Source organism: Kribbella sp. NPDC050820 (assembly GCF_040653975.1).
In the GTDB taxonomy this organism is placed as follows: domain Bacteria; phylum Actinomycetota; class Actinomycetes; order Propionibacteriales; family Kribbellaceae; genus Kribbella.
This window is the reverse complement of sequence record NZ_JBFAHB010000074.1, coordinates 1-46,341: the sequence shown is the minus strand read 5'-3', so window position 1 is coordinate 46,341 and position 46,341 is coordinate 1. Positions and strand designations below refer to the sequence as shown.

Here is a 46,341-nt window from a genome sequence, read left to right as displayed (position 1 = left end):
GGTGACCGTGGTCATGGGGCCTCCCGGCCTGGACTGAGGAGCGGAGGGAGCGAAGCGACTGGAGTGACGAGGGAAGGCCGGGAGTCGAAGCCCCATGACCCGCCGAGCGGCAGCGAGGAATTCAGTAGAGTCATGCTTCTGCTCCCCGTCGGTTCAGGCGGGCCAGGACCAGCATCGGTACGACGGTGACGAAGAACAGCACGATCGACAGCGCCGACGCGTACCCGAGGTTGCCCTCGAAGCCCTGGCTGTACTGCTGGATCAGCATCACGACCGAGTTGTCCCGGCCGCCCGGTCCGCCCTTGCCGCCGCTGAGGATGAACAGCTCGGAGAACACCCGCAGCGCCGACACCGAGATCAGGATGGAGATCAGGATCATCGTCCCGCGCACGCCCGGGACGGTGATGTGCACGAACCGGCGGAACGCGTCGGCCCCGTCCACCGCAGCCGCCTCGTGCAGGTCGCGCCCGACGTTCCCGAGCGCGGCCAGGTAGATGATCATGTAGTACCCGAGCCCCTTCCAGATCGTCAGGCTGATTGCGCTGAGCAACAACAACCACTGGTCGCTGAGGAACGGCAGCGGCCCGGAGATGACGCCGAGCTTCTCGGCCAGGCCGTTGACCAGGCCGCGGTCGTCCAGGATCCACTGCCAGATCAGCGCGACGACCACGGCCGAGGCCACCACCGGGGTGTAGAACGCGGTCCGGAAGAAGGTGATCCCGGGCAGCTTCTTCTCCACCAGGACGGCGAGCAGCAGCGGCAGGACCGTGAGGAACGGCAGGCAGACCACCATGTAGATGACGCTGTTCAGCAGCGCCCACCGCAACTGCTCGTCGTGCAGCAGGGTCTCGAAGTTCTTCAGCCCGACGAACGTGCCGCCGCCCAGCGGCCTGGCGTTGGTGAACGACAGGATGACCGTGTTGATCGACGGCCACAGGCTGAACACCAACAGCCAGGCCAGCGCCGGGACGACCAGCACCCAGGGCGTGAACCAGCGCTGGTAGCGCATTACTGCGTCAGCAGCTGGTTGGCCTTCGCCACCGCCGCGTCCAGAGCCGCCTGGGAGGAGATCTTGCCGGCGATCGCGAGCGAGATCTGCTGCCCGATGAAGTCGTTGGTGGCGCCGCTGATGATCGGCGGGGTCAGCACCTTCGCCTTGGCCAGCGACTCGAACGCGAGCACCTTGGCGTCACTTTCCGGGGTGCCGTCGGACTTCGAGAAGTACGGGTCGGAGGCGGACGCCTTGGTGGACGGGAAGATGTTCACGATCTTGGCGAACGCGGCCTGGTTCTCCGCGTTGGTGACGAACCGGGCCAGCGCGATCGCGGCCGCCTGGTTCTTCGTCTTGGCCGACACCGATAGGCCCTGCACGTACAGCGGCGGGGTGTCCAGCGCGGGCGACGGGACGACCTTGCCCTTCAGCGACGGGTTGTCCTTGACGAAGTCCTGGATCGCGTTGCCGCCGCCGGTGGTCCAGGCGACCTTGCTCTGGGTGAAGAGCTTGGAGTTGCCCAGGTACTCCTGGGTCAGGATGTCGCGCGGCAGGTAGCCGGCCTTGTAGGCGTCGCGGTACTTGTCCAGCAGCGCGGCCGCCTCGGGGGTGTTGAACTCGAACTTCTTGCCGTCGTCGCTGATGATCTTGACGCCGGCGTTGGTGAAGTCACCGATGCCGGGCAGCCGGCTCATCAGGTACTCCCGGCCGCCGGTCTTGTCGTGCATCACCTTGGCGGCCGCGAACAGCTCGTCGAAGGTCTTCGGCGGGTTCTTCACGTCCAGGCCGGCCGCGCCGAACTTGTCCGCGTTCCAGTAGTCGATGTCGGTGTTGAGGTACCACGGGTAGCCGAAGGTGCCGTTCAGGCCCTGGTACTGGTACGCCTGCACACCGCCCTCGACGTACTCCTCGGTGATCTTGGCGTCGGCGGCGCCGACGTCGAGCAGCATGCTCTGCTTGGCCAGCGAGAGCGCGAAGTCCGGCGGCAGGTTCACGACGTCGGGCAGCTGGCCGGCCGAGGCCTGGCTCAGCACCTTCTTGTCGTAGCCGTCACCGGGCTGGTCCAGCCAGGTCACCTTCGTGCCCGGGTACTTCGCCTCGAAGGCCTTGATGACGCCTTCGACGTACGACGTGAACTTCGGCTTCAGCGCCCAGGTCTGGAAGCTGACCTCACCGGTCACCGCTGCGTTCGCGTCGACGGTCGGCGTGGCGGCGCTGCCGGAATCCTCGGCCGAACCGAGACCGCAACCAGCGAGGGAGAGGGCCGTGGCGGCCAGGACGGCCACCACTGCTGGACGACGTCTACGCATGGATTCTCCTGGAATTGATAAACCGGTATAGCTCCTGCACTATCCGGGATCGTAGAATCCGCTGTCAAGGGTGAGAGGGGTTCACGTGGCCAGACCGACGATCGCTGACATCGCCAACCGCGCGGGTGTGTCCAAGGGCGCGGTGTCGTTCGCGCTGAACGGGCGGCCGGGCGTGAGCGACGCGACCCGGGAGCGGATCCTGCGGATCGCCGAGCAGATGAGCTGGCGGCCGCACAGCGCCGCCCGCGCGCTCGGCGCGTCCCGGGTCGACTCGGTCGGCATGGTGATCGCCCGGCCGGCCCGCACGCTCGGCGTCGAGCCGTTCTTCGCCCACCTGCTGTCCGGCGTGCAGTCCGGGCTGTCCGCGGAGTCGATCTCGCTGCAGCTGCTGATCGTCGAGGACACCGCGGCCGAGATCGAGGTGTACCGCCGCTGGGCCTCGGAGCACCGGGTCGACGGCGTGATCCTGGTCGACCTGACCGTGAAGGACCCGCGGGTGGACGAGCTGAAGGCGCTCGAGCTGCCCGCGGTGGTGATCGGCGGCCGCGGCGGGAAGGGCGCGCTGCCCTCGGTCTGGGCCGACGACCGCGAGGCGATGCTCTCGATCGTGGAGTACCTGGCCGCGCTCGGCCACCGCCGGATCGCGCACGTCGCCGGGACACCGAACTTCCAGCACACCCAGCGCCGGATCCGGGCCGTGAAGGACGCCGCGCCCCGGCTCGGCCTGGTCGACGCGCCGTCGCTGACCACCGACTTCAGCGACGCCGAGGGGGCCGCGATCACCCGCAAGCTGCTCTCCCAGGCGCAGCGGCCGACCGCGATCGTCTACGACAGCGACGTGATGGCGGTGGCCGGGCTCGGGGTCGCGATGGAGATGGGCGTCGCGGTGCCGGGCGACCTGTCGATCGTGGCGTTCGACGACTCGATCCTGACCCAGCTGATGCACCCGGCGCTGACCGCGCTGTCCCGGGACACCTTCGACTTCGGCCGGCAGGCCGCCGAGGTGCTGCTCGAGACCATCGCCGACCCCACCCAGGTGATCAACCGCCGCAGCCCCGACCCGGTCCTCACCGTCCGCGAGTCCACCGCTCCCCCGACCTGAGTTGCCGTGGGTTCTAAACCGTTTTAGCATCGTCGGCATGCTTTCGGATCCCGGCACGCCCCGGTTCGGCGCGAACTACGTCCCGTCGGCCGGCTGGTTCTACAGCTGGCTCGACTACGACGGCGCGGCGGTACGGCGGGACTTCGCAGACCTGGCCGGACTGGGCCTGGACCACGTCCGGGTGTTCCCGATCTGGCCCTGGATCCAGCCGAACCGGGCGATCATCCGCGAGCGCGCGATCGAAGACCTGCTGGACACCGTCGACGCCGCCGCCGAGCACGGCCTGACCGTCGCCGTCGACCTGGTCCAGGGCCACCTGTCCAGCTTCGACTTCCTGCCGTCGTGGGTCCTGACCTGGCACAAGGCCAGCCTGTTCGAGGACACCACGATCCGCGACGGACTGACGGCGTACGTCGATGCCGTCGCGCGAGCCGTGGCGACGAAGCCGAACGTCTTCGCGATCACGCTCGGGAACGAGGTCAACAACCTCTGGCCGGACAGCGCGACCACCTTCGAGAGCTCGACCGGCTGGGCGCAGGAGTTGCTGACCACGGTCAAGGAGGCGGCGCCCGGCGTACTGGCTCTGCACTCGCTGTTCGACGACGCCTGGTACAAGGCCGACCACCCGTTCCATCCGGCAGACGTGGTGGATCTGGGGTATCTGAGCACTGTCCACTCGTGGGTTTTCAACGGGGTCTCCCGGGTGGACGGTCCGCTCGGTCCGGCGACGATCAGCCATGCGGACTACTTGGTCGAGCTGGCCGCGGCGACGTCGCTGGACCCGGCGCGGCCGGTGTGGTTGCAGGAGATCGGCGTACCCGGGCCTGACATTCCGGTGGAGTTGCAGGCCGAGTTCACCCGGCGGACGGTCGAGCTGGTGCTGGAGAACCCGGCGCTGTGGGGTGTGACCTGGTGGTCGTCGCACGACATCGATCGGCGGCTGCTGGACTTTCCGGACCGGGAGTACGACCTGGGCCTGTTCACCGTGGACCACCGGCGCAAGCCGGCCGCGCATGCCTTGGCGGAGGTGATCGCCGAGGCGCGTTCGAACGGCGTGCAACACCCGCAGGCGACAACCCTGACCGCACCGGTCAACCTGCGTGTGGAGCCGCAGCGTAGGCCGGAGGTTGCCCCCGGCAGCGAGTTCCACCTGCAGTGGGTGGCCGCTCGCGCCGACGGCCCGGTCCGGATCGTGCTGCCCTAGGCTTTCGCGTCGATCAGGACCTGGATGCCGTCCAGGATCCGGGTCAGGCCGAACTCGAAGTCGTCGTCGACACCGTCCTCGTACTCCTGGTTGGTGTACAGCGCGAGCAGCATCGGGTAGTTGCCCTCGGCAAGCCGCGGGACCAGGAAGCGGCCGACCTCCTCCGCCTGGACGGGCGTGTTGTCGCCGGCCGAGAGCTGGCGGACCATGCTCGCGTAGTTGTGCGCGAACCCGTTCAGGAGGAGCAGACATCCCAGGTTGTCGTGCTGGCTCAGCCCGGTGCCGGCCAGCGCCTGCAGCATCACCTCGACCCAGCGCAGCATGTTGGGCGTGACCGGCGCACCGCGGATCGGCACGTCGAGCAGCCACGGACGCTCGGCGAACCGATCGACCTGGGCCTGCACCCACGTGGTCGCGGCCGCTCGCCAGTCCGTTGGCAGCTCGGGCGGCGTACCGATCGCCTTCTCGTGGACCAGCACGATCAGCTCGTCCTTCGAGCGAACGTAGCGGTACATCGCGTTCGTGGTGACGCCGAGGTGGGCCGCGATCCGCTGCAGTGAGATCGCCTCGAACCCGTCCCGGTCCCCGAACTCGATCCCGGTGTCGACGATCCGGTCCACCGACAGCCCTGGCTTGGGACCGCGACGCTGCACCGGCAGCACACCCCAGGACAGGGCGAGCCCCGGCGGCAGCTCCCCGGTGCTCACTGCTCGGCCGGTTCGATCCAGGCGTAGGTGCCGTCTTCCAGGCGGATGACCTGGTGGCCGGCGGCGAGGCGGCGTACGTCGTCGGTCTCGATCACGGCGGCGGCCGGGCCGGCCACGTCGATGACGATCGCGGCGGCGCCTTCCTGGATCGCCGCGGTCGCGACCAGCTGGGACAGCGCGGGCATCGGGCGGGCGTCCGGGCTCCAGCGGGCGAGTGACTCGCTGCCCGTGAAGGCGAGCAGAGCGTTGCGGCCGTCCTGGCCCTGGAGCAGCGCGACCGCCATGTCGGAGGTCTTGTCGTGCGCCAGGCCGTTCTCGTCGTACTCGACCTCGCCGAGGATCGCCACCACCGGCACCAGCAGCCGGGCCTTGGCCAGCGCGGCCAGGACCGCGCCGTGGTCACCCTCCGCGAGCGCCTTCGCCAGCGCGGGGTCGGCCGACCCGTCGTCGTTGTCGAAACCGGTGAAAGCCAGGCGGCGCTCGGGTTGCATGCGCATGATTCTGCCTCCGAACCCCCAGGCCATCACAATCGCACCCGCGAAGCACCAGCCACGCTCACTCCGCATCCCGGCCACCAATTGTGATGGCGTGGCGGTCCGGGCTCCTTTCAGGGGTGCGTCAGGGCTCTTCCCCCCTTGGATCGGGCACGGACTGTGCGAGCCTGGATACGTGCCTGACTTCAACGATCTGACGCTGCTGCCGTTCTGTGTGGGCCTCACGCTGCTCGGCCTGATCGGCTCGTGGGCCGCCTGGCGGCGCCGCGGGGCGGCGGCCGGCACCCGTGGCGTGGCCTGGTCCCTGTTGCCGGTCTCGCTGTACCTGACCGGCCTGCTCGAGCTGGTCTGGGACGTGGTGCGCTCGAGCGTGAGCTGGGTCACCCACCTGATCTTCTCGCCCACCGTGTGGGCCGGGGTCGCGCTGTTCGGCGTCTCGGTCGTGCTCTACGTCGTCTCGGGTGTGGCCCGGGGCCGCGGGGGGAACCAGAAGGCACCGAAGTCAAAGCCCGCCTCGCCCGCGGGTGAGCTGACCGCCACGGGTCCGGAACCCGCGTCGGCCGCTCCCGCCAAAGCTGCCAAGCCGGCCAAGGGGTCGAAGGCGAAGCAGCAGGAATCGTCGGAGTTCGACGAGATCGAGGACATCTTGAAGCGCCATGGAATCAACTGACACGAACGCCCCCCACCCGCTGACCATCGACTCCCTGCTGGACCACGTCCAGTCCGCCCCGCCCCGCCTCGGCAACACCAGGCTGATCAGCGTCGACGGACCGGCCGGCTCCGGCAAGTCCACCCTGGCCGCGACCTTCGCGACCCGCGCGGAGGCCCGCGACCTCAACACCCGGGTCATCCACATGGACGACCTGTACGACGGCTGGACCGGAGCCGTCCGTGGTTTCGGCCTGCTCCGCGACCACGTCCTGCAACGGATCGCGGATTGCCGCGAAGGACGGTACCGGCGCTACGACTGGCACACCGGCATGTACGCCGAACTGCACGTCGTACCCGTGACCGTCGAGCTGCTGATCGTCGAGGGTGTCACCTCCTGCGACCGCGACGCCGACCACTGGCAGTCGTTGCGGGTCTGGATCGAGACGTCGAACGAGGTACGCCTCGAGCGCGGGATCGCCCGCGACGGCGAGGCGCTGCGCGACCACTGGCTGGAGTGGATGCGCTGGGAGCGCGACCACTTCGCCGAGCAGGGCACCCGGGACCGGGCGCACGTCATCGTCGACGGCAACCCGTCGGTCCCGCACGACCCGGCCCTCGAGCTGGTCACGAAGTCGGTGGCGCTGCCGCCGCACGACTCGGCGGCTTCCTGACCACGATCAGCCGCGCCCGCGGGTGATGGGTCCACTCCCCCGCCGGCGCCTGCTCCAGGTACCTCTGCCGGAGCTGCGCGATGTAGTCGTCGCCGCGAGCCAGGGCCAGCGCCCGCATCGATCCGCCGTGGTTGGAGGTGTCGAAGTACGTCGCCGCGTCGGGATGGGTCATCGGGTACGCCACGAACTCGTCGCGCTCGACCACTGCGTCCAGGCCGTCGAGCAGGCGGTCCTCCCACGAGTAGTCGCTGCGCTCGCCGATCGCCTTCGCCACCGCCGCGAACGGCCCGTCGTCCTCGGTGTTCTCGGGCCAGTAGACGACCGACAGCCGGCCGCCCGGCCTCAGCGCATCCGTCCACGAGCGAATCGCGGCCTCAGGCTCGGGCAACTGCTGGAGGCCGAAGGCCGAGACGACGGCGGCACATGCCCTGGACCACCGCGCGTCGAGGATGTTCGCATCTCCCTGAACCACGGTCACGCGCTGACCGAGGCGTTCGCGGGCCCGCTCGACCATGCCGGCCGAGAGGTCGATCCCGGCGAGCTCCCGGCCGGGGAATCGCTCGAGCAGCAACTCCGCCTCGGGGAAGGTCCCGCAGCACGGCACTAGGATCGGCCCGTCCGGCAGGGTCTCCAAAGCCTCCACGGCAGCGGCCACCCAGGGCGCGAACCGGGGTACGAAGTACGCCACGTAGCCGTCGGCCGCCTGGTCCCAGCCGCGCGCGATTCGACTCAACCGGTCCGTCACGGGGTCTCCTCGGTGATCGCGGCGAGGCGGCGCCGCAGGTGTGCGCGCTCGGGCTCGGTGCCCGCCAGCGCGAGAGCTTCCTCGTACGCCGCTGTTGCCTCAGGCAAACGCCCGAGGCGGTGCAGAAGGTCCGCCCGGGCCGTCGGGTAAGGGTGGTACTCGCGCAGCCGCGGCTCGTCGGAAAGCTCGTCGAGCAGCGCCAGCCCCTTCTCGGGCCCGTCGCGCATGGCGATGGCGGCTGCCCGGTTGAGGGCGACGACCGGAGACGGGTCCATGGCGATCAGGACGTCGTACAGGGCGACGATCTGCGGCCAGTCGGTGCTCGCGACGTCGGTTGCTTCGTCGTGGAGGGCAGCGATTGCGGCCTGGACGCCGTACGGTCCGGCGGGGCCGCCGGTGAGCGAGGCGACGACGAGCTCGCTGCCCTCGGCGATCATCTCGCGGTCCCAGAGCGTGCGGTCCTGGTCGTCGAGCAGGACCACCTGGCCGTCCGGGCCGGTGCGGGCGTCGCGGCGGGCGTGGATCAGCAGCATCAGCGCGAGGAGGCCGGCGACCTCGCGTTCCGCCGGGAGCAGTCGGCGCAGGATCCGGGCGAGCCGGATCGCCTCCTCGGCCAGGTCCAGGCGCTGCAGGAAGGGTCCCGAACTGGCGGCATACCCCTCGGTGAAGACCGAATAGATCACCTGCAGCACACCCGGCAGCCTCTCCGGCAACTCGTCCGGGCCGGGGACGCGGAAGGGGATCCGCGCGTCCTTGATCTTCTTCTTCGCCCGGACGATCCGCTTCGCCATCGTCGCGGTCGGGACCAGGAACGCGCGCGCCACCTCCGGCGTGGTCAGCCCGGCGAGGCACCGCAGCGTCAAGGCGCCACGGTCCTCGGCTGCCAGGGCCGGGTGCGCGCAGGTGAAGAACAGTTGCAGCCGCTCGTCCGGCAGCTCGCCTCCGACGGGCGCCGGAGCCGGCCGGTCGGCGTCGACCTGCAGGATGGCGAGCTTGGCGGCGTACACCTGGTCGCGACGCAGCCGGTCGACCGCCTTCCGCCGCGCCGTGGTCATCAACCAGGCACCCGGATTGGGCGGTACGCCGTCGACCGGCCAGCGCGTCAGCGCCGTCTCGATCGCGTCCGACGTGACCTCCTCGGCGAGGTCGAGGTCGCCGAACCGCCGGGCGAGCGCGGCCAGCAACCGCCCGCGCTCCTCCCGGAACACCGCCTCGACCTCGGCGTGCATAGTCCGTCAGGCCCCCGGGAACTCGGCCACGGGCCGGACGTCGATCGAGCCGCCGCCGCGGGACCCGGGGCACTTCGCGGCCCACTCGAGCGCGACGTCGAGATCCGGTACGTCGATCACGTAGAAGCCACCCAGGACCTCACGCGTCTCGGCGTACGGGCCGTCGGTCACCGTCCGCTGCCCGTCGTTCGCGACCTGGACCCGGGTCGAGGTGACCAGGTCGGCCAGCGACTCGGACGCGACCACGACGCCGGCCTCCTGGATCTCCTTGTCGAACCGCATCCAGTCCTCCGGCTCACACCCGACAGCCCCGCCATCGCTCAGGTCGACCTCACCGGCGTTGATCAGCAGCAGATACTTCATCTCGGAACCTCCTGTTGGCGTGTTGACAGCATCACCACGAACGGGTCAGGCCCCGATGGACAGCCGCCTCGAAGAAAGTTTGTCAGGATGGTGGGCATGATTCTGCCTTCCGGGGAGCAGTGGGGACTGCAGGCGAGCGGGTACGCGGCGACGGTGGTGAGCGTCGGCGGCGGACTGCGCGGGCTCACGTACGACGGACGCGAGGTGCTGCTCGGGTACGGCGAGGACGAGCCGGCGCGGGCCGGGATCGGGCAGCACATGTTCCCGTGGCCGAACCGGATCACGGACGGGAAGTACACGTTCGAGGGTGTCGACGAGCAGCTGTACCTGACCGAGCCGGGCCGGCAGAACGCGATCCACGGCCTGACCCGCTGGGCGAACTGGGAGCGCGTGGACGAAGGCGCCGACCCGGCCGTGGTCGAGGTCGGTCACCGGCTGCACGGCCAGCCTGGGTACCCGCACCAGCTCGAGCTGCGGCTCCGCTACGAGCTGAGCTCCGACGGGCTCACGGTGACTGCCGGCGCGACCAACGCCGGCGTGAGCGATGCGCCGTACGGGTATGGGACCCACCCCTACCTGAGTGTCGGGCGGTCGATCGACGAGTGCGTGCTGGAGTTCCGGGCGGCCGAGTGGCTGGAGGTGTCGCCGGAGCGGATGACCCCGATCGGGTTGTCGCCGATCCACGACTCGCCGTACGACTTCAGCACCGGCCGGGTGCTCGGTGACCTCGAGATCGACAACGCGTTCACCGGGCTCGGTGGCAGCACGTGGTCGGTCACGCTGACCGATCCGGACACCGGCGCCAGGTCGGTCCTGACCAGCGACACCGCCTGGCTGCAGCTCTACACCGGCGGCGCGATCGGGCGTACGGCGCTCGCCGTCGAGCCGATGACGTGTCCGCCGAACGCGTTCATCACCGGGCAGAACCTGGTGGTCCTGAAGCCCGGCGACTCACACACGACTATGTTCCGGGTGTCGGTCTAGGAGCGGCGCCCAAGCCTCTTCCTTCTTCTTACTTCTTTTCTCCAGTTCGGGGCGCCGGGCCCGCGCCGCGGGCGCGGGCAACGGCAGCCAACTCCTTGGCTGCGCGGCTCGCGCGGATGCCTTCGGCGGCCTGGATCGCGAGGATGCCCAGGCGGTTGCCGTCGGCATCGAAGAGCTGGAGCCACGCGTCACCCGGCTTGAACCGCAGCGCGGTCACGTCGTCCCACCGCAGCGTGTAGGACTTGAAGACGTTCCGCACCCGCAGCCGGTCCGGGTACGCCGACACCCGCAGCGTCGTCATCCGGTAGAGGATCCACAGCACCGCGCCGAAGAACGCCAGCAAAGTCAGCCGCTGGAACCAGCTGAACGTGTCCCGGGAGTCCTCCGACAGCCGGAACCAGATCACCCCGAACACCGCGATCAGCGACAGCCCCATCCCACCGGCCATCAACGCGACGATCCGCGGGTGGAACGTGAAGAGCCGATCGTCGGCGCTCATCTCAGATCCGGCAAGCGTGGATGTCCGTGGTGAGGATGGCACGCGCGCCCACCTCCCAGAGCTGGTCCATGATCCGCTGCGCGTCGGCCCGCTGCACCATCACCCGGACGGCGACCCAGCCCTGCCGGTGCAGCGGCGACACCGTCGGCGACTCCAGGCCCGGCGCGACCGCGGTGGCCGCGTCGACCTGCTCGGCGCGGATGTCGTAGTCCATCATCACGTAGTTCCGCGCGATCAGGACGCCCTCCAGCCGGCGGACCAGCTGGTGCAGCCCGTTCGGCGGGGTCTCCACGCCGTGCCGCTTGATCAGCACCGCCTCGGACTTCAGGATCGGCTCGCCGAACACCTCGAGCCCGGCCTGGCGCAACGTCGTACCGGTTTCGACGACGTCCGCGATCACGTCCGCGACACCCAGCTGGACGGCCGACTCGACCGCGCCGTCCAGGCGGACGACGGAGGCGTCGACCCCGTTCTCGGCCAGGTGGTCGGCCAACACCCCGGCGTACGACGTGGCGATCCGCTTGCCGGCCAGGTCCTTGATCGAGGTCGCGGCCCCGGGCGGACCGGCGAACCGGAAGGTGGACCCGCCGAAGCCGAGCTCCATGATCACCTCGGCGTCGGCGTGCGAGTCGAGCACCAGGTCGCGGCCGGAGATCCCGACGTCGAGTGTGCCCTCGCCGACGTACACGGCGATGTCGCGGGGGCGCAAGTAGTAGAACTCGACCTCGTTCGCGGCGTCGGTCAGAGTCAGGTCCTTGGTGGTCCGGCGCTGCTTGTAGCCGGCTTCGGTGAGGATCTCGGTGGCGGCCTCGCTCAGCGAGCCCTTGTTCGGTACTGCGACGCGCAGCATGACACTGCCCTTTCTGGAGTGAACCGATGGTGTGCGGGATCAGCTCCTACAGATGTCGGTACACGTCGTCGAGGTCCAGGCCGAGCGCGTGCATCATCACCTGCGCGTGGTAGAGCAGCTGGGACAGCTCCTCGGCGGCCCGCTCCTTGCTCTCGTACTCGGCGGCCATCCAGGACTCGGCGGCCTCCTCGACCAGCTTCTTGCCGATCGCGTGCACGCCGGCATCCAGCGCCGCCACGGTCCCGGATCCCTCCGGCCGCGTCAGCGCCTTCTCGCCCAGCTCGGCAAACAGTTCCTCAAAGGTCTTCATCGCGCGCCCAGCCTAGAGGCCCGGTGCTGACGGCGTCCGGTCAGGTCCGTCTACCGGGACCCCGTGGCGGTGAGTGAGCATCGACGTACCAGGTGTGATTCTCGGCGAGCAGGCGCTTGATCATGCCGTGGTCGATGGTGTCGGTCTCCGAGCGCAGATGGAACGGCGGCGGGTAGAACGCGTCGCCGAGCAGGATCACGCCGGAGTCGGTCGCGACCAGCGAGTCGGGCGCGTGGTTGCCACCGACATGACGCAGTACGACGCCGGTCGGCAGCGTGAGGGTGTCGTCGAAGGTCTGGTCCGGGAGGACGATCCGGAAGTCCGTCCAGTCCGGTACGGCGAGGGCGCGAGCGCGGAAGCTGGGTCCGAGTCTGGGGTTCGCCTGGACCTGGCCGCGCAGATAGCGGTGGCTCCACGGGCGCCCGGCCTCGGCGGCCAGGATCTCGACGGCGGCCGTGTGGGCGACGACAGTGATGTCGTCCCAGGCACAGGCTCCCCAGACGTGATCCCAGTGGTGGTGGGTGTAGACCAGCCAACGGGCGGCCGGCAGGCCCGCTTGGGCGATCGCCGCCTGGATCTCGCGGGCGTGCTCCGGGCTGTTGCCGGCGTCGACCACGACACTCCCCCGGTCGTCGGCGATCACCGCGACCGACGGGCGGATCGCGTCCGGGTCGGGATCATGCGGGTAGAGCCACACCCGGCCGTTCAGCTGTTCCAGCACCTGGCCGACGATAGCTGCCATGCAAACTCCCCGCAGAGTCCGCGACCTCGGCATCACCATCGGCACGCTGCCGACCGGTCCGCTCAACGCGATCACCGACGTACCGGGAGTACGCGTCGGTCAGACCACGATCTCCTCCGGCGACCTGCACACCGGAGTGACCGCGATCGTGCCGTCCTCGGTTGCGGACGACCTACCGGCTGCGGACGGCCTTCCGGCGGCGGAGGGTCTTCCGGCGGCGGTTGCGGTCGGCAACGGGTACGGGAAGCTCGTCGGATCGACGCAGGTGGACGAGCTGGGCGTGATCGAGACGCCGATACTGCTCACCGGGACGCTGAGCGTCTTCCGGGTCGCCGACGCTCTGCTCACCTGGCTGCTCGACCGGAACCCGCGCGCGACCAGCCTGAACCCGGTCGTCGGCGAGACCAACGACGGTCACCTCTCCGACATCCGCAGCCGCCCGATCACGCCCGCACACGTCCACGCCGCGCTCGACTCGGCCTCCGCCGACCTGCCGGCCGAGGGCTGCGTCGGCGCCGGCACCGGGACGACGGCCCTAGGCTTCAAGGCCGGCATCGGTACGGCGTCCCGGACGGTCGACTCGGGGACGGTCGGCGTACTGGTCCAGGCGAACTTCTCCGGCACGCTGACCGTCCGCGGCACCGAGATCCCGGCTCCCCCGCTCGATGCCGACGGCAACTCCTGCATGATCGTCGTCGCGACCGACCTTCCCCTCGACGCCCGCCAGCTGGGCCGCGTCGCCCGACGGGCCGTGTTCGCAATGTCCCGCGTCGGCTCCGACTACGCCCCCGGCAGCGGCGACTACGCGATCGCCTTCACCAGCAATCGCGGTCGAACATTTGCCGAGAAGGGCCTCCGCCCGGTCTTCCAGGCCACGATGGAGTCAACCGAGGAAGCCCTCCTCAACTCGCTCACCATGGCCACGACCACCACCGGCTTTCAGGGACGCACCGCTCCAGCGGTCGCCCACGACGTCCTCGTCTCCCGCCTGGAGTCCGCCGGTCTGCTCGATTGACCCCCGGCGACCAGAACACCGAAGGCGAGCACGGCCGCGACGGTGCGGACCAGATGAGCCACTTGCCACCGATCCCGGACAGCCGCCCAATCCGCCGGCGGACTCTGCACCAACCAGTCAGCCTGCTCCGCGTTGATCGGCAGGTTGATCACGAGCGACGTGACCAACACCAGCACCAGCAATCCGGCTGCAAGCAGCCCCGTCCGCCGATTGCCGCCCCGGATCACCAGGACCACAGTCGCGATGATCGCCGGAATCAACGTCACCGACGCGAGCGTGTCGAGGGCGTCCAGCTCGACCTGCCGGACTTGGGTGTAGACCTCGGCGCCGTACCCGCGCAAGGAGTTCTCCAGCACGAGGACGCCGAGCAGGAAGCCGGCGAACAGGCCGGTGAACAGCAGGCTGGCGGCGCGTAGGAGCCTGTCCATCAGTACGCCACCCCGACCGGCTGGTCGATGGTTGCCGGGGTGGTGAGGGCGGCGAGCATGAGGTGGGCGACGTCGGCGCGCGAGATGGTGTAGCCGCGGGAGACCGTGCCGCCGACAACGGTGCGATAGGTGCCGGTCAGCGCCTTGTTGGTGAGCTTCGGCGGCCGCACGATCGTCCAGTCGGTGTCGCTGGTCTTGATTTCGCCCTCCATCACCCGCAGGTCGGCGTACACGTCGGCGGCGAACGCGTTGATTATCGGCAGCAGGAGACGCCGGTTGAGGAAGCTCTCATCGGGAGCGGCCGGGCCGAGCGGCGCCGCGCTCACCGCGACGAAGCGCCGTACGCCGGTCTTCGTCATCGCAGCGAGGATCGACTGCGTGCTGCCGGACGCGACCGGTCCGTCCTTGCGCCCGCGCGGTCCGACGCCGGAGATGACCGCGTCGCTGCCGTCCACCGCCTCGACAAGCGGCTCGGCCGAGGTCAGCCCGGGCACTCTGACCACCTCGAGCGCCGGATGCGCCACGTCGTACGACGACGACGCGCGAACCACCGCCGTCACCTCGTGCCCCGCATCCAAAGCCTGCCGTACGACGTGACCGCCGATCCCGCCCGTCGCACCGAAAACCGTGAGCCTCATCCGTACTCCTCCTGCGCTATCGTCAGTCAGGTCATCTGCAACTCATATAGTACGGAAATCATAATATATGGAACAGACACAACCGGGTGACCCGCGTCACCGCCGGCGGACCGGCAACGAGATCAAGGCCGCGCTGCGCGACCTGCGGATCCAGCTCGCCCTGCTGAATCACCAGGTCGGCGGCAGGCTGGCGCTGAAGGACGTCGACCTCGACTGCCTCGACGTACTGGCCCGGAGTGGTCCGTTGACCCCGAGCGCACTCGCCCGCCAGGCCGGCCTGCACCCGGCAACGCTGACCGGCATCCTGGATCGGCTCGAGCGGGCCGGCTGGATCGCCCGGGATCGCGCTCGCGGCGACCGGCGCAGCGTGACCATCCGCGTCCTGCCCGACCGCGGGATGGAGGTCTTCCGGCTCTACCAGCCGATGCTCGGCGCGATGGACGACGTACTGGCCGACTACAGCCAGGACGAGCTCGAGCTGATCGCAGGCTTCCTCAGGCGCAGCGCCGAGGCGGGCCGCTCCGCGACCGAGACGTTGGGTCAGGACTCGTAGAGGTTCAGCAGTTTCCGGCCGAGGCTCGCGAGCTCGGTGCGCAGCTCCGGTGGGTCGAGAACCTCGAGGGAGGCGCCGAAGCGGGAAAGGGTGGCGGCGGCGTTCCCGATGGACTCGATCGGGATGGTGACGGTCACGCTGCCGTCCTCGGCCGGGTCGGCGGCAGCGACCGCCTTCACCAGGATCGGGAAGGACACGTCGTGCATGTTGGCGGCGAGATCGGGTGACACGCGTACGACGGCCTCGGCGGTGAAGCGGGTCTGGTCGAACCCGGCCAGGCGCTCCTGCCAGAAACCGGGGAGATCGAAGTCGGCCGGGCGCTCGAACTCCTCGTCGGTCGGGGTGAGCTCGAGGATGCTGGAGACGCGGTAGGTGCGGATCCCGCCGGGTGTTGCGGCGACGACGTACCAGGCTCCGTTCTTGAGCACGAGACCGTACGGCTCGAGCACGCGCTCGACCTCGCGGGGCGCCTCCCAGCGGCGGTAAAGGACCTTGATCCGGCGGTCGTGGAGTACGGCGTCGGCGACGGCGGACAGGTGTGGCGAGTTCTCGGCGTCCTGGTACCACGCGGGCAGATCGAGGTGGAAGCGGTTCTTCAAGCGGCCGGCGCGGTCGCGCTGGTCCGGAGCCAGCGCGGCGAGCAGCTTGAGCTCGGCCGCGCTCGTCTCCGCGGTGAGCCCGAGCGCCGCGGCCGCGCCGGGCATGCCGACCAGGAACAGCGCGGCCGCCTCCTGCTCGGTGAGTCCGGTCAGCTTCGTGCGGTACCCCTCGACGAGGCGATAGCCGCCGGCTCTGCCCTGGTCGGCGTACACGGGCACGCCCGCTGCCGCGAGCGCCTCGACGTCGCGGTAGATCGTGCGGAGCGACACCTCCAGCTCGTCGGCGAGCTCACGCGCGGTCAACTGCCTGCGGGTCTGCAGCAACAGCAGGATCGACAGCAGCCGGCTCGAACGCATGCGTCGAGGTTAGCTCCGAACACTGCCACTCGCTGTCAGGTATCGGTCGGATGCTGGCTGCATGACGACATGGACCAAGGTGACCGGCGACTTCGACTTCCTGAACGGGTACTTCGACGTCCGGCACCGAACCCTGAAGCAGGTCTTCGTGGGTTGCGACGAGTGGAACGAGTTCGAGGGCACCACGACGGCGCGCACGCACTTCGACGGGGCGATCAGCATCGACGAGATGCGGTTCCCGACGAGGTCGTCGTACGGGATGTCGGTGCGGCTGTTCGACCCGGTGGCCAAGGAGTGGAGCATCTGGTGGATCGACGGCCGCACCATGGAGCTCTACCCGCCGGTGCGCGGCGGCTGGACGGACGACGGCACGTCCTGCCGGCTCATCGGCGCGGACGAGGTCGTGAACGGGCAGAAGGTGATGGTCAGCTACGAGTGGTCGGACATCACCGAGCGAACCGCGCACTGGGAGCAGTGCTACTCCAACGACGGCGGCGAGACCTGGGAGCTCAACTGGGTCATGGACTTCACCCGCCGGGACACCCCGCCGCCCGCACTCGACGTACCGAAGCTGACCGATGACTTCGACTTCCTCGTCGGGCGCTGGGACATGCACAACAGCCGCCGCCGGCCCGCACTGGGTTCACCGGCCGAGTGGTACGACGTCGAGTCGGAGATGGAAGTCTGGTCGTACTTCGACGGCGCGATCAGCTTCGACGAGGGATGGTTCCCGACCGAGGGGTTCCGGGGCGCGACGCTGCGGATTTACAACCCGACGACGAAGACCTGGGCCATCCACTGGATCAACAGCCTCCGCGGCCAACTCGAAACCCCGGTCATCGGCTCCTTCACCACCGACGGCACCGGCATCTTCGAAGGCCCCGACGTGTGGGAAGGCCAACCAATCGACGTTCGCTTCACCTGGACTCCAGGCACCGACAAGGCCGCCTGGGAACAGTCCTTCTCCACCGACGACGGCCAAACCTGGCACCCCAACTGGAAAATGCAACACACAAGAATCGGTTAGTTCCTCTCCCCACGCTCCCCACGCAGCCACGCCTACGTCGCGGCCGCTACGCGCACTCCCACCCACCCTCCGGCTCGTCGCCGGCGCCCCAGCCAGGCTGCCGCCGGCGACCTGCGGGCTGTCGCCCGCGTGCTGCGCGCTGCCGCGCGCACTCGACCACACCGGGCGGGCGCACCCGACGGACAAGCCCGTCGGGTGAACCGCGGTTGGGCCGGGATCCGCTCACGCCATCAGTCCGTTCAAAGCTGCCGGAGTCAAGCTGCCTGCCGACCTTCCCGTCGAGTCGCCCCGCCTCTGCTTGACGCATGCCGATATGGGCATATGATGGGGATGTGGCCCGAGCAGCGACGACGTCAGATGTGTTCAACGCGATTGCCGAGCCGCAGCGGCGGGAGATTTTGGTGCTGCTGCGGGCGGGTGAGCGGCCGGTGACCGAGGTGGCCCGGGAGTTGGGGATCACGCAGCCGGGTGCTTCCAAGCACCTGCGGGTGCTCCGGGAGGTGGGGTTGGTGCGGGATCGCAAGGCAGGCAAGCAGCGCCTGTACGGACTGGACGCCCGCGAGCTGCGACTGGTTCACGAGTGGACCGGGGGGTTCGAGCGGTTCTGGAACGAGAGCTTCGACCGGCTGGACGCGTACGTGCAAGACCTCAAGCAGGCAAGGCAGGAGGAGTAACCGATGGCAACGACAGGACAGGACGCGCCGGCGCAGGCAGCGATGGCCGACCGCGAGGTCGTGATCTCCCGGGTCATCGACGCCCCACGGGAGTTGGTGTTCGAGGCGTTCACCGAGGTGCGGCACCTGTCGCGATGGTGGGGACCGGAGGGGTTCACCACGACCACGCGGGCGTTCGAGTTCCGCGTCGGCGGGGAGTGGGACTTCGTGATGCACGGGCCGGACGGCACGGACTACCAAGAGTGGATCTCCTGGACCGAGGTCGCCCCGCCGGAGCGGATCGCCCTGCTGCACGGCGAGTCCCGCGACGACCCGAACGCCTTCGCTTCGGTCCTCACGTTCGAGCGCGACGGTACGGCGACCCGGATCGAGATGCGCACGGTGTTCCGTACCAAGGAGCAGCGCGACGAGGCGGTCGAGAAGTACCACGCGATTGAGGGCGGCCGGCAGACCCTGAACAACCTGGCTGCCTACGTCACCGAGATCCGGAACGGAGTGGAGGGCTGATGGCCGGCAAGGTGTTCTTCAGCGTGTCGATGTCGCTGGACGGGTTCATCGCCCCCGAGGCCGTGCCCGTCGAGGACCTCTTCGGGCCCGAGAAGAAGCCCGACGACCCCTCGGTACGGCGCTGGATGGCGCAGTGGATGGAACTCCATCAGGCAGCGTTCCCGCAGCGGTTCTTCCGGGAGAACCTGAAGCTCGGCAAGGGCGGCGAGGAAGGGCGCGACAACGACATCGCGCAGGCGACGTTCGAGCGCATCGGCGCGAACGTCATGGGCAAGCGCATGTTCGACGCCGGCGAGCTCTCCTGGCCGGAGGATGCGCCGTTCCACACGCCGGTCTTCGTCGTGACGCACGAGAAGCGTGACCCTTGGGAGCGGCCCGGCGGTACGACCTTCCACTTCGTCAACGACGGCATCGAGACCGCGCTCGACCAGGCCCGCGCTGCCGCCGGCGACCGCGACGTACGCATCTCCGGCGGCGGCGCGACGATTCTGGAGTACCTGAACGCCGGCCTGATCGACGAGTTCTCCATCACGCTGTCGCCCGTGCTGTTCGGCTCCGGCGTCCGCCTCTTCGAGGGCGTGGACGCGAGCCGCATAGCTCTGGACCCCGTCCGCGCGGAACCGACGCAACGAGTAACCCACCTGACCTACACAGTCCGGCAGCGATAACCGTCCGTCCGCACACCAACCCGATGCCGGCGCCACGCCGAACTACCGACACCCACCAGCGGCCGGTTGCCCCCGACGCCGTACTCGAGGGGTTATCCGGCCCAGCCGCGGGTTCTCCCCTGGCACGCAAGGGGAGAACCCACAGGTCGAACGGATATCCCTCCGATCGGTGGTGGGAGCGCGCGTGGTGGTCGCGGCGAAGGAGTGGCCGCGTGGGAGAGAAGCCCCACGGCTACACCGTTTCGTACTGGCGGGTCTTTGCGACGAGCAGGTGGAGGGCCAGGGTTAGGGCCAGGATCAGCGCGGCGACTGCAGGGAGCGCGGGGGCGGGAGTGCCAGCCGCGAGGGCCACGCCGCCTAGGGCGCTGCCCAGCGCGCAGCCGAGGGCGATGGCGCTGCCGTTGAGGGCCATCACGATGGCTGCGGAATCGTGGGCCAGGGAGGCGAGACGCGCCTGCTGGGGGACGGCCGCCCCGCCATTGCCGATGCCGGCGGCAAAGAACCACAGCAAGCCAACGACAGCCAGTACGCCGCTGACCTTGAACACCAGCGCAGCCAAGACAGCATCCAGCAACAGCCCGATCAGTACGACGGTCAGCACCCGAAGCGCCGTGAAGCGGTCAGTGAGCCGCCCAGTGACCGCGTTGCCCAGCATGCTGGCCATGCCGTACCCGAACATGACCAGGATCATCATCCACTCAGCGGGAAAGGCCGGATCGAGGATCAACGTGGCGTACGTGAAGCAGGTGTAGCTACTGCACAGAATCCCCGTCGTGACAAGCAGCCCGGCCAGCAGACGCGGCTGGCCAAGCGGCCGCAGACGATCGGCCAACGTCCCGGCCGGAAGATGCAACCGCGGAAGCTTGAGCACGATCCCGGCCAACGCGACCGTCCCCACGACCGCGACCAGAATCATCGGGAAGCGCCAACTCGACTGCCCCAGCACCAGACCGACCGGCACCCCGAGCGCAGTCGCCGCCATCCACCCGCCAAGCACGAACGACAACGCCTTCCCGTGATCCTTGACCGGCGTCAGCGCAATCACATACCCAGTGACAGCAGCATTGAGCAGACACCCACCCAGCGCCGCCACCACCCGCCCGCCGAGCGCCACCGCATAGGTAGGCGCAAGCCCGACGATGAGATTCCCGACCACGAACACGCCCAACGCGATCGCGATCGTACGACGCCGCTCCCACCGACTCGTCGCCGTACTGAGCAACGGCGCCGCCAGAGCCGACGTCAACGCGAACGCCGACACCAGCTGCCCAGCCGCCGCCTCGACGACCCGCAAGTCCGAAGCGATGGCCGGCAACAACCCCGCCAGCACATACCCATCGATCCCCGTCGAGAACGTTGCCACCGCCAACCAAACCAGCGGCCGGTACCTCACAGGTCCCGCACAAACGTGAACATGCTCCGCCCCAGCACCAGCGGTTCGGGCACCCCGCCGAACCGGTGGACGCCGACCCCGAAGCCGGCCTCCGGATCGGACACGAACACCCGCTCGAACCCGCGCTCCTCGAACCACCCACAGATCGCCGGCACCCGATCGGGCGCACCCCGATGCCGAGTCCAGATCACCGTCCCACCGGTCTTGCTCAGCTGCCGACACGTCTCGACGGTTCGCTCGATGTCCGCGTCCACGACGTTCCCGAACACCCCACACGCCAGTACGACGTCCGCCGGCACCAACCCCTGGTACTGATCCGTCACCGCCGCATCGCCCTCGACGACCTCGACGTCGGTCAGCCCCGCGACCCGGATCGCCTCTGCGGCAGCCGCCGTACTGCGTGGATCGAGTTCGACCAGCCGAGCCCGGACATCGTCCCGGCGCGGATGCGCTGGAAGCACCTCGAGCAGGTCGCGGCCCTCGCCGGCGCAGAGACTCACCACCGTCAGCGGGCCCGGCGGCGCAGCATCCAGCGCCAGCCGGAGCTGCGCCTGCACAACCTCCAGACGCCGCGCGAGGAACGAACCGGGTACGTCGTAGTCGCCGTGCCAGCGGTGCCAGTCCATGAGGCTAAAGGCTACGGATCGCCACCAGCGTCGAGAGAGCGGCCTGGGTTGCCTCGTACCCCTTGTCCTCCCGGCTGTCCGGGAGGCCGGCGCGGTCGAGCGCCTGCGGGTCGTTGTCACACGTGAGTACGCCGAAGCCGATCGGGACGCCCGTGGTCACGCCGACCTGCATCAGGCCCTCGGTCGCGGCCTGGCAGACGTACTCGAAGTGCGGGGTGTCCCCGCGGATCACGACGCCGAGGGCGATCACCGCGTCGTACCCACTCTTGGCCGCGTGCAACGTCGCGACCGGGAGCTCGAAGGATCCCGGCACCCGGATCACCGTGTAGTCGGTGACGCCGGACTCGTCCAGCGCACGGATCGCGCCGGCCACCAGGGCATCGGTCACCTTCGGATGCCACTGCGCTCCGACGATCGCGACGCGGGCGCCGTCGGCCCGCGGGGTCTCGATGGTGGGTGCTCCACTGCCCGACATCAGCCGGCTCCGTTCTCTTCGGCGAGGACACCGGCGGGCAAGTGGTGGCCCATCCGGTCGCGCTTGGTCCGCAGGTACCGCAGGTTGTGCTCGGTCGGGTCGATCGAGATGCTGCGGCGCTCGACCACGTCGATGCCGTAGCCCTGGACGCCGGCCAGCTTGTCCGGGTTGTTGGTCAGCAGCCGGACGGACGTGACGCCCAGGTCGGCCAGGATCTGCGCGCCCGTGCCGTAGTCCCGGGCGTCCGCGGGCAGCCCGAGATCCAGGTTCGCGTCGACCGTGTCGCGGCCCGCGTCCTGCAGTTCGTACGCCTGCAACTTGTGCAGCAGCCCGATCCCGCGGCCCTCGTGACCACGCAGGTACACGACGACACCGCCCTCGGCCGCGACCTGGCGCAGCGCCTCGTCCAGCTGCGGTCCGCAGTCGCACCGCAGCGATCCGAACACGTCACCGGTCAGGCATTCCGAGTGCAGCCGCACCAGCGTCGGCCCGGCCGCGAGGTCGCCCCGGACCAGCGCCAGCTGCTCCGACCCGTCGACGATGTTCCGGTAGCCGTGGGCAACGAAATCGCCGTACTGGGTCGGCAGGGTAGTGGTCGCGACGCGCTGGATCTGGCTCTCGGTACGGCGCCGGTAGCGGATCAGGTCGTCGATCGACACCAGCACCAGCCCGTGCTCGTCGGCGAACTCGCGCAGTTCGGGACCGCGCTTCATCGTGCCGTCGTCGTTCACCATTTCCGAGATCACCGCGGCCGGCGTCAGCCCGGCCATCCGGGCCAGGTCGATCGACGCCTCGGTGTGCCCCGGCCGCACCAGGACGCCGCCGTCGCGACCGCGCAGCGGGAACACGTGCCCCGGCTGGACCAGGTCGTACGGCTCGGACGCGGAGTCGGTCAGCACCCGGATCGTCCGGGCCCGGTCCGCGGCCGAGATCCCGGTGCTGATGCCGTCGCGGGCATCGACCGAGATCGTGTACGCCGTCCGCATCCGCTCCCGGTTGTGCGGCGTCATCAGCGGGATGCCGAGCCGGTCCAGCTCGGCGCCCTCCATCGGGACGCAGACCACTCCGGAGCTGTACCTGATCAGGAACGCCAGCAGCTCCGGCGTCGCCTTGGACGCGGCGAAGATCAGGTCGCCCTCGTTCTCGCGGTCCTCGTCGTCGACCACGATCACCGGCCGTCCGGCCCGGATCTCCTCGATCGCGTGCTCGATCGTGTCGAGTTTCAGCACGTCACCCATGTCAGCCCACCACCACTGGTTCCGGAGCCACGGTCCGCTCCCGGTTCTGGATCCGCCACCAGGAGGCGAACCCGACGACACAGAACAGCCCGTAGACGATGTACATCGTCGCCGACGGGTAGAACTTCGCCTGGATCAGCAGCGGTACGCCGACCACGTCGACGGCGATCCAGATCAGCCAGAACTCGACGAATCCGCGGGCCATCCCGTACGTCGCCAGGATCGACCCGGTCAGGATCCACGCGTCCCACTGCGGCCCCCACGAGCCGAGCTCGCGCAGGACGAAGTACGAGATCGCGTACAGGACGACCGCGAACCCGAGCAGCTCGAACCGCTCGCGGGCGGTCGCCCAGCGCGGCTGCACCGCCTTGCCGGCGCCGCCGTGCCGGGTCTGGTACCAGCGGTACCAGCCGTAGAGGCTGACCAGCGCGAAGAACACCTGGCGACCGGCCTGGCCCCAGAGGTCCTTGTCCTGCGGCGTGTCGAAGATCCCGCCGACGAAGACGGTGAACAGCAGGACGTTGCCGACGATGCCGACCGGCCAGGCGGCGACCAGCCGGCGCATCCCGAACAGGGCACTGCCCAGGCCGAACACGTTGCCGACGATCTCGCGGACGAGCACCGGCGAGCCGGCGATCTCCACCTCCGAGTGCAGCAACCAGTCGATCACCGGTCCACTCCCTTGGCGGTGAGCAGCCGCTCGACGTACTTGGCGATCACGTCGACCTCGAGGTTCACGGTGTCGCCGACCTGGTTGCGGCCGAGCACGGTCAGCTCGAGCGTGGTCGGGATCAGGCTGACGCCGAACGTGCCGGTCGCGTCATCCACGTCGGTGACGGTCAGCGAGACGCCGTCGATGGCGATCGAGCCCTTCTCGGCGACGTACTTGAGGATCTCGGGCGTGGTCGCGACCCGGACGTCCTCCCAGTGCTCGGCCGGCGTCCGGCTCGCGATCGTGCCGGTGCCGTCGACGTGGCCCTGGACGATGTGCCCACCGAGCCGGGCGTGGGCCGTGACCGCGCGCTCGAGGTTGACGCTCGAGCCCTTGTCCAGGCTGCCCAGGCTGGTCCGCTGCAGGGTCTCGCGCATCACGTCGGCGGTGAAGACGCCGTCACCGTGCTCGATCACCGTGAGGCAGCAGCCGTTGACCGCGATCGAGTCGCCGTGGCCGGCGTCCTCGGTCACCTTCGGGCCCCTGATGGTGAGCCGGGCGGCGTCTCCGTCCAGCAGGTCCAGCGACTCGACGGCGCCGAGTTCTTCGATGATGCCGGTGAACATCTACTTCCCTCCAAGAGGAGTCAGGGTCAGCCGGACGTCGTCGCCGAGACGGGTGACGTCCGCTAGCTTGAACCGCCGAAGGTGGTCGATCGATTCCGCGCCGAGGTCGCCGATCGCGGCGTACCCGGACCCGAGCACGGCCGGGGCGACGTACGCGACGATCTGGTCGACCAACTGGGCGCGCAGGAAGGCCGCGGCCAGGGTCGGGCCGCCCTCGAGCCAGAGGTGCCGGATGTGGTGGTCGTCGAGCTGCCGCAGTACCTCGGCCGGGTCGTGCGTCGGCAGGATCAGCGTCTCCGCGCGGTCGTTGCGGACCCGCGCGGTCTCCGGGATCTCCCGGTCGCCGACCACGACCCGCAGCGGCTGCCGGGCCGCCGGTACGTCGTGCTCGTCGCGGACCGTCAGCTCCGGGTCGTCGTCGAGCACGGTCTGGGTGCCGACAGCGATCGCGTCGCACTCGGCCCGCTTCCGGTGCACGTCGGCGCGCGCGATCGGCCCCGTGATCCACCGGCTGGTCCGGTCCGGGGCGGCCGACCGCCCGTCCAGGGTGGTGGCGAACTTCCAGGTGACGAACGGGCGGCCCATCCGGACGCTGTGCAGCCACACGTGGTTGACCGCCTCGGCCTCGTCCCGCAGCACGCCCTCGGTGACCACGATGTTCTTGTTCCGCAGCTTCTCGGCGCCGCCGGCGGCCTGCCGGTTCGGATCCGGTACGGCGTACACCACGCGGGCGACACCGGCCTCGATCAACGCGTCGGCACACGGCCCGGTCCGGCCGGTGTGGTTGCACGGCTCGAGCGTCACGTACGCCGTACCGCCGCGGGCCCGCTCGCCGGCCATGGCCAGCGCCTCGACCTCGGCATGGGGGCCACCGGCAACGGCATGGAATCCCTCACCGACCGGATGCCCGTCGCGGCCGGTGATGACACAGCCGACCACCGGGTTCGGGTGCGTGCTACCGATGCCCTTGGCGGCCAACTCGACCGCACGCCGCATCCAGGCGACGTCGATCGGCGAAGCGTTGTTCACTCACGGTCCCTCGTTGTCACGGACGCACTCCGGGGTTCGTGACAACCGGCGCACACGCACTGCCGTCCGGGGTCGCGTCGACCTTGTGGGTCGCGTTGCCGAACGTCAGAGCGCACCCGCCGATCGCGTGCGCCTCCCATCCGGACTTTCACCGTCGGTCCCGGAATTCCACCAGGTCAACCGGCCGCTCGACTGCTGCGGCCGGGTCGCGGACTGTCACCGCCGGCTCGGAATTACACCGACCCCGGAGCACGCGAGTGGGTTCACTCGTACTTCAAGTGTGCCACCACTGGTCCAGGCGGCCAGGACCCAGGTCACATCCTGGGCATCCGCTGCGTGATGGCGAGCCCGGCCGCGGCGGTCAGACAGGCCGCCGCGACGGTCAGGATGAGCGGCCGGTACCCTAACGCCTCGGCCAGCGCCGCGCCACCCAGCGGCCCGACCGCCTTCGCGATCGTGACCGGCGTGGTCAGGATCCCGGAGATGGTGCCGAACCCGTCGGCGCCGTACCGGTCCAGCAGGATCGCCGGCGTCGCGATCGACGACACCCCGAACCCGAGCCCGAACAGCGTCAGGCAGACGACCGCCCCGGCGATCTGCTGACCCACTACCGGCAGCAACGAGATGGCCACGCCCTGTACGGTCAGGACGCAGGCCGTGATGGTGGCCATTGGCAACCACCGCGCCGAGACACTGGCGACGATCCGTCCGGTCACCGACAACAGCCCCAGCAACCCGGCGAGCGTCGCCGCTGTCGCCGGTCGGTGGCCGAGGCTGATCAGGTACAGCACGAGGTGGACCGAGATCACGGCCAAGGCCGCACTGTGTACGACGAAGGAGCCGGCGAGCACCCAGAACCCGGCGTCCTTGAGCACCCGCCGCGGCGATCCCTTCGGCTGTCCCGGCGCGATCCGCGGCGTGCTCCGCCGTACCGCGAACGCATGCAGCGGAATCGCGATCACAGCCACCAGGCCAGCAAGGACGACCAACGCTCCCCGCCACCCACGCGCGTGCTCCAGCCACCCGGTCAACGGGATGAAGATCGAGCTCGCCAGCCCACCGACCAGCGTGATCGTGAGGATCGCCTTGGTCCGCGACTCCGGCCTCGCCACGGCAACCACCACCGCGAACGCAGGCGGGTAGAGCACCATCGCCGACGCGATCCCGATCCCCACGAAGACGCCGTACAACTGGACTGCGTTCTGGACCTGCGACCACCCCAGTACGGCGACCGCCGCCAGCACCGACCCGGCCGTCATCAACGCGCGCCCACCCCGGGCGTCCAGCCACCGCCCCACCGGAATCGACATCACCCCGGTCACCAGCACCGCCACCGTCGACGCCCCCACCGCGGTCGTCGTCGAGATCCCCAACTCCCGCGACATCGGCCCCAGCAACACGCTGAACGCGTACGTGAGCACCCCGTACCCCACCGTCGTCGTGACAGCCAACGCCGCCACAACCCGCCGAACCCCCACCCCCGGTGCGGCCACAACCCTGGAGTCCCTCACTCACCCCATTCCACCACCCCACCCCCACCCCCGCCTCCCGTTTACCCCGCCTGCATGCGTCCTCGAGCACGGTCGATGGGTCGACTGGTGGGGCGGTAGGTTCTTGCCGGTGGAGGCGTTTGCGGGGCGATACCGGCTGATCGACCTGATCGGGACCGGTGGAATGGGCTCGGTCTGGCGGGCGTGGGACCTGCGACGATCGGCGTACGTGGCAGCTAAGGTGCTCGGCCAGCACGACGCAGCCACACTGCTGCGGTTCGTCCGGGAACAGTCGCTGCGCATCGACCACCCACACGTGGTGGCACCGCACGGCTGGGCCGCCGACGACGACAAGGTCGTGTTCGCGATGGACCTCGTCCGCGGCGGCTCGGTAGCCACTCTGCTCGGCGACCACGGCCCGCTGCCGACGTCGTACGTCGCCGTACTGCTCGACCAACTCCTGCACGGCCTGTCCGCAGTACACGCGGCCGGCGTCGTACACCGCGACCTCAAGCCCGCCAACCTCCTGCTCGACGCCACCGGCAAGGGCCGCCCGCACCTGCGCCTGTCCGACTTCGGCATCGCCGGCCTGCTCGACGAACCACGCATGACCCGGCACAGCACGATCCTCGGCACCCCCGGCTACCTCGCCCCCGAACAACTCGCCGGCGCCGACCCCGACCCCCGCCAGGACCTCTACACAGTCGGCGCCGTCGCCGCCGAGCTCCTCACCGGCGAACGCCCCGGCACCGACGGCAAACTCCCACCCGTCGAAGGCCCCCTCGCCGACTTCATCCACCGCAGTACGGCGCCCGACCCCACCCGCCGCCCCACCACAGCCCACGCCGCCGGCCGCCTCCTGGCCGAGTCCGGCGCCCTCCCACCCACCAACACCACCCCCTGGTCCACCCACCCCGACTCCCCCGAAGTCTTCGACCAACTCCCACCCCTCCCACCCCCCTGGACCCCCACCGGCCCCGCGCCCAAGCCCTCAGCGCCCGCCGGCACCCCCTCACCCGCAACCCCATCCCCAACCAACACCGACCATCAGCCGGCAGCACCGACTCACACGGCCGCCATACACCTCACCTCACCACCGTCCCCCCACCCCACCGCCGCACCCACACCAACCGCGTCCGCAGCCACCACCAACCCCAACCCCGCCAGACCCACTTCCACCCAAAGCCACCCCCCGGACCCCGCAGCCCCATCCCCCACTACCTCCAGCTCCCCCACCGTCTCCAGCTCCACCACCACCGCCCCGCACAGCACCCCCGCATCCCCCAGCTCCCCCGCCCCGCACGGCTCCCCCGCCCCGCACAGCACCTCCACATCCCCCGGCACGCCCGCCTCGCCAGCAACCGCCACCGCGCCCAGCACCCCCGCCTCGCCCACTGTCACCCCAACGCAAGGCACTCGCCCCCGAAACCGCCCACTGGTCTGGCTCGCCTCACTGAGCCTCACAGGCGGACTAGCACTCCTAGCCACCGCCGCCTGGCTCCTCCTGAGCTAACCCACAGACCCGGCACGCACTCAGCACCGCCCGCAGCTCACGTCCCGCCAGGCAGGTGACGATCCTCAGCGTGGCCGCGGCCCTAGCCCAGCCTTGGCCGCGCGATCAACCTGTCGGCGACTCCAGAGCAGCCCCTGCGACTCCAGAGCAGACCTGCTAGGACTCCTTCGCCGCCCGAGCCCGGTACGCCGCGACCGTCGTCCGACTCGCACACGGGTTGGAGCAAAACCGCCGTGTCCGGTTCCGTGACTGATCCACGAAGTAGTTGCCGCACTCCGCCGCCGCGCACCGCCCGAGCGTCACCGACGGATCCCCCGCAGCAACCAAGGCGAGCTTGGCGGCAACCAACTGACCGACCCAGCGCCTGGCCGGAGTGCCGTTGCGACTGAAGTGCACGTGCCAGCCACCGTCGTGATCGGACAAGTGCATGTCCGGCGGGTACTCACGCAGCAAGCGATGCACGGCATCGGGAGCGCCACCATCGACAGACTGCGCCAGCGCCGTCCGCACGAGCTCAGGCAGTTCGCCGTACTCGCCGTCCGGCGGCGGCGTGATCTCGTGCTCTGCGAAGAACGCAGCCACCAGTTCGCCGTCCTGATCGAGCGTGCCCGTGTTGGCCAGCTCGACAGCCAGCCGCGTCACGTTCCCGATGTAGTCACCGTAAGACACTTGACCACCTACATCACCGATTCTTATGGTAGGCGTCATGCTAGCCGATGACACCTACATCGCCCGGCGCCTGCACCTGCTCGGCGAGTGGGATGCCGCCCTCGCCACCTTGGGCCCGGACGCCGATCCCGAACTGCGCGCCGAGATCGCCGTAGACCGCTGGTTCTTCCAGATCGAGCACCATGAGGAGGCCGAGAAAGCAGTCGCGGCACTCGATCCCGCATCACCGACAGCACAATTGCTCACGGCACGAATGGCCTACAGCCGCCTGCTGTTCCGCCACCACCCGCGCGCCGACGACCGCGCCGTGGCCGAGGCCGGCTACCGCGCAGCGGTCGAGACCGGCAACGAGAAGCAGCGAGGTTGGGCCGAGTACCACTGGGGCGTCCTGCTGGACAACATCGACGACGACCCGGACGGCGCCCTCCGGCGCTACGGGACAGCCCTAGACATCGCAACGAAAACCAACGACTGCTACCTCGAGTCGTACATCATCCGGCACCTCGCACATCTCAAGGAGCCCACCGAACGAATCGCCATGCTCCGCCGATCCCTCCACCTACGCGCCGCCCTCGGCGCCCGCCCCCAAACAGTCGCCGCCCAAGCCACCCTCGCCGAAGATCTCCCCCAGGACGACCCCGAACGCGCCGACCTAACCCAAACCTTCCGCCCAGCCGCCCAAAAACTCCGAATCCCCTGGCTCCACCCCGACAGCTAACCCCACCACCCCGAGCAAGCACGACAAGCCTCGACTCCCGCTCGACCAACCGTCCGACCGGCGGGCTTGGCCGCGCGACTACTGACACCGGACTGTGGTCGCCAGCGCTTCGGGCGACGGGACCTGAGTCGGCCGGCTATTCGACCGGCAGGAGGTCGCACGACTGGTAAGCCGGGCTGCGATCCCGGGGGCACGAGTGATGTAAGCCAGATCGGCCGACAGCCCGGACGACGGGGTCGGTTGTACGGCGGTCGACGCGTGATGATCGCCAGGAGACGGGCGACGGAAGCTGAGTCGGCCAGCCGTTCGACCGGCGGATTCGTCGTACGACTGGCGAGGCGGCCTGTGATCACCGGCAGGTGAGACGCGAGCCGATCGCCACGAGCAGGCGGTGGAAGCTGGGTCGGTCGGCTGGTCGGTCGGTGGGGTTGGTTGCTGCGGGGAGATGCCGCGGGATCACTTCATGCTCGGGTTGTGGGCGATCGATGGCGGCTGGCGGTGAGGAGTGGGCGGGGCTGACGTGGACAGAGCCCGGGCTTTGGGCCCGGGCTCTGGTGGGGTGGTTAGTTGTACGGCGGCTGGGACGGTGGTTGGCCGCCCTGGTTGGGGTGGCTGCCCTGGCTTGGGTGGCCGCCCTGGTTGGGGTGGCTGGCTTGGTTGGGGTACTGCTGAGAGGCGGGGTGCCAAGCGGTGGCGCTGGGTTGGACTATGGCTGGTTTGCGGCGGAGGCGGAGCAGGGCTAGAGCTCCAACTACGAGGAGGACTGCGCCGCCGCCGGAGAGGCCGGCGATCAGGGCTACCGGGGTGGTGTCGGTGGTGGGCGCCTTGCCTTGGGTGGGACCGCCGGCCTGAGGGGTGTTGCCGGATTCGGTGCCGGTGGCGGTGGGTGTGGGGGTGACTGAGGTCCCGGCCACCGGGGTCGCGCCATCTACGTACTCGGGTTTGCCTGTGCCCGGTGTGCCGACCACTCCGACGGTCAGGGTGAGCGGGACGGTGAAGGCTCGGCCGTTGTCCTTGCGGGTCAGGGAGACGGCGACGTAGTACTCGCCGGGCATCGAAGTGCCGGTGTCCTGGTTGTTGGCGCCGTTGCGGTTCAGGTAGCGGATCTCCTTGGTGGTGAGCGCCTGGACCACGCCCTCCTTCGACAGCACCCCGCGCTTGCCCGCTCCACCCGGCACGTTCTTCGCGAACACGGAGTACACGTCCTCGCCGATCGGGGAGATCAGCGCCGTGTCCAGGTAGCGAATGCCACCCAGCGCCTTACTGGTCGCCGCGCCGAGCTTGGGCACCGTGAACTGGGCCTGGATCCGCTGACCCCAGTCGGCCTTCACGCGGTACAGCTGAAGCTCACCCGGCATGATCGTCGTCTTGTAGCTGCCAGCCTCGAGCAACGGAGCGTCCGGGAAGCTCGATCCGGGGATGATCTCGCGCGGAGTCGAGCCGGGCATCTGGGTCCACACCGGATCGCCGGCCTCGTCGGGCAGGTTCGTCGTCGAGGTCACCGGCGGCTCCTCGTCGACCCGCAGCTCGAACGGCACACCCTTGAGCTCGCGGTAGTCCTTGCCCGGAGAGACGGTCAGCACCATCTGGTCGGAATCCGCACACTCCTCCTGCCAGTCCGACCAAGTCGAGGCAGTGCCGGTCGCCAGGCCCTGGTCGCTGCCGAACACCCGCGGGTAGCTCCAGCCGCACTGGTCGCCGCCAAGGGTCTTGAGCTTCACCTCCGCCTGGATCACCAGCTCTTCGCCGGGGATGCGCCGGAAGCTCACTCCGGCTCGCAAGGTCGAGCCCTTGATGCTGCGCTTGATCAGGTAGTACTTGGCGGTCTCGTCGCCGCCGAACGTGTCCGAGTAGTGGCCTGGGGCAACCACCGGAGCGCCTTCCTGCTGCGGGCCGCCGACGATCGGCGTACCGGAGATGCGGAACGGGCGGAACGCACGGGTGGACAGGCGGTCCAGACCGGCCTCGAGGTCGATCGTGGAATCGGCGTCGTAGTAGTCACCGCGTCCCTCACGGGCGACGCACTGCAGCTGGCTGCGGGCCTTTCCGCCGACACGGAAGCCGACGACGTCGATCTTCAGGTCGATGCCCTGCTTGGCGATCGACCGCGCCACCTCGCACGGATCCGGCGCACAGGTCGCCTCACCGTCGGAGACAAGCACGATCGTGCGCCGGCCGTCCGGACCGAGGTCCTTGGCGGCTTCCTGCAGCGCGTAGCCGATCGGGGTCTCGCCGTACGGCTTGTACTTCGCGATCGCGGCCTGCAGTTGCGGCCGGTTGTTCGTCCCGATTGGCACCGTCAGCTGGGTGTCCGTGCACGCGCCGGGCTGGCTGCGCTTGAAGACCGTCGCGCCGTACACCCGCAGGCCAACCTCGGCCTCCGCCGGGAGCTTGGTCACCACGCGACCGAGAGCCGTACGTGCGGCGACGATCTTGGTCTGACCGTCGCCGGCCGGCTCCTTCATCGAGCCGGACGAGTCGAGCACCAGGACCAGCTTGCTGTTGCCCGGCTCCGGGTCGGCGTACGCAGATCCGGTCGTCAGGCCGGCCAGTAGGGCGGTCAGCGTGATGGCGAGGATCGCCCACACCGCGGGGCGGCGGTGTCGCTGCAGAGCCGTCATCGTTTCCTCCAGTGAGATTCGCTGCCGCAAACACTCGCAGTTTGCAATCGCAAATGTCAAGCTCATTTTCGACCAGCCCTGAGCTGAGGCTATCCACAGCCGGTGGGATCGACTGGAAATCTGTGTTCGCAACTGCGAAGATGGTTTGCAGTCGCTACCGAGCGGCGGCTGGAGGGATCACAGGCATGGATCAGACAGCGCACAACCTGCAGCAGCAGACCGAGCTGTACGGCGAGCCGCTCGGCGAGCTCGTCCGTCGGGTGGTCGGGCCGCTCGGGCTGACGCAAGGCGGCGTCGCGCAGGTGATCGGGATGTCCGCGCCGATGCTGTCGCAGCTGATGAGCGCGCAGCGGGTGAAGATCGGCAACCCGGCCGTGGTCTCGCGACTCAAGGCGCTCGACGACCTTGCCCACCTGGCGCTGATCGGGGAGGTCGCGGAATACGACATCGCGGCTGAGCTCGACGCGATCCGCGGTACCACCGGTGCCTTCACGCGCTCAGACACGGCCCACCTGCCGAGGGCAGGGACCGGTGCGCCCGGGGAGGCGGGTCGTGCGACCGGGGAGGTCGCTGGCGCAGCCGGCCAGGTCGCTGGTCCGGGCTCGCAGGTCGCCGGTGCGGGCGGTGCAGCCGGGCAGGTAGCCGGTGCGGGTGGTGCAGGCGGGCAGGCAGGTGGTGCGGCCGGGCAGATAGCCGGTGTAGGTGGTGCGGGCGGGCAGGCCGGGGCGGGGTCTGCGGCTGGCGCGGCGTTCGCCACTCCGCCGACGTTGGGTATCGGGGTGCAACCTCAGGCGGGGCATTCCGTGGCGGCGCCGGCGGTGTCGGCGGTGGGAGAGCCGTCGGCGCGGGCCGTCGTACGTGAGATCCAGGATCTGTTGCGGGCTGTTGCTTCGGCGGACGAGATCCAGCGGGCGGCGGCGGCGATCGCGGGTGACTCGCCCGCGCTGGCCGAATTGCTGCTGGCATACGGCACCGGCCGCACCGCCGACGCCCTCGCCCACTACGATCACCACCACGGCTGAGCCCAACCACGGCCGACCACTCCGAGCACGCCGGAGTTGGGCACGCAGTTGAGCACGCCTTCCTCGGGCACGCCCGGTTCAGCACGTCGGCCTTCAGCGCGCCCCGGTTGAGCACGTATCGCTGAGCACACCGCGGGTTGGCACGCGGCCGAGGACGCCGTGGGTTGGGCCTTCGTGGGTTGGGCCTTCGTGGGTTGGGCCTTCGTGGGTTGGGCCTTCGTGGGTTGGGCCTTCGTGGTTGAGCCTCCGCGGGTGAGCCTCGGCGGGTGAGCACGCCGCAGTTGTGTACGCCGCGTTTGAGGAGGCTGGCTTCGAGCAGGCCGCGGTTGCGGCTCTCAACACTCGCACCGACATCGGAGCGGTCGATTCACCGAGGCGTGACGCTTTTCTCCACGGCGCAATAGAGCGGGTCATGGGGTGATTCGTGCCACGCCGGAGGGGCGGCGTGTGGTCGGGGTCACTTGGATTGGCGTCAATACAAGGGATTTCGCGGTCGATATAGCACGGGGTGGGTGGACATTGTGGGGGTGTCTCAGTGGGTGTCGGGGTGGAATGGCGGAAGTGGGGGTGGTGTTGGGTTCGGGGGCGGGCGGTTGGGCCTGCTTTCGACGTTCTGAGGAGATGTTGTGCGCGCGTTCAGCGGCTTTCGGCGGATCGTTGCGGTGGGAGCCGCGGTCACCCTGGCGTTCTCGATGGTTGCCTGCGGCAGCGATGGCGACTCGGCCGCGGCCGGTGACGACCTGGGGCTGATCGACGGCGGGACGCTGCGGATCGGCACACTGACGGACGCGCCGCCGAACGTGTACGTGAAGGACGGCAAGTTCACCGGGTTCGACAACGACCTGATCACCGCGGTGGCGGCGAAGCTGAACCTGAAGCCGGAGTTCGTCGGCACCGACTTCTCCGCGCTGCTGTCGCAGGTGAACGGCGGCCAGTTCGACCTCGGCAGCTCGTCCATCACGGTCACGGAGGCGCGCAAGAAGACGGTTGCCTTCAGCAATGGGTACGACTTCGGCTACCTCGGGCTGAACACCACCAAGGACTCCGGCATCAGCACGTTCGACCAGCTCCAGGGCAAGCGCGTGGTGGTCGTCCAGGGAACCGTCCAGGACGACTACGCCACCCAGAAGAACCTGAACCCGGTCCGGGTGCCGAACTACAACGCCGCGCTCGGCCAGCTCAAGGCCGGTACGGCGGACGCGTGGGTCTCGCCGGCCGAGATCGGCGAGAAGATGGCCAAGGAGCAGGGCGGCGGCACGGTGATCCTGGCTGCCAAGGAGCTGAGTGACGCGCCGATGGCGTTCGCGGTGGCCAAGAACAACGACAAGCTGCGCGAAGCGCTGAACAAGGCGCTCGACGAGGTGATCGCCGACGGCACCTGGACGAAGCTGGTCGAGCAGTACTACCCGGGTCGCGCCGTACCGGCGAACTTCAAGCCGGGCAGCGGCACCGTCAAGTTCAGCACGCCGGCGGCCGGAAACACGCCCGCGGCCGGCAGCACGCCCGCGGCCAGCAGCAGCCCCGCAGCCGGCTGATGGACATCTGGTCCACGCTGAACGACACCTTCCTCGACTGGGGGTCGATGAAGGAAGTCCTGCCCGAGATGCTCAAGGTGGGGCTGGTCAACACCCTGATTCTGGCGGCCGCCTCGGTCGTGCTGGGCACCCTGCTCGGCATGGTCGTGGCGGTCCTCGCCCTGTCCCGCAGGCGCTGGCTGCGCTGGCCGGCGAAGATCTACACCGACATCTTCCGCGGCCTACCGGCAATCCTGACCATCCTGCTGATCGGGCAGGGCCTGTCGCCGATCACCCGGCACTGGTGGGGCCCGAACCCGTACCCGCTCGGCATCCTCGCCCTGTCCCTGATCGCCGCCGCCTACATCGGCGAGATCTTCCGGTCCGGCATCCAGAGCGTGGAGAAGGGCCAGCTCGAGGCGGCCCGGGCGCTCGGCTTCAGCTACACCTCCGGCATGCGCCTGGTGGTCATTCCGCAAGGGGTACGGCGAGTGCTGCCGGCGCTCGTGAACCAGTTCATCGCGCTGGTGAAGGAGTCGAGCCTGGTCTACTTCCTCGGCCTGCTCGCCAGCCAGCGGGAGCTGTTCCGGATCGGCCAGGACGCGGCCGCGACCAACGGCAACCTGTCGCCGTTGCTGCTGGCCGGCATCTTCTACCTGGTGATCACGGTGCCGCTGACCCACCTGGTGAACTACTTCGACAAGCGCCTGCGTGAGGGCCGGCCGTCGGACGAGAGCAGTACGGACACCGTCGTACGGAAGGAGCTCGCCCATGCAGACCACCGTTGAGGCGGCCAGCCTCGAGGTCGAGGGCGTCGAGCTGGCGTTCGGCAGCAACAAGGTGCTGCGCGGCGTCGACCTCGCCGTACCGGCTGGGCGTACGGCGTGTGTCATCGGGCCGTCCGGGTCCGGCAAGTCGACGTTGCTGCGGGCGGTCAACCGGCTGCTCGAACCGGACGCCGGGGATGTCCGGCTGGCCGGTGAGTCGGTGCTGACGGGCAACCCGGACGAGCTGCGGCGGCGGATCGGGATGGTGTTCCAGCACTTCAACCTGTTCCCGCACAAGACCGTGCTCGAGAACATCACGCTGCCGCTGCGCAAGATCAAGAAGCTCGGACCGGAGGAGGCGCAGGCAGCGGCGCTGGAGCAGCTCGAGCTCGTCGGCCTGGCCAACAAGGCTCCGGCGCGGCCGGGCACCCTGTCCGGTGGGCAACAGCAGCGGGTCGCGATCGCGCGGGCGCTGGCGATGAAGCCCGAGGTGATGTTGTTCGACGAGGCGACGTCGGCGCTGGACCCCGAGCTGGTGAAGGGTGTGCTCGGCCTGATGGCGGATCTCGCTCAGGCCGGCATGACTATGGTCGTCGTCACGCACGAGATGGGGTTCGCCCGCGAGGTCGCGGACCAGGTCGCGTTCATGGACCACGGGGTCGTGGTGGAGTCCGGCGTACCGGAGGAGATCTTCACCGCGGCGGAGTCGCCCCGGCTGCGGCAGTTCCTGTCCCAGGTGCTCTGAGCCCCTGGCGCGACGAACCGGGTCATCGCGCAGCGTCCGGTATCCGGGGATTGTTGACGCGGCAGCGGCGTGCCCTGCCGGGTTTTCGGTGGATCGCACCGAAAGTGGACGGGAAGTGATGACCGCCACCGCCCTGGGGGACACATGGCTTTGACACGCGCCGGCAACCGCTTGGTCGGTCTGGCGATGATGATGGCTGTCAGCGCAGTCATCGGCACTGTCGTGGTCGCGGCAGCACGCACGCCCAGCAACCCCCAGCCCAGCCCAGCTCCACCACCATCGGCAGCAGCAGCCGCGAAGCCGGCGAAGTACGTCGTTCTGACCTTCGACGACGGCCCAGACCCCGTCTACACCCCCAAGATCCTGGACATCCTGGCGCAGTATGACGCCAAGGCGACGTTCTTCGAGGTCGGCCGCAACGTGGTGAAGCACCCGGCGCTGACCAAGCGGATCCACGACGCCGGCCACAGCGTGCAGAACCACACCTGGACGCACGCAGATCTCCGGCACCTGTCCGCGACCGCGTTCAAGAAGCAGGTCGCGGACACGGACCAGGCGATCCGTGCCCAGACCGGCCAGGTGCCGGGCTGCCTCCGGCCGCCGTACGGCGGGATCAGCAGCCAGGTCACCCAACGCGCCAAGGCCTATAACAAGCAGCTGGTCGTGTGGACCGTCGACTCACGCGACTGGACCAAACCCGGTACGGCGGCGATCGTGAAGCACGTGCTGTCCGGCGTCCAGAACGGCTCGGTCGTCCTGATGCACGACGGCGGCGGCAACCGTACACAGACGGTGGCCGCGCTGCCCACCATCCTGAAGGCCCTCAAGGCCCAGGGCTACGGCTTCCGCACGGTGACCTGCTAGGCCAGCGCTTCCACCAGGGGTACGACGTCGGCGATGGACTCGACGATGCGGGTCGGGCGGTAGGGGAAGCGGTCGACCTCGTGTTCACCGGTGGAGCCGGACAGGACGAGAACGGTGCGGAGGCCGGCTTCGAGGCCACTGATCACGTCGGTGTCCATCCGGTCGCCGATCATGACCGAAAGCTCTGAGTGCGCCTCGATCTGGTTCAGCGCGCTGCGCATCATCAGTGGGTTCGGCTTGCCGACGAAGTACGGCGCGACGCCGGTCGCCCGCGTGATCAGCGCAGCCACCGAGCCGGTCGCGGGCAACGGTCCCTCGGTCGAGGGGCCGGTCGGGTCCGGGTTGGTGGCGAGGAACCGGGCGCCGTCGGAGATCAGCCGGATCGCCTTCGTGATCGCCTCGAACGAGTACGTGCGGGTCTCCCCCAGCACGACGTAGTCCGGCGCCCGGTCGGTCAGCACGTAGCCGATCTCGTGCAGCGCCGTGGTCAGGCCGGCTTCACCGATCACGTACGCCGTCCCACCGGGACGCTGGTCGTCGAGGAACTGCGCGGTCGCGAGCGCGCTGGTCCAGATCGCGGTCTCCGGGACATCGATGCCACCGGCAAGCAGTCGGGCGCGCAGGTCGCGCGGTGTGAAGATCGAGTTGTTGGTCAGCACCAGGAACTTTCTCCCGGACTTCTGCAGCGCGGCGATGAACTCACTCGCCCCGGGGATGGCGCGCTCCTCGTGCACGAGGACGCCGTCCATGTCCGTCAGCCAGCTCTCCACGGGCTTGTGCTCTGACATGGCCCCCATCGTAGTGCTCGCAAAATTGTCGGTGGGCGGAGTGAGAATGCGGCCATGGAGCTTTCCGGGTACCGCGAGTTGTGGCGCACCCGCGGCGTGATGGCGCTGCTGGCCGCGTCGCTGCTGGCGCGGCTCCCGGTGCTGGCCACGATGGTGCCGGTCGCGTTCCTGGCCAAGGACCTGAGCGGATCGTTCCGCTGGGCCGGTGTCGTCGCAGCGGCCTACTCGATCGGGATGGCGATCGCAGGACCGCTGTGGGCCAGGACAGCCGACCGCCGCGGCGCGCGCGGCGTGCTCCTTGTCACCGGCATGTCCTGGAGCGTGGCGCTGGCCGCGTTGGCAGCTCTACCGGACGGGCTCTACCGGCTCATGCCTGTGCTGACCTTCCTCGCCGGCTCGCTGGTGCCGCCCGTCATGCAGACGCTGCGTGCTGCCTGGCCGCGCGTGGTCCGCGGTCCCGCGCTACGGACGGCGTACGCCGTGGACGCCACCGCACAGGAGTTGTTGTTCATCGTCGGCCCGATGCTCGGGGCAACGGCTGTGAGTGTGGCGAGTCCGCGGCTCGGTGTGCTGCTCGCGGCCGCGATGTCCGCAGCCTTCATCTGGTGGTACGCGCTGCAGCAACCGGCGGCGATCCATCACGACGAGGCGAACGGGCCACGGCTGACCGCGCGGCAGTTGCTCTGGCACCGCTACCGCCTGCCGCTCATCCTCTCCTTCGGCCTGTGGGTGATGGCGTTCAACGGCATCTCACTGGGCATCGTCGCGTTCGCGGACGAGCACGGTCAGCGGCTGATCGCCGGGATCCTGGAGGCCGTCTGGGCGTTCGGCAGTCTCGTCGGCGGCGCCATCGCGGGTGCGTTGCCCGGCCGCCGTACGTCGTATCTGTGGCGAAGAGCGGCTTTGGTCACGGTCGGGATGCTGCTGTGCGTGTTCGCAACCCGGTCACCGGTGTCGTTGGGGATCGCGCTGACGTTGTCGGGGCTGACACTCGCTCCGGCGATCGGTGCGTTGTACGAGCGGCTCGGCGCGCTCACCCCGGACACCGTGCGGACCGAGGTCTTCGGCTGGATGGGCAGTGCGGCCATGGGCGGCGCCGCGATCGGTTCGGCGGTGGCCGGGGCGATCGTCGAGAGCTATGGGGTCCGCTACGTGTGGTTGTTCGCCGCCGTGCTGGCCGCGGCGTCGTTCGTATTGTTGCTCCGGATCCCGCCGGAGCAAGCCGCCGAGGACGTGTCAGCCGGCGGCGTCCGCAGCGAGGGTGCGTAGCTGGTCGACCATCGCGTTCGGGTTGTCGGCCGCGTACACGGCCGAGCCGGCCACGAAGACATCGGCGCCCGCGTCGGCGCAGCGCTCGATGGTGTCCACCGAGACACCGCCGTCGATCTGCACCCACAGGTCGAGGCCGTGCTTGTCGAGCAGTTGGCGGGTCCGGCGGATCTTCGGCACGCAGACGTCGAGGAACTTCTGCCCGCCGAACCCGGGCTCGACGGTCATGATCAGGATCATGTCGAGCTCGGGCAGCAGGTCCTCGTACGGCTCGATCGGGGTGGCCGGCTTGAGCGCCATCGCGGCCCGGGCGCCCTTGGCCCGGATCTCCCGCGCGGTGCGGATCGGCGCGCGGCACGCCTCGATGTGGAAGGTGACGCTCGAGGCGCCGGCCTCGACGTACCCGGGCGCCCAGCGGTCCGGGTCCTCGATCATCAGGTGGCAGTCGAGCGGGGTGTCGGTCGCCTTCGCCAGGGACTCGACCACCGGCATGCCGAGGGTGAGGTTCGGCACGAAGTGGTTGTCCATCACGTCGACGTGCAGCCAGTCGGCGTTCGACACCGCGCGCGCCTCGTCGGCCAGCCGGGCGAAGTCGGCGGACAGGATGCTCGGCGCGATCTGAATCCCCATGGGCGTCAATCTACGTGAGCCTCGACCCAGGCCAGGACCTCGGTCGTCGTCTCGACCACCTGGACGCCTGCGGGCAGCGGCGGGCGCCGGATCACGATCACCGCTACGCCGAGCTGCCGAGCGGCCACCAGCTTCGCCGAGGTCTGTGGGCCGCCGCTGTCCTTGGTCACCAGTACGTCGATCTCGTGCTCCCGCAGGACGGTCAGCTCACCGGGGACGTCGTACGGGCCGCGGTCGAGGATCAGCTCGCACCAGGTCGGCATCGGCTCCGGCGGATCGACGCACCGGGCGAGCATCCAGACACCGGCGCCCGCGAAGGCGTGAATGCCCTGGCGGCCGATGGTGAGGAAGGCACGCGAGCCGATGTCGGGCAGCAGGCGCGCGGCGGCGTCGGGTGAGTCGACCCAGTGCCAGACGTCGCCCTCGGCCGCGGTCCAGCCCGGGCGGCGGAGGACGAGGAGCGGGAGGTCGAGCTGATGCGCAGCGGCGGCGGCATGCTCGGTCATGGTGGCTGCGAACGGATGGGTCGCGTCGACCACAGCACCGACCGCGTTGTCCCGCAGCCAGTCGGTCAAGCCGTCAACACCGCCGAAGCCGCCCTGCCGGACCGCGCCGACAGGCAGCCGTGCGTCGGTGGTGCGTCCGGCCAGCGAGGAGACGACGTCAACCCCAGCGCCAGACAGCGCCTGCGCGAGCGAGCGGGCCTCGCCGGTGCCGCCGAGCAGGAGAACTTTCATCGAGCCCGGGCGGTCGAGTACAGGTGGCTGTCGCGGAAAGCGGTCGCTGACAAGACCTTCCCCACGATGATCACCGCGGTACGGCGGATGTCCGCGGCCCGCACCTGGTCCGCGATGGTGGCGAGCGTGCCGCGCAGTACGACCTCGTCGTCGCGGGAGGCCCGCGCGACCACAGCGACCGGGCAGTCGGCGCCGTACGCAGGGGTGAGCTCCTCGACCACGCGGTCGATGACCTGGACGGCGAGGTGAAGCACGAGCGTGGCCCGGCTCGCGCCGAGCGTGGCCAGGTCCTCCCCCGGCGGCATGGCCGACGCCCGGCCCGCGATCCGGGTGAGTATGACTGTCTGGCCGACCTCGGGGACGGTCAGCTCCCGGCCGAGGGTGGCCGCGGCTGCCGCGTAGGCGGGGACGCCGGGCGTCACGTCGTACGGGATGCCGAGGTCGTCGAGGCGGCGCATCTGCTCGGCCATCGCGCTGAACACCGACGGGTCGCCGGAGTGCAGCCGGGCGACGTCGAGTCCGTCGGCGTGCGCGGCGGCGAGCTCGCCGATGATCTCGTCGAGGGTCAGGTTGGCGGTGTCGACCTTGCGGGCGCCGGGTGGGCAGTGGTCGAGGAGCTCGACCGGGACGAGCGCGCCGGCGTACAGGCAGACCGGGGCGGACGCGATCAGGTCGCGGCCGCGGACGGTGATCAGGTCGGCGGCGCCGGGACCTGCGCCGATGAAGTGCACCCTCACTTGGTCACGCTCCAGATCGTCACGGGCATGGCGGGACGCCAGCCGGTCATGGTTCCGACCGCCGAGGCGCGTTGGACATCCAACCGGATCAGGTCGCCGCCGAGGTCGCCGTACCAGCGGGCGATCAGGGTCTCGGTCTCGAGCGTCACGCCGTTCAGTACGAGCCGGCCGCCGGGGGCGAGGGCTTTCCAGCAGGCCTCGACCATCCCGGCCGCGGTCGCTCCGCCGCCGATGAAGATCGCGTCGGGGGTCTCCAAGCCATTCAATGCGTCGGGTGCCTTGCCCAGCACGACCGCGACCGAGGCGCCGAGTGACACCGCGTTCCGCTCCAGGCGCTTGGCTCGGTCCGGGTCGCGTTCGATCGCGATCGCACGGCAGGTGGGGTGGTGGCGGGACCACTCGATCGCGATGCTGCCCGCGCCGCCGCCGACGTCCCACAGCAACTGGCCGGGCACCGGCGCGAGCCGGGAGAGCGTGACCGCGCGGACCTCCCGCTTGGTGAGCTGGCCGTCGCTCTCGTAAGCGTCGTCGGGCAGTCCGGGCACCGTCGAGAGCAGTGGAGCGCCGGCGTCCGCCTGGCAGCGTACGGCGATCACGTTGAGCGCATCGACGTCGCCGGACAGCTCGGAGCGGATGCGCTCGGTCGGTCCGCCCAGCTGTTCGAGGACTGTGTAGGTGCTGGAGGCGTAGCCGCGCTCGGCGAGCAGTCCGGCCACCTGCGCGGGGGTCTGAGCGTCCCGGCTGAGGATCAGCAGACGCCTCCCCGGCTGAAGGTGTGGATGGAGCCGCTCGACGGGCTGGTTGACCAGACTGATCACCTGTACCTGGTCCTGCGGCCAGCCGAGACGTGCACAGGCCAGCGACACGCTCGACGGATGTGGGATCACCCGTACGGCGTCCGCGCCGAGCAGCCGGGCCAGCGTCGTACCGATGCCGTGGAACGTTGGATCCCCACTCGCCAGCACACAGACCTGCCGGCCTTGGTACTCCGACAGCAGCCTGGGCAGCGCTTCGGACAGCGGCGAGGGCCATGCGACCCGCTCGAAACCGTCGCCAGGCACCAGAGCCAGTTGCCGCGTGCTGCCCATCAGTACGTCGGCCGCCAGGACCGCGCTCTGTGCAGCGGGTGACAGCCCGTCCCAGCCGTCCGCACCGATCCCCACGACTGTCACCGGCTCAGGCATTGCCCAGCACCTTCGTCACGGTGATCTCGATGACCACCCGGCGCGGGTTGGGCCGCGGCTCACGGTAGCGCTTCGCATACCGCCGTACGGCGTCCGCCACGCGCTCCGGGTCGTCGCTGACGACCGCGCGACCCTCCAGCGACGACCACCGCCGTCCGTCGACCTGGGTGACCGAGACGGCGGCCGAGCCGGCCTTGCGGATCGTCCGGGCCTTGTGCGACGTACCGGAGCAGATCACCCGCACCAGTCCGCCCTCGACGTCCAACGTGGCACCGACCGGCGTCGAGTGCACTGTTCCGTCCGCACGGACGGTGCTCAGCACACACAGATGCCGCTCGGTCCAGAACTCGACAAGTCCGTCACTCCAAGGCACTCCGAGATCGTAGACAGACCGACCCGCCCGGCAACCAGCCGGGCGGGCCGTTGGCGCCGGACCCCTCAGACCGGCGCACGTCTCCTTACCCGATATCGCGGCGGCGGAATGTGGCCAGGCCGGTCGCTGTCAGAGCTGCGGCGATCGCCGTCAACCAGATGACCGGTGTGACGGAGAAGTGACCGCCCGGCAGCCGCGGGGTGTGGCCGTAGGGGCTGAGGTTCATCACCGCCTGCGGCAGGTCGAACAGGGCGCCGAACTGCCCGATCAGCAGGAAGATGCCGAACAGCACCCAGGCCCCCGTGACCAGCTTCGGAGCCAAGCCGAACAGTACGACGACCAGCGCGGTGACCAGCCAGATCGCGGGCAACTGTACAGCCGCGGCCGCGAGCATGCGCGGCACCTGACGGCCCATGTTGCCGAGCGAAGCCCCACTGGAGATGCCAGAGCCCAGCCCGGCGACCAGAATCAGCGCAGCGGTGCCGAACAGCGCCATCAGCACATGACTGCCCAGCCACTGCGCCCGTGTGACTCCGGTCGCGAGCAGCGGCTCGGCCCGGAGCGCAGTCTCCTCAGAGCGCAGCCGCAGCGCGGCCTGGATGCCGAAGGCGGAGGCCAACAGCCCGACCATGCCCATCTCGGTCGACAGGAACGCGTCGGTGATGCCCTCGACGCCACCAAGCTTCGACACCATCTCCTTGGCGCTCTCACTGGTCACGAAGCCGTCGACGTTGCTGGCGATGTTGCCGACCAGCAGTCCGAGCAGCAGGAACGCAGCACCCCAGCCGTACAAGGAGCCTCGGTGCAGACGCCAGGCGAGCGCGAGCGGCGACCGCAGTGACGCCGACGCGGTAGCAGGCCCCGGCCGTGGTCGCACGAGACCCGCACCGACATCACGTCGGCGGATCAGCGTCATCGCAGCGAGCACGAGCACGACGAGGAACACGAGCGGCAGCAGCAGTACGGCGTACCGGTCGCCGGCGTACGCGCGGACCTGCTGGGACCAGCCGATCGGTGACAGCCACGAGACCCACTCGGACCTGCCGTCGGCGGACGAGTCACCGATCGCCCGCAGTACGTAGGCCACGCCCAGGACGACAGCGGTGAACCCGTTCGCAGCCCGAGCGCCCTCGGTGAGCTGAGCAGTCACCGCAGCGACGCCAGCGAAGGCCAGCCCGGCTCCAGCCCACTGCAGTCCAAAGGCGAACGAGCCTGCGGCGGGCAGTCCGACGCCGATCAGCGACAGGGCGGTCAGCAGGCCCAGCAGTACGACGGTCGCCGCCGACACGATCAGCGCTGCGGTCAGAGCGGCGTACCGGCCAAGGACACCCGCACTGAGCAGCTCCAGCCGGCCCGTCTCCTCCTCGGTCCGGGTGTGTCGTACGACGAGGATCGCGGCCAGCAACCCGACCAGGGCGGCGCCGAACGCGGTCAGCTTGAACAGGGACAGCTCGCCGAGCGAGCTCTCGTCGAAGATGCGGCCGTAGAGCGACACCAGGGCCGGCGACGCGTTCGACGTACGGGCCGCCTCGATGCGGGAGTTGACGTCCGGGTAGAGGTCGATCGAGGCCTGCGCCGACCCGGCCGCCATCGAGACGAACACCACGATCCACACCGGGATGAGGATCCGGTCCCGCCGCAGCGCGAGCCGCACCAGGGTCCCGGTCCCGACGAAGTCGGTCATCGGACCGCCGCCATCGGCTCGGCCTCGACCTCGTCCTCGTAGTGCCGCAGGAACAGCTCCTCCAGCGTCGGCGGCTGCGCGACCAGGCTCTTGATCCCGCTCGCGGACAGCTGCCGCATCACCGCGTCCAGCTGGGCGGTGTCCACCTCGCACCGGACCCGGTTGCCCTCGACATCGAGGTCGTGGACGCCGGGCAGCGACGCCAGGCCGTTCGGCGACCCGGCCAGCTCGGCGTGGATCGACGTACGGGTGAGATGACGCAGGTCGGCCAGCGTGCCGGTCTCCACCACCTTGCCGCGGCGGATGATGCTGATCCGGTCACACAGGGCCTCGACCTCGGACAGGATGTGGCTCGACAGCAGCACGGTGCGGTCGCGCTGGCGCTCCTCCTCGATGCACTGCCGGAACACCTCCTCCATCAATGGGTCCAGTCCGGACGTCGGCTCGTCCAGGATCAGCAGCTCGACGTCACTGGACAGCGCGGCGACCAGGGCGACCTTCTGCCGGTTGCCCTTGGAGTAGGTGCGGCCCTTCTTCGTGGGGTCGAGGTCGAACCGGCGCAGCAGGTCGTCCCGCTTCTTCGCGTCCAGCCCGCCGCGCAGCCGGCCGAGCAGGTCGATCACCTCGCCGCCGGTCAGGTTCGGCCAGAGGTTCACGTCACCCGGGACGTAGGCGAGCCGGCGATGCAGCTTCGCCGCGTCGTGCCACGGGTCGCCGCCGAGCAGCGAGACATCGCCGGCATCACCGCGCAGCAGCCCGAGCAGCACCCGGATAGTGGTGGACTTCCCGGCGCCGTTCGGGCCGAGGAATCCGTGCACCTCACCGGTCCTGACCTCCAGGTCGAGACCGTCGAGGGCGTGCGTACTCCCGTACGACTTGTGCAGTCCTGAGACCACGATGGCTGATGTCATGATTCATAACGTACACTTCATTCAGAAGATTGTGAATCTTACTAACACGGTTCTCACACGATCGGTGGTTCGGTCACCACAGAGGGGATGATGGGGCGGTGAGCGCACAACGAGACGACGAAGCCGTCCGGCGGTACGCCGAGCAGTTCGGCAACCTGCTGGCCGACACGGGCTGGCCGCGGATGGCCGCGCGTGTGTTCGCCGCCATCCTGTCCAGCGAGGACGGGCGGATGACCGCAGCCGAGCTGTCCGACCAGCTGCAGGCGAGCCCGGCCGCGGTCTCGGGCGCGGTCAACTACCTGCTGCAGCTCCGCCTCGCCAACCGCGAACGCGAACCCGGCAGCCGCCGCGACGTCTACGTCGTCCAGGACGACGCCTGGTACCAGACCATGATGAGCGAGGACCAGGCCCTGGTCCGCTGGGCCGCCTCCCTCCAGAAGGTCCTCGACGCCGCCGGCGAAGGCACCTCCGCCCACCGCCGCATCCGCGTCTCCCTCGCCTTCATCGACTTCATCGGCGCAGAAGTCAAAGGCCTCAGCGAACGCTGGGTAAAACGCAAAGCCGAACTAGACGCCGAACTAAACGCCGAGTACGGCGCCTAGCCATCGCGTCACGCCGTACCTCGGACACCACGTGGGGACCTCGGACATCTGGTCACAATTAACAGGGCAACCCTTCCGGTACGAACTAAAACACCACGTTTTCCAAAACTTAAGGCATCGCGCCGGCCGGGGGGGGGGTACAGCGG

Annotated in this window: 52 protein-coding genes and 1 riboswitch; of the genes, 20 read left to right on the top strand and 32 right to left on the bottom strand. The window is 69.4% G+C overall.

Translation table 11 applies throughout. From position 1 onward, the window contains the following. Nucleotides 1–130: 130 nt before the first annotated feature. Together AB0H36_RS39375 and AB0H36_RS39370 are read right to left on the bottom strand one after the other, a co-directional pair. The gene (locus tag AB0H36_RS39375) at nt 131–1,009 is read right to left on the bottom strand and encodes a sugar ABC transporter permease (protein WP_360535613.1); all 879 of its coding nucleotides are present in this window, start codon (nt 1,007–1,009) and stop codon (nt 131–133) included. Next, complete coding sequence (locus AB0H36_RS39370) at nt 1,009–2,301, bottom strand: sugar ABC transporter substrate-binding protein (protein ID WP_360535611.1); 1,293 nt, start codon at nt 2,299–2,301, stop codon at nt 1,009–1,011. Before AB0H36_RS39370 ends, AB0H36_RS39375 begins: the two co-directional genes overlap by 1 nt. A gap of 85 nt (nt 2,302–2,386) precedes the next feature. Here AB0H36_RS39370 and AB0H36_RS39365 point away from each other — a divergent pair, with 85 nt between their 5' ends. Beyond that, entirely contained in the window at nt 2,387–3,403 is a 1,017-nt protein-coding gene (locus AB0H36_RS39365; protein WP_360535609.1) for a LacI family DNA-binding transcriptional regulator, read from the top strand. A 37-nt stretch (nt 3,404–3,440) separates the two neighbouring features. Continuing rightward, complete coding sequence (locus AB0H36_RS39360; RefSeq protein WP_360535607.1) at nt 3,441–4,607, top strand: glycosyl hydrolase; 1,167 nt, start codon at nt 3,441–3,443, stop codon at nt 4,605–4,607. On the opposite strand, the gene AB0H36_RS39355 is transcribed toward AB0H36_RS39360, so the two are convergent. Both AB0H36_RS39355 and AB0H36_RS39350 read right to left on the bottom strand, forming a co-directional pair. Further along, nucleotides 4,604–5,314 (bottom strand): TetR/AcrR family transcriptional regulator, encoded by a 711-nt coding sequence (locus AB0H36_RS39355; RefSeq protein ID WP_360535605.1) that lies wholly within the window; start codon nt 5,312–5,314, stop codon nt 4,604–4,606. The two genes, AB0H36_RS39360 and AB0H36_RS39355, sit on opposite strands and share 4 nt — an antisense overlap. Further along, nucleotides 5,311–5,805 carry an SseB family protein gene (locus tag AB0H36_RS39350; RefSeq protein WP_360535603.1) on the bottom strand — a complete coding sequence of 165 codons (495 nt, stop codon included), beginning with the start codon at nt 5,803–5,805 and terminating at the stop codon, nt 5,311–5,313. The genes AB0H36_RS39355 and AB0H36_RS39350 overlap by 4 nt, the downstream gene beginning before the upstream one ends. A gap of 178 nt (nt 5,806–5,983) precedes the next feature. Between AB0H36_RS39350 and AB0H36_RS39345 the strand changes: the two genes are divergently transcribed. Next, on the top strand, nt 5,984–6,478 hold the full coding sequence (locus AB0H36_RS39345; protein ID WP_360535601.1) for a hypothetical protein: 495 nt from the start codon (nt 5,984–5,986) through the stop codon (nt 6,476–6,478). Continuing rightward, complete coding sequence (locus tag AB0H36_RS39340) at nt 6,465–7,130, top strand: hypothetical protein (protein ID WP_360535599.1); 666 nt, start codon at nt 6,465–6,467, stop codon at nt 7,128–7,130. Before AB0H36_RS39345 ends, AB0H36_RS39340 begins: the two co-directional genes overlap by 14 nt. Here the strand turns inward: AB0H36_RS39340 and AB0H36_RS39335 are convergent. The 3 genes from AB0H36_RS39335 to AB0H36_RS39325 are packed head-to-tail and all read right to left on the bottom strand — an operon-like array spanning nt 7,084 to nt 9,467. Continuing rightward, nucleotides 7,084–7,875 carry a class I SAM-dependent methyltransferase gene (locus AB0H36_RS39335; protein ID WP_360535597.1) on the bottom strand — a complete coding sequence of 264 codons (792 nt, stop codon included), beginning with the start codon at nt 7,873–7,875 and terminating at the stop codon, nt 7,084–7,086. The two genes, AB0H36_RS39340 and AB0H36_RS39335, sit on opposite strands and share 47 nt — an antisense overlap. Continuing rightward, nucleotides 7,872–9,104, bottom strand: a complete 1,233-nt coding sequence (locus AB0H36_RS39330) for an RNA polymerase sigma factor (protein ID WP_360535595.1) — start codon at nt 9,102–9,104, stop codon at nt 7,872–7,874. The genes AB0H36_RS39335 and AB0H36_RS39330 overlap by 4 nt, the downstream gene beginning before the upstream one ends. A gap of 6 nt (nt 9,105–9,110) precedes the next feature. Continuing rightward, nucleotides 9,111–9,467 carry a YciI family protein gene (locus tag AB0H36_RS39325; protein WP_360535593.1) on the bottom strand — a complete coding sequence of 119 codons (357 nt, stop codon included), beginning with the start codon at nt 9,465–9,467 and terminating at the stop codon, nt 9,111–9,113. A gap of 96 nt (nt 9,468–9,563) precedes the next feature. Between AB0H36_RS39325 and AB0H36_RS39320 the strand changes: the two genes are divergently transcribed. After that, nucleotides 9,564–10,451 carry an aldose 1-epimerase family protein gene (locus tag AB0H36_RS39320; RefSeq protein WP_360535591.1) on the top strand — a complete coding sequence of 296 codons (888 nt, stop codon included), beginning with the start codon at nt 9,564–9,566 and terminating at the stop codon, nt 10,449–10,451. Between the two features lie 28 nt (nt 10,452–10,479). Here the strand turns inward: AB0H36_RS39320 and AB0H36_RS39315 are convergent, their stop codons facing one another. The 4 genes from AB0H36_RS39315 to AB0H36_RS39300 are packed head-to-tail and all read right to left on the bottom strand — an operon-like array spanning nt 10,480 to nt 12,852. Next, nucleotides 10,480–10,950, bottom strand: coding sequence for a PH domain-containing protein (locus tag AB0H36_RS39315; RefSeq protein ID WP_360535589.1), 471 nt, complete (start codon nt 10,948–10,950; stop codon nt 10,480–10,482). 1 nt (nt 10,951) lies between these two features. Next, entirely contained in the window at nt 10,952–11,800 is an 849-nt protein-coding gene (hisG, locus tag AB0H36_RS39310) for an ATP phosphoribosyltransferase (RefSeq protein WP_360535587.1), read from the bottom strand. Nucleotides 11,801–11,846: 46 nt separating this feature from the next. Continuing rightward, nucleotides 11,847–12,110 carry a phosphoribosyl-ATP diphosphatase gene (locus tag AB0H36_RS39305; protein WP_360535585.1) on the bottom strand — a complete coding sequence of 88 codons (264 nt, stop codon included), beginning with the start codon at nt 12,108–12,110 and terminating at the stop codon, nt 11,847–11,849. Nucleotides 12,111–12,150: 40 nt separating this feature from the next. Next, nucleotides 12,151–12,852 carry an MBL fold metallo-hydrolase gene (locus AB0H36_RS39300; protein ID WP_360535583.1) on the bottom strand — a complete coding sequence of 234 codons (702 nt, stop codon included), beginning with the start codon at nt 12,850–12,852 and terminating at the stop codon, nt 12,151–12,153. Between AB0H36_RS39300 and AB0H36_RS39295 the strand changes: the two genes are divergently transcribed. Then, a complete protein-coding gene (locus tag AB0H36_RS39295; protein WP_360535581.1) occupies nt 12,851–13,867 on the top strand; it encodes a P1 family peptidase in 1,017 nt (338 codons plus the stop codon). The two genes, AB0H36_RS39300 and AB0H36_RS39295, sit on opposite strands and share 2 nt — an antisense overlap. Here the strand turns inward: AB0H36_RS39295 and AB0H36_RS39290 are convergent. Continuing rightward, entirely contained in the window at nt 13,792–14,295 is a 504-nt protein-coding gene (locus AB0H36_RS39290; RefSeq protein WP_360535579.1) for an anthrone oxygenase family protein, read from the bottom strand. The two genes, AB0H36_RS39295 and AB0H36_RS39290, sit on opposite strands and share 76 nt — an antisense overlap. Next, complete coding sequence (locus tag AB0H36_RS39285) at nt 14,295–14,933, bottom strand: NAD(P)H-binding protein (RefSeq protein ID WP_360535577.1); 639 nt, start codon at nt 14,931–14,933, stop codon at nt 14,295–14,297. The genes AB0H36_RS39290 and AB0H36_RS39285 overlap by 1 nt, the downstream gene beginning before the upstream one ends. A gap of 67 nt (nt 14,934–15,000) precedes the next feature. Here AB0H36_RS39285 and AB0H36_RS39280 point away from each other — a divergent pair, with 67 nt between their 5' ends. After that, nucleotides 15,001–15,486 carry a MarR family transcriptional regulator gene (locus AB0H36_RS39280; protein ID WP_360535575.1) on the top strand — a complete coding sequence of 162 codons (486 nt, stop codon included), beginning with the start codon at nt 15,001–15,003 and terminating at the stop codon, nt 15,484–15,486. On the opposite strand, the gene AB0H36_RS39275 is transcribed toward AB0H36_RS39280, so the two are convergent. Beyond that, nucleotides 15,474–16,442 (bottom strand): transcriptional regulator, encoded by a 969-nt coding sequence (locus AB0H36_RS39275; protein ID WP_360535573.1) that lies wholly within the window; start codon nt 16,440–16,442, stop codon nt 15,474–15,476. The genes AB0H36_RS39280 and AB0H36_RS39275 overlap by 13 nt on opposite strands. 61 nt (nt 16,443–16,503) lie before the next feature. Here AB0H36_RS39275 and AB0H36_RS39270 point away from each other — a divergent pair, with 61 nt between their 5' ends. From AB0H36_RS39270 to AB0H36_RS39255, 4 genes are all read left to right on the top strand, one after another. Next, nucleotides 16,504–17,469: a hypothetical protein gene (locus AB0H36_RS39270; RefSeq protein ID WP_360535571.1), complete on the top strand. Its 966-nt coding sequence runs from the start codon at nt 16,504–16,506 to the stop codon at nt 17,467–17,469. A gap of 332 nt (nt 17,470–17,801) precedes the next feature. Further along, nucleotides 17,802–18,143: a metalloregulator ArsR/SmtB family transcription factor gene (locus tag AB0H36_RS39265; protein ID WP_360535569.1), complete on the top strand. Its 342-nt coding sequence runs from the start codon at nt 17,802–17,804 to the stop codon at nt 18,141–18,143. Nucleotides 18,144–18,146: 3 nt separating this feature from the next. Next, nucleotides 18,147–18,650 carry an SRPBCC family protein gene (locus tag AB0H36_RS39260; RefSeq protein WP_360535567.1) on the top strand — a complete coding sequence of 168 codons (504 nt, stop codon included), beginning with the start codon at nt 18,147–18,149 and terminating at the stop codon, nt 18,648–18,650. Continuing rightward, complete coding sequence (locus tag AB0H36_RS39255; RefSeq protein WP_360535565.1) at nt 18,650–19,318, top strand: dihydrofolate reductase family protein; 669 nt, start codon at nt 18,650–18,652, stop codon at nt 19,316–19,318. Before AB0H36_RS39260 ends, AB0H36_RS39255 begins: the two co-directional genes overlap by 1 nt. Before the next feature lie 232 nt (nt 19,319–19,550). On the opposite strand, the gene AB0H36_RS39250 is transcribed toward AB0H36_RS39255, so the two are convergent. From AB0H36_RS39250 to AB0H36_RS39215, 8 genes are all read right to left on the bottom strand, one after another. Continuing rightward, nucleotides 19,551–20,681, bottom strand: a complete 1,131-nt coding sequence (locus AB0H36_RS39250) for an MFS transporter (RefSeq protein ID WP_360535563.1) — start codon at nt 20,679–20,681, stop codon at nt 19,551–19,553. A gap of 26 nt (nt 20,682–20,707) precedes the next feature. Further along, the gene (locus tag AB0H36_RS39245; protein WP_360535561.1) at nt 20,708–21,337 is read right to left on the bottom strand and encodes a class I SAM-dependent methyltransferase; all 630 of its coding nucleotides are present in this window, start codon (nt 21,335–21,337) and stop codon (nt 20,708–20,710) included. 4 nt (nt 21,338–21,341) lie between these two features. After that, the gene (ribH, locus tag AB0H36_RS39240; RefSeq protein ID WP_360535559.1) at nt 21,342–21,812 is read right to left on the bottom strand and encodes a 6,7-dimethyl-8-ribityllumazine synthase; all 471 of its coding nucleotides are present in this window, start codon (nt 21,810–21,812) and stop codon (nt 21,342–21,344) included. Beyond that, entirely contained in the window at nt 21,812–23,050 is a 1,239-nt protein-coding gene (locus tag AB0H36_RS39235) for a bifunctional 3,4-dihydroxy-2-butanone-4-phosphate synthase/GTP cyclohydrolase II (protein ID WP_360535557.1), read from the bottom strand. Before AB0H36_RS39235 ends, ribH begins: the two co-directional genes overlap by 1 nt. Before the next feature lies 1 nt (nt 23,051). After that, nucleotides 23,052–23,720: a nicotinamide riboside transporter PnuC gene (gene pnuC, locus AB0H36_RS39230; protein WP_360535555.1), complete on the bottom strand. Its 669-nt coding sequence runs from the start codon at nt 23,718–23,720 to the stop codon at nt 23,052–23,054. Then, nucleotides 23,717–24,328 (bottom strand): riboflavin synthase, encoded by a 612-nt coding sequence (locus tag AB0H36_RS39225; RefSeq protein ID WP_360535553.1) that lies wholly within the window; start codon nt 24,326–24,328, stop codon nt 23,717–23,719. The genes pnuC and AB0H36_RS39225 overlap by 4 nt, the downstream gene beginning before the upstream one ends. Further along, complete coding sequence (ribD, locus tag AB0H36_RS39220; protein ID WP_360535551.1) at nt 24,329–25,357, bottom strand: bifunctional diaminohydroxyphosphoribosylaminopyrimidine deaminase/5-amino-6-(5-phosphoribosylamino)uracil reductase RibD; 1,029 nt, start codon at nt 25,355–25,357, stop codon at nt 24,329–24,331. Nucleotides 25,358–25,480: 123 nt separating this feature from the next. Further along, nucleotides 25,481–25,614: riboswitch (FMN riboswitch) on the bottom strand. 57 nt (nt 25,615–25,671) lie between these two features. Then, a complete protein-coding gene (locus AB0H36_RS39215; protein ID WP_360535549.1) occupies nt 25,672–26,817 on the bottom strand; it encodes an MFS transporter in 1,146 nt (381 codons plus the stop codon). Nucleotides 26,818–26,977: 160 nt separating this feature from the next. On the opposite strand from AB0H36_RS39215, the gene AB0H36_RS39210 reads away from it, so the two are divergent. Continuing rightward, the gene (locus AB0H36_RS39210; protein WP_360535547.1) at nt 26,978–28,360 is read left to right on the top strand and encodes a protein kinase; all 1,383 of its coding nucleotides are present in this window, start codon (nt 26,978–26,980) and stop codon (nt 28,358–28,360) included. A gap of 156 nt (nt 28,361–28,516) precedes the next feature. On the opposite strand, the gene AB0H36_RS39205 is transcribed toward AB0H36_RS39210, so the two are convergent. Further along, nucleotides 28,517–29,029 carry a CGNR zinc finger domain-containing protein gene (locus AB0H36_RS39205; RefSeq protein WP_360535545.1) on the bottom strand — a complete coding sequence of 171 codons (513 nt, stop codon included), beginning with the start codon at nt 29,027–29,029 and terminating at the stop codon, nt 28,517–28,519. A gap of 37 nt (nt 29,030–29,066) precedes the next feature. Here AB0H36_RS39205 and AB0H36_RS39200 point away from each other — a divergent pair, with 37 nt between their 5' ends. Continuing rightward, nucleotides 29,067–29,747, top strand: a complete 681-nt coding sequence (locus AB0H36_RS39200) for a hypothetical protein (RefSeq protein WP_360535543.1) — start codon at nt 29,067–29,069, stop codon at nt 29,745–29,747. A 563-nt stretch (nt 29,748–30,310) separates the two neighbouring features. Here AB0H36_RS39200 and AB0H36_RS39195 read toward each other — a convergent pair. Further along, nucleotides 30,311–32,368, bottom strand: a complete 2,058-nt coding sequence (locus tag AB0H36_RS39195; protein WP_360535541.1) for a VWA domain-containing protein — start codon at nt 32,366–32,368, stop codon at nt 30,311–30,313. 185 nt (nt 32,369–32,553) lie between these two features. Here AB0H36_RS39195 and AB0H36_RS39190 point away from each other — a divergent pair, with 185 nt between their 5' ends. The 5 genes from AB0H36_RS39190 (at nt 32,554) to AB0H36_RS39170 (ending at nt 37,280) form a co-directional block, all read left to right on the top strand. Next, complete coding sequence (locus AB0H36_RS39190) at nt 32,554–33,390, top strand: hypothetical protein (protein WP_360535540.1); 837 nt, start codon at nt 32,554–32,556, stop codon at nt 33,388–33,390. Between the two features lie 626 nt (nt 33,391–34,016). After that, entirely contained in the window at nt 34,017–34,925 is a 909-nt protein-coding gene (locus AB0H36_RS39185) for an ABC transporter substrate-binding protein (RefSeq protein WP_360535538.1), read from the top strand. Then, nucleotides 34,925–35,692: an amino acid ABC transporter permease gene (locus AB0H36_RS39180; protein ID WP_360535536.1), complete on the top strand. Its 768-nt coding sequence runs from the start codon at nt 34,925–34,927 to the stop codon at nt 35,690–35,692. Before AB0H36_RS39185 ends, AB0H36_RS39180 begins: the two co-directional genes overlap by 1 nt. After that, entirely contained in the window at nt 35,676–36,416 is a 741-nt protein-coding gene (locus AB0H36_RS39175; protein WP_360535534.1) for an amino acid ABC transporter ATP-binding protein, read from the top strand. The genes AB0H36_RS39180 and AB0H36_RS39175 overlap by 17 nt, the downstream gene beginning before the upstream one ends. A gap of 144 nt (nt 36,417–36,560) precedes the next feature. Next, nucleotides 36,561–37,280, top strand: a complete 720-nt coding sequence (locus AB0H36_RS39170; protein WP_360535532.1) for a polysaccharide deacetylase family protein — start codon at nt 36,561–36,563, stop codon at nt 37,278–37,280. Here AB0H36_RS39170 and AB0H36_RS39165 read toward each other — a convergent pair. Then, entirely contained in the window at nt 37,277–38,068 is a 792-nt protein-coding gene (locus tag AB0H36_RS39165; RefSeq protein WP_360535530.1) for an HAD-IIA family hydrolase, read from the bottom strand. The two genes, AB0H36_RS39170 and AB0H36_RS39165, sit on opposite strands and share 4 nt — an antisense overlap. Nucleotides 38,069–38,122: 54 nt before the next feature. On the opposite strand from AB0H36_RS39165, the gene AB0H36_RS39160 reads away from it, so the two are divergent. After that, the gene (locus AB0H36_RS39160; RefSeq protein ID WP_360535528.1) at nt 38,123–39,337 is read left to right on the top strand and encodes an MFS transporter; all 1,215 of its coding nucleotides are present in this window, start codon (nt 38,123–38,125) and stop codon (nt 39,335–39,337) included. Here the strand turns inward: AB0H36_RS39160 and rpe are convergent. From rpe to AB0H36_RS39125, 7 genes are all read right to left on the bottom strand, one after another. Continuing rightward, nucleotides 39,305–39,967 (bottom strand): ribulose-phosphate 3-epimerase, encoded by a 663-nt coding sequence (gene rpe / locus AB0H36_RS39155; RefSeq protein WP_360535526.1) that lies wholly within the window; start codon nt 39,965–39,967, stop codon nt 39,305–39,307. The two genes, AB0H36_RS39160 and rpe, sit on opposite strands and share 33 nt — an antisense overlap. A gap of 5 nt (nt 39,968–39,972) precedes the next feature. Continuing rightward, the gene (locus AB0H36_RS39150; protein ID WP_360535524.1) at nt 39,973–40,704 is read right to left on the bottom strand and encodes a cobalt-precorrin-6A reductase; all 732 of its coding nucleotides are present in this window, start codon (nt 40,702–40,704) and stop codon (nt 39,973–39,975) included. Then, nucleotides 40,701–41,441, bottom strand: a complete 741-nt coding sequence (gene cobM / locus AB0H36_RS39145; protein ID WP_360535522.1) for a precorrin-4 C(11)-methyltransferase — start codon at nt 41,439–41,441, stop codon at nt 40,701–40,703. The genes AB0H36_RS39150 and cobM overlap by 4 nt, the downstream gene beginning before the upstream one ends. Next, nucleotides 41,438–42,625, bottom strand: coding sequence for a precorrin-6y C5,15-methyltransferase (decarboxylating) subunit CbiE (gene cbiE / locus AB0H36_RS39140; protein WP_360535520.1), 1,188 nt, complete (start codon nt 42,623–42,625; stop codon nt 41,438–41,440). The genes cobM and cbiE overlap by 4 nt, the downstream gene beginning before the upstream one ends. Next, entirely contained in the window at nt 42,618–42,998 is a 381-nt protein-coding gene (locus AB0H36_RS39135; RefSeq protein ID WP_360535518.1) for a PPOX class F420-dependent oxidoreductase, read from the bottom strand. Before AB0H36_RS39135 ends, cbiE begins: the two co-directional genes overlap by 8 nt. A gap of 85 nt (nt 42,999–43,083) precedes the next feature. After that, on the bottom strand, nt 43,084–44,682 hold the full coding sequence (locus AB0H36_RS39130) for an ABC transporter permease (protein ID WP_360535516.1): 1,599 nt from the start codon (nt 44,680–44,682) through the stop codon (nt 43,084–43,086). Further along, nucleotides 44,679–45,593, bottom strand: coding sequence for an ABC transporter ATP-binding protein (locus tag AB0H36_RS39125; protein ID WP_360535515.1), 915 nt, complete (start codon nt 45,591–45,593; stop codon nt 44,679–44,681). Before AB0H36_RS39125 ends, AB0H36_RS39130 begins: the two co-directional genes overlap by 4 nt. A 98-nt stretch (nt 45,594–45,691) precedes the next feature. On the opposite strand from AB0H36_RS39125, the gene AB0H36_RS39120 reads away from it, so the two are divergent. Beyond that, nucleotides 45,692–46,195 carry a MarR family transcriptional regulator gene (locus tag AB0H36_RS39120; RefSeq protein ID WP_360535514.1) on the top strand — a complete coding sequence of 168 codons (504 nt, stop codon included), beginning with the start codon at nt 45,692–45,694 and terminating at the stop codon, nt 46,193–46,195. Nucleotides 46,196–46,341: the final 146 nt, after the last annotated feature.

Coding starts and splice junctions, on each gene's coding strand:
- AB0H36_RS39375 (WP_360535613.1), bottom strand. CDS start 1,009: ATGCGCTACCAGCGCTGGTTCACGCCCTGGGTGCTGGTCGTCCCGGCG.
- AB0H36_RS39370 (WP_360535611.1), bottom strand. CDS start 2,301: ATGCGTAGACGTCGTCCAGCAGTGGTGGCCGTCCTGGCCGCCACGGCC.
- AB0H36_RS39360 (WP_360535607.1), top strand. CDS start 3,441: ATGCTTTCGGATCCCGGCACGCCCCGGTTCGGCGCGAACTACGTCCCG.
- AB0H36_RS39350 (WP_360535603.1), bottom strand. CDS start 5,805: ATGCAACCCGAGCGCCGCCTGGCTTTCACCGGTTTCGACAACGACGAC.
- AB0H36_RS39340 (WP_360535599.1), top strand. CDS start 6,465: ATGGAATCAACTGACACGAACGCCCCCCACCCGCTGACCATCGACTCC.
- AB0H36_RS39330 (WP_360535595.1), bottom strand. CDS start 9,104: ATGCACGCCGAGGTCGAGGCGGTGTTCCGGGAGGAGCGCGGGCGGTTG.
- AB0H36_RS39325 (WP_360535593.1), bottom strand. CDS start 9,467: ATGAAGTATCTGCTGCTGATCAACGCCGGTGAGGTCGACCTGAGCGAT.
- AB0H36_RS39320 (WP_360535591.1), top strand. CDS start 9,564: ATGATTCTGCCTTCCGGGGAGCAGTGGGGACTGCAGGCGAGCGGGTAC.
- AB0H36_RS39315 (WP_360535589.1), bottom strand. CDS start 10,950: ATGAGCGCCGACGATCGGCTCTTCACGTTCCACCCGCGGATCGTCGCG.
- hisG (WP_360535587.1), bottom strand. CDS start 11,800: ATGCTGCGCGTCGCAGTACCGAACAAGGGCTCGCTGAGCGAGGCCGCC.
- AB0H36_RS39305 (WP_360535585.1), bottom strand. CDS start 12,110: ATGAAGACCTTTGAGGAACTGTTTGCCGAGCTGGGCGAGAAGGCGCTG.
- AB0H36_RS39295 (WP_360535581.1), top strand. CDS start 12,851: ATGCAAACTCCCCGCAGAGTCCGCGACCTCGGCATCACCATCGGCACG.
- AB0H36_RS39300 (WP_360535583.1), bottom strand. CDS start 12,852: ATGGCAGCTATCGTCGGCCAGGTGCTGGAACAGCTGAACGGCCGGGTG.
- AB0H36_RS39290 (WP_360535579.1), bottom strand. CDS start 14,295: ATGGACAGGCTCCTACGCGCCGCCAGCCTGCTGTTCACCGGCCTGTTC.
- AB0H36_RS39285 (WP_360535577.1), bottom strand. CDS start 14,933: ATGAGGCTCACGGTTTTCGGTGCGACGGGCGGGATCGGCGGTCACGTC.
- AB0H36_RS39280 (WP_360535575.1), top strand. CDS start 15,001: ATGGAACAGACACAACCGGGTGACCCGCGTCACCGCCGGCGGACCGGC.
- AB0H36_RS39275 (WP_360535573.1), bottom strand. CDS start 16,442: ATGCGTTCGAGCCGGCTGCTGTCGATCCTGCTGTTGCTGCAGACCCGC.
- AB0H36_RS39270 (WP_360535571.1), top strand. CDS start 16,504: ATGACGACATGGACCAAGGTGACCGGCGACTTCGACTTCCTGAACGGG.
- AB0H36_RS39260 (WP_360535567.1), top strand. CDS start 18,147: ATGGCAACGACAGGACAGGACGCGCCGGCGCAGGCAGCGATGGCCGAC.
- AB0H36_RS39255 (WP_360535565.1), top strand. CDS start 18,650: ATGGCCGGCAAGGTGTTCTTCAGCGTGTCGATGTCGCTGGACGGGTTC.
- AB0H36_RS39245 (WP_360535561.1), bottom strand. CDS start 21,337: ATGGACTGGCACCGCTGGCACGGCGACTACGACGTACCCGGTTCGTTC.
- ribH (WP_360535559.1), bottom strand. CDS start 21,812: ATGTCGGGCAGTGGAGCACCCACCATCGAGACCCCGCGGGCCGACGGC.
- AB0H36_RS39235 (WP_360535557.1), bottom strand. CDS start 23,050: ATGGGTGACGTGCTGAAACTCGACACGATCGAGCACGCGATCGAGGAG.
- AB0H36_RS39225 (WP_360535553.1), bottom strand. CDS start 24,328: ATGTTCACCGGCATCATCGAAGAACTCGGCGCCGTCGAGTCGCTGGAC.
- AB0H36_RS39200 (WP_360535543.1), top strand. CDS start 29,067: ATGCTAGCCGATGACACCTACATCGCCCGGCGCCTGCACCTGCTCGGC.
- AB0H36_RS39195 (WP_360535541.1), bottom strand. CDS start 32,368: ATGACGGCTCTGCAGCGACACCGCCGCCCCGCGGTGTGGGCGATCCTC.
- AB0H36_RS39190 (WP_360535540.1), top strand. CDS start 32,554: ATGGATCAGACAGCGCACAACCTGCAGCAGCAGACCGAGCTGTACGGC.
- AB0H36_RS39180 (WP_360535536.1), top strand. CDS start 34,925: ATGGACATCTGGTCCACGCTGAACGACACCTTCCTCGACTGGGGGTCG.
- AB0H36_RS39175 (WP_360535534.1), top strand. CDS start 35,676: ATGCAGACCACCGTTGAGGCGGCCAGCCTCGAGGTCGAGGGCGTCGAG.
- AB0H36_RS39170 (WP_360535532.1), top strand. CDS start 36,561: ATGGCTTTGACACGCGCCGGCAACCGCTTGGTCGGTCTGGCGATGATG.
- AB0H36_RS39165 (WP_360535530.1), bottom strand. CDS start 38,068: ATGTCAGAGCACAAGCCCGTGGAGAGCTGGCTGACGGACATGGACGGC.
- AB0H36_RS39160 (WP_360535528.1), top strand. CDS start 38,123: ATGGAGCTTTCCGGGTACCGCGAGTTGTGGCGCACCCGCGGCGTGATG.
- rpe (WP_360535526.1), bottom strand. CDS start 39,967: ATGGGGATTCAGATCGCGCCGAGCATCCTGTCCGCCGACTTCGCCCGG.
- AB0H36_RS39150 (WP_360535524.1), bottom strand. CDS start 40,704: ATGAAAGTTCTCCTGCTCGGCGGCACCGGCGAGGCCCGCTCGCTCGCG.
- cbiE (WP_360535520.1), bottom strand. CDS start 42,625: ATGCCTGAGCCGGTGACAGTCGTGGGGATCGGTGCGGACGGCTGGGAC.
- AB0H36_RS39130 (WP_360535516.1), bottom strand. CDS start 44,682: ATGACCGACTTCGTCGGGACCGGGACCCTGGTGCGGCTCGCGCTGCGG.
- AB0H36_RS39125 (WP_360535515.1), bottom strand. CDS start 45,593: ATGACATCAGCCATCGTGGTCTCAGGACTGCACAAGTCGTACGGGAGT.